50 protein-coding genes and 1 pseudogene (1 of these 51 running past the window's edge) are annotated in these 57,671 nt (G+C 71.0%); 8 read left to right on the top strand and 43 right to left on the bottom strand.

Annotation, left to right across the window (positions count from 1 at the left end; all coding sequences use genetic code 11):
• Both HUN58_RS15855 and HUN58_RS15850 read right to left on the bottom strand, forming a co-directional pair.
• Window positions 1–619, bottom strand: partial view of a glycine--tRNA ligase gene (locus tag HUN58_RS15855; RefSeq protein ID WP_180225173.1) — the start only. Its footprint begins 767 nt before the window's first position; only the first 619 of its 1,386 coding nucleotides appear in the window; it begins with the start codon at window positions 617–619; the stop codon falls past the left edge of the window.
• Between the two features lie 87 nt (window positions 620–706).
• A complete protein-coding gene (locus HUN58_RS15850) occupies window positions 707–1,780 on the bottom strand; it encodes an aminotransferase class V-fold PLP-dependent enzyme (protein ID WP_180225172.1) in 1,074 nt (357 codons plus the stop codon).
• Between the two features lie 70 nt (window positions 1,781–1,850).
• On the opposite strand from HUN58_RS15850, the gene HUN58_RS15845 reads away from it, so the two are divergent.
• Window positions 1,851–2,888 (top strand): LysR family transcriptional regulator, encoded by a 1,038-nt coding sequence (locus HUN58_RS15845; RefSeq protein ID WP_180225171.1) that lies wholly within the window; start codon window positions 1,851–1,853, stop codon window positions 2,886–2,888.
• Between the two features lie 118 nt (window positions 2,889–3,006).
• Here HUN58_RS15845 and HUN58_RS15840 read toward each other — a convergent pair whose 3' ends face one another.
• The 15 genes from HUN58_RS15840 to hrcA form a co-directional block, all read right to left on the bottom strand.
• Window positions 3,007–3,804 carry an isoprenyl transferase gene (locus tag HUN58_RS15840; protein WP_058742438.1) on the bottom strand — a complete coding sequence of 266 codons (798 nt, stop codon included), beginning with the start codon at window positions 3,802–3,804 and terminating at the stop codon, window positions 3,007–3,009.
• Window positions 3,801–4,649, bottom strand: a complete 849-nt coding sequence (gene recO, locus HUN58_RS15835) for a DNA repair protein RecO (protein WP_141861209.1) — start codon at window positions 4,647–4,649, stop codon at window positions 3,801–3,803. Before recO ends, HUN58_RS15840 begins: the two co-directional genes overlap by 4 nt.
• 269 nt (window positions 4,650–4,918) lie before the next feature.
• Window positions 4,919–6,688 carry a 2-isopropylmalate synthase gene (gene leuA / locus HUN58_RS15830; RefSeq protein WP_180225170.1) on the bottom strand — a complete coding sequence of 590 codons (1,770 nt, stop codon included), beginning with the start codon at window positions 6,686–6,688 and terminating at the stop codon, window positions 4,919–4,921.
• A gap of 245 nt (window positions 6,689–6,933) precedes the next feature.
• Window positions 6,934–8,334 carry an ABC transporter permease gene (locus HUN58_RS15825; RefSeq protein WP_180225169.1) on the bottom strand — a complete coding sequence of 467 codons (1,401 nt, stop codon included), beginning with the start codon at window positions 8,332–8,334 and terminating at the stop codon, window positions 6,934–6,936.
• Complete coding sequence (locus HUN58_RS15820; protein WP_058742442.1) at window positions 8,331–9,083, bottom strand: ABC transporter ATP-binding protein; 753 nt, start codon at window positions 9,081–9,083, stop codon at window positions 8,331–8,333. The genes HUN58_RS15825 and HUN58_RS15820 overlap by 4 nt, the downstream gene beginning before the upstream one ends.
• A 112-nt stretch (window positions 9,084–9,195) precedes the next feature.
• Window positions 9,196–9,885, bottom strand: coding sequence for a response regulator transcription factor (locus tag HUN58_RS15815; protein WP_058742443.1), 690 nt, complete (start codon window positions 9,883–9,885; stop codon window positions 9,196–9,198).
• Entirely contained in the window at window positions 9,882–11,120 is a 1,239-nt protein-coding gene (locus HUN58_RS15810; RefSeq protein ID WP_180225168.1) for a sensor histidine kinase, read from the bottom strand. Before HUN58_RS15810 ends, HUN58_RS15815 begins: the two co-directional genes overlap by 4 nt.
• 56 nt (window positions 11,121–11,176) lie before the next feature.
• Window positions 11,177–12,115, bottom strand: a complete 939-nt coding sequence (gene era / locus HUN58_RS15805; RefSeq protein ID WP_058742445.1) for a GTPase Era — start codon at window positions 12,113–12,115, stop codon at window positions 11,177–11,179.
• Window positions 12,112–13,434: a hemolysin family protein gene (locus tag HUN58_RS15800; protein WP_141861197.1), complete on the bottom strand. Its 1,323-nt coding sequence runs from the start codon at window positions 13,432–13,434 to the stop codon at window positions 12,112–12,114. The genes era and HUN58_RS15800 overlap by 4 nt, the downstream gene beginning before the upstream one ends.
• 4 nt (window positions 13,435–13,438) lie before the next feature.
• A complete protein-coding gene (gene ybeY, locus HUN58_RS15795; RefSeq protein WP_058742447.1) occupies window positions 13,439–13,900 on the bottom strand; it encodes an rRNA maturation RNase YbeY in 462 nt (153 codons plus the stop codon).
• Entirely contained in the window at window positions 13,897–14,958 is a 1,062-nt protein-coding gene (locus HUN58_RS15790) for a PhoH family protein (RefSeq protein WP_229666903.1), read from the bottom strand. The genes ybeY and HUN58_RS15790 overlap by 4 nt, the downstream gene beginning before the upstream one ends.
• A gap of 67 nt (window positions 14,959–15,025) precedes the next feature.
• Entirely contained in the window at window positions 15,026–15,382 is a 357-nt protein-coding gene (locus tag HUN58_RS15785) for a histidine triad nucleotide-binding protein (RefSeq protein ID WP_180225167.1), read from the bottom strand.
• 49 nt (window positions 15,383–15,431) lie between these two features.
• Complete coding sequence (locus tag HUN58_RS15780; RefSeq protein WP_180225166.1) at window positions 15,432–16,205, bottom strand: 16S rRNA (uracil(1498)-N(3))-methyltransferase; 774 nt, start codon at window positions 16,203–16,205, stop codon at window positions 15,432–15,434.
• Window positions 16,205–17,317 carry a molecular chaperone DnaJ gene (gene dnaJ / locus HUN58_RS15775; protein WP_144801452.1) on the bottom strand — a complete coding sequence of 371 codons (1,113 nt, stop codon included), beginning with the start codon at window positions 17,315–17,317 and terminating at the stop codon, window positions 16,205–16,207. Before dnaJ ends, HUN58_RS15780 begins: the two co-directional genes overlap by 1 nt.
• 108 nt (window positions 17,318–17,425) lie before the next feature.
• Window positions 17,426–18,448, bottom strand: coding sequence for a heat-inducible transcriptional repressor HrcA (gene hrcA, locus HUN58_RS15770; RefSeq protein WP_058742452.1), 1,023 nt, complete (start codon window positions 18,446–18,448; stop codon window positions 17,426–17,428).
• Between the two features lie 109 nt (window positions 18,449–18,557).
• Here hrcA and HUN58_RS15765 point away from each other — a divergent pair, with 109 nt between their 5' ends.
• A complete protein-coding gene (locus HUN58_RS15765; protein WP_229666891.1) occupies window positions 18,558–18,989 on the top strand; it encodes a DUF4870 domain-containing protein in 432 nt (143 codons plus the stop codon).
• A 20-nt stretch (window positions 18,990–19,009) separates the two neighbouring features.
• Here HUN58_RS15765 and hemW read toward each other — a convergent pair whose 3' ends face one another.
• Window positions 19,010–20,245 carry a radical SAM family heme chaperone HemW gene (hemW, locus tag HUN58_RS15760; RefSeq protein WP_180225165.1) on the bottom strand — a complete coding sequence of 412 codons (1,236 nt, stop codon included), beginning with the start codon at window positions 20,243–20,245 and terminating at the stop codon, window positions 19,010–19,012.
• 29 nt (window positions 20,246–20,274) lie between these two features.
• On the opposite strand from hemW, the gene HUN58_RS15755 reads away from it, so the two are divergent.
• Window positions 20,275–20,967: an HAD family hydrolase gene (locus HUN58_RS15755; RefSeq protein WP_167510043.1), complete on the top strand. Its 693-nt coding sequence runs from the start codon at window positions 20,275–20,277 to the stop codon at window positions 20,965–20,967.
• Between the two features lie 45 nt (window positions 20,968–21,012).
• On the opposite strand, the gene HUN58_RS15750 is transcribed toward HUN58_RS15755, so the two are convergent.
• The 3 genes from HUN58_RS15750 to HUN58_RS15740 all read right to left on the bottom strand — a co-directional run bounded on the left by HUN58_RS15750 (window position 21,013) and on the right by HUN58_RS15740 (window position 24,882).
• The gene (locus HUN58_RS15750) at window positions 21,013–21,660 is read right to left on the bottom strand and encodes a DUF1990 family protein (RefSeq protein ID WP_144801458.1); all 648 of its coding nucleotides are present in this window, start codon (window positions 21,658–21,660) and stop codon (window positions 21,013–21,015) included.
• 52 nt (window positions 21,661–21,712) lie between these two features.
• Window positions 21,713–23,560 (bottom strand): translation elongation factor 4, encoded by a 1,848-nt coding sequence (gene lepA, locus HUN58_RS15745; protein WP_180225164.1) that lies wholly within the window; start codon window positions 23,558–23,560, stop codon window positions 21,713–21,715.
• Between the two features lie 155 nt (window positions 23,561–23,715).
• The gene (locus HUN58_RS15740) at window positions 23,716–24,882 is read right to left on the bottom strand and encodes a pyridoxal phosphate-dependent aminotransferase (RefSeq protein WP_141861187.1); all 1,167 of its coding nucleotides are present in this window, start codon (window positions 24,880–24,882) and stop codon (window positions 23,716–23,718) included.
• Between the two features lie 195 nt (window positions 24,883–25,077).
• Here HUN58_RS15740 and rpsT point away from each other — a divergent pair, with 195 nt between their 5' ends.
• Complete coding sequence (gene rpsT, locus HUN58_RS15735) at window positions 25,078–25,338, top strand: 30S ribosomal protein S20 (protein ID WP_058742457.1); 261 nt, start codon at window positions 25,078–25,080, stop codon at window positions 25,336–25,338.
• Between the two features lie 296 nt (window positions 25,339–25,634).
• On the opposite strand, the gene holA is transcribed toward rpsT, so the two are convergent.
• The 16 genes and pseudogenes from holA to HUN58_RS15660 form a co-directional block, all read right to left on the bottom strand.
• On the bottom strand, window positions 25,635–26,654 hold the full coding sequence (gene holA, locus HUN58_RS20620) for a DNA polymerase III subunit delta (protein ID WP_254631699.1): 1,020 nt from the start codon (window positions 26,652–26,654) through the stop codon (window positions 25,635–25,637).
• Between the two features lie 705 nt (window positions 26,655–27,359).
• Window positions 27,360–28,589: pseudogene (locus HUN58_RS20615) on the bottom strand (ComEC/Rec2 family competence protein); the annotation flags it as partial.
• Between the two features lie 509 nt (window positions 28,590–29,098).
• Window positions 29,099–29,887: a ComEA family DNA-binding protein gene (locus HUN58_RS15725; RefSeq protein WP_180225162.1), complete on the bottom strand. Its 789-nt coding sequence runs from the start codon at window positions 29,885–29,887 to the stop codon at window positions 29,099–29,101.
• Between the two features lie 92 nt (window positions 29,888–29,979).
• Window positions 29,980–30,240: a hypothetical protein gene (locus HUN58_RS15720; protein WP_180225161.1), complete on the bottom strand. Its 261-nt coding sequence runs from the start codon at window positions 30,238–30,240 to the stop codon at window positions 29,980–29,982.
• A gap of 100 nt (window positions 30,241–30,340) precedes the next feature.
• Entirely contained in the window at window positions 30,341–30,988 is a 648-nt protein-coding gene (locus HUN58_RS15715; RefSeq protein WP_180225160.1) for a DUF4276 family protein, read from the bottom strand.
• A 4-nt stretch (window positions 30,989–30,992) separates the two neighbouring features.
• Window positions 30,993–32,135: an AAA family ATPase gene (locus HUN58_RS15710; RefSeq protein ID WP_180225159.1), complete on the bottom strand. Its 1,143-nt coding sequence runs from the start codon at window positions 32,133–32,135 to the stop codon at window positions 30,993–30,995.
• Between the two features lie 97 nt (window positions 32,136–32,232).
• Window positions 32,233–34,794, bottom strand: a complete 2,562-nt coding sequence (gene leuS, locus HUN58_RS15705; RefSeq protein ID WP_058742463.1) for a leucine--tRNA ligase — start codon at window positions 34,792–34,794, stop codon at window positions 32,233–32,235.
• Between the two features lie 138 nt (window positions 34,795–34,932).
• Complete coding sequence (gene cydC / locus HUN58_RS15700) at window positions 34,933–36,621, bottom strand: thiol reductant ABC exporter subunit CydC (protein ID WP_141861179.1); 1,689 nt, start codon at window positions 36,619–36,621, stop codon at window positions 34,933–34,935.
• Complete coding sequence (gene cydD / locus HUN58_RS15695) at window positions 36,618–38,336, bottom strand: thiol reductant ABC exporter subunit CydD (RefSeq protein ID WP_180225158.1); 1,719 nt, start codon at window positions 38,334–38,336, stop codon at window positions 36,618–36,620. Before cydD ends, cydC begins: the two co-directional genes overlap by 4 nt.
• A 12-nt stretch (window positions 38,337–38,348) precedes the next feature.
• Window positions 38,349–39,353: a cytochrome d ubiquinol oxidase subunit II gene (cydB, locus tag HUN58_RS15690; protein ID WP_141861175.1), complete on the bottom strand. Its 1,005-nt coding sequence runs from the start codon at window positions 39,351–39,353 to the stop codon at window positions 38,349–38,351.
• 19 nt (window positions 39,354–39,372) lie between these two features.
• Window positions 39,373–40,785 (bottom strand): cytochrome ubiquinol oxidase subunit I, encoded by a 1,413-nt coding sequence (locus HUN58_RS15685; RefSeq protein ID WP_058741682.1) that lies wholly within the window; start codon window positions 40,783–40,785, stop codon window positions 39,373–39,375.
• Between the two features lie 277 nt (window positions 40,786–41,062).
• Window positions 41,063–41,983, bottom strand: a complete 921-nt coding sequence (locus HUN58_RS15680; RefSeq protein WP_141861171.1) for an ABC transporter substrate-binding protein — start codon at window positions 41,981–41,983, stop codon at window positions 41,063–41,065.
• Window positions 41,980–42,708, bottom strand: a complete 729-nt coding sequence (locus HUN58_RS15675; protein WP_180225157.1) for an ABC transporter permease — start codon at window positions 42,706–42,708, stop codon at window positions 41,980–41,982. Before HUN58_RS15675 ends, HUN58_RS15680 begins: the two co-directional genes overlap by 4 nt.
• The gene (locus tag HUN58_RS15670; RefSeq protein ID WP_180225156.1) at window positions 42,705–43,421 is read right to left on the bottom strand and encodes an ABC transporter permease; all 717 of its coding nucleotides are present in this window, start codon (window positions 43,419–43,421) and stop codon (window positions 42,705–42,707) included. Before HUN58_RS15670 ends, HUN58_RS15675 begins: the two co-directional genes overlap by 4 nt.
• Window positions 43,418–44,332: an ABC transporter ATP-binding protein gene (locus HUN58_RS15665; protein ID WP_058741685.1), complete on the bottom strand. Its 915-nt coding sequence runs from the start codon at window positions 44,330–44,332 to the stop codon at window positions 43,418–43,420. Before HUN58_RS15665 ends, HUN58_RS15670 begins: the two co-directional genes overlap by 4 nt.
• Before the next feature lie 229 nt (window positions 44,333–44,561).
• Window positions 44,562–45,209 (bottom strand): TetR/AcrR family transcriptional regulator, encoded by a 648-nt coding sequence (locus tag HUN58_RS15660; RefSeq protein WP_058741686.1) that lies wholly within the window; start codon window positions 45,207–45,209, stop codon window positions 44,562–44,564.
• A gap of 124 nt (window positions 45,210–45,333) precedes the next feature.
• Between HUN58_RS15660 and HUN58_RS15655 the strand changes: the two genes are divergently transcribed.
• Together HUN58_RS15655 and HUN58_RS15650 are read left to right on the top strand one after the other, a co-directional pair.
• Window positions 45,334–46,407, top strand: coding sequence for an App1 family protein (locus HUN58_RS15655; RefSeq protein ID WP_058741687.1), 1,074 nt, complete (start codon window positions 45,334–45,336; stop codon window positions 46,405–46,407).
• A gap of 107 nt (window positions 46,408–46,514) precedes the next feature.
• Window positions 46,515–48,401: a glycoside hydrolase family 15 protein gene (locus HUN58_RS15650; RefSeq protein ID WP_180225155.1), complete on the top strand. Its 1,887-nt coding sequence runs from the start codon at window positions 46,515–46,517 to the stop codon at window positions 48,399–48,401.
• Window positions 48,402–48,673: 272 nt separating this feature from the next.
• On the opposite strand, the gene HUN58_RS15645 is transcribed toward HUN58_RS15650, so the two are convergent.
• The 6 genes from HUN58_RS15645 to HUN58_RS15620 form a co-directional block, all read right to left on the bottom strand.
• Window positions 48,674–50,047 carry a glucose-6-phosphate dehydrogenase gene (locus HUN58_RS15645; protein WP_180225154.1) on the bottom strand — a complete coding sequence of 458 codons (1,374 nt, stop codon included), beginning with the start codon at window positions 50,045–50,047 and terminating at the stop codon, window positions 48,674–48,676.
• Between the two features lie 241 nt (window positions 50,048–50,288).
• A complete protein-coding gene (locus tag HUN58_RS15640; protein WP_058741690.1) occupies window positions 50,289–50,705 on the bottom strand; it encodes a cytochrome c oxidase subunit 4 in 417 nt (138 codons plus the stop codon).
• Window positions 50,706–50,709: 4 nt separating this feature from the next.
• Entirely contained in the window at window positions 50,710–52,446 is a 1,737-nt protein-coding gene (gene ctaD / locus HUN58_RS15635; protein ID WP_180225153.1) for a cytochrome c oxidase subunit I, read from the bottom strand.
• Between the two features lie 11 nt (window positions 52,447–52,457).
• Window positions 52,458–53,360, bottom strand: coding sequence for a cytochrome c oxidase subunit II (gene coxB / locus HUN58_RS15630; protein ID WP_058741692.1), 903 nt, complete (start codon window positions 53,358–53,360; stop codon window positions 52,458–52,460).
• 312 nt (window positions 53,361–53,672) lie between these two features.
• Complete coding sequence (locus HUN58_RS15625) at window positions 53,673–54,047, bottom strand: iron-sulfur cluster assembly accessory protein (RefSeq protein ID WP_058741693.1); 375 nt, start codon at window positions 54,045–54,047, stop codon at window positions 53,673–53,675.
• A 163-nt stretch (window positions 54,048–54,210) separates the two neighbouring features.
• Entirely contained in the window at window positions 54,211–55,689 is a 1,479-nt protein-coding gene (locus HUN58_RS15620) for a dipeptidase (RefSeq protein ID WP_180225152.1), read from the bottom strand.
• A gap of 52 nt (window positions 55,690–55,741) precedes the next feature.
• Here HUN58_RS15620 and HUN58_RS15615 point away from each other — a divergent pair, with 52 nt between their 5' ends.
• Both HUN58_RS15615 and HUN58_RS15610 read left to right on the top strand, forming a co-directional pair.
• Window positions 55,742–56,320, top strand: coding sequence for a DUF3043 domain-containing protein (locus HUN58_RS15615; RefSeq protein WP_229666892.1), 579 nt, complete (start codon window positions 55,742–55,744; stop codon window positions 56,318–56,320).
• Window positions 56,321–56,489: 169 nt separating this feature from the next.
• Window positions 56,490–57,671 (top strand): IS30 family transposase, encoded by a 1,182-nt coding sequence (locus HUN58_RS15610; protein ID WP_254631520.1) that lies wholly within the window; start codon window positions 56,490–56,492, stop codon window positions 57,669–57,671.

Raw genomic sequence — 57,671 nt, 5'->3', positions numbered from 1 at the left:
TCCGGAAGATGAAGTTGCCGGGGGTGATCTCGTTGCGGAACGCCTTGCCGACCTGGCCGATGCCGAACGGGGGCTTCATGCGGCTGGTCGTGACGACCTGCGCGAAGTCGACGAAGATGCCCTGCGCGGTCTCGGGGCGCAGGAAGTTCAGGCCCTCTTCGGACTCGACCGGGCCGAGGTACGTCTTGAGCATCCCGGAGAACTCACGCGGCTCGGTCCACTCGCCGCGGGTGCCGCAGTTCGGGCAGGCGATCTCCGCCATGCCGCCCTCGGGGTCGCGGCCCTTCTTGGCGACGAAGGCCTCGACCAGGTGGTCCTCGCGGAAGCGGTGGTGGCAGTGCAGGCACTCGACGAGCGGGTCGGTGAAGGTCGCGACGTGGCCGGAGGCCTCCCACACCTTGCGCGGCAGGATGACGGCCGAGTCCAGGCCGACCATGTCGCCACGGCCGCGGACGAACCGCTGCCACCACTGGCGCTTGATGTTCTCCTTGAGTTCGACACCGAGGGGCCCGTAGTCCCACGCGGAGCGCGATCCGCCGTAGATCTCCCCCGACTGGAAGACGAAGCCGCGGCCCTTGGCCAGGGCGATGACGCTGTCGAGACGGGAGGACGGTGCCAAGAGGGACTCCTGTGGTCGCCGGACTGGGTGCCCGGGTCGGAACGGTACCCGGCAAGCGTACCGGCCCGTCGAGCGGGGGCGGACGGGCTACCGCACGCTGTGGACGAGCGGCCGCTCCACCGGTCGGAAGCTGCCGAGTCCCCCGAGCACCGCGACGACGCGGTCGACGTCCTCGGTGTCGTTCCACAGGTGGAAGGCGAGCCGCAGCCGCCCGGCCCGGCCGCTCGCGGTGACCCCGGCGTCCGCCAGTGCGCGGAGCGCCGTGCCGTCAGGGTCCGGGAACGTCGTGATCGCCTGCCCGGGTCGGGGCCTCCCGAGCGCGTCGGCGAGCCGGTCCGCGAGACCGGTGGCGTGCCTCCAGGCCGAGGCCGCGTCGACGGACGCGAGGTGCCGCAGGGCGGCGACCGCCCCGGGCCAGGCCTGCCAGGCCGGGGAGACGTCGAAGCGACGGGCGTCGTCGGCGAGCCGCATGTCGGGTCCGTAGCACGAGGACCACACGTCGGCGCCCGCGTACCAGCCCGCCTGCACGGGCCGGAGCTCCGCGAGCGCGCGGTCCGAGAACGTCGCGAACGCGACCCCGCGCGGCGCGCAGAGCCACTTGTAGGCGTGCGTCACGGTGACGTCGAAGGGTGCCGCGTCGACGGGGAGCACCCCGGCCGCCTGCGTGAGGTCGCACAGCGTCAGGGCGCCGACCGCCCGGGCCGCGGCGAGCACGGGCGCCGGGTCGGTCACCACGCCGGAGGCGGACTGCACGGCGGACCACGCGACGAGTCGGGTGCCCGGGCGTACGGCGTCGGCGAGGTCCGCGAGCGGGACGCTCCGCACCCGGACCCCGCGGTGGGCCTGGGCGAGGAACGGGAAGACGACGGAGCTGAAGTCCCCGTCGGGGACGACGACCTCGGCGCCGTCGGGCAGCGAGGCGGCCACGACGGCGACCATCGCCGACGTCTGCGAGCCGGTGGCGACCCGCGCCCGGTCGACGCCGACGATCCCCGCGAACAGTTCGCGGCCCTGTTCGACGAGTGCGCCGTAGCCGGTCGGGGTCGTCGCCGCCCGGGACCACGCGTCGAGGTCCGCGCGCTGGGCGGCGAGCGTGCCGAGGGTCGGCAGCCCGGCAGTGCAGGCGGCGAGGTACCCGGAGCCGTCGACGAAGGAGTCCATGCGTCCAGCGTCGACGGCAGGCCGCCATCACACCAGGGCAGCTTCCTTCGGCACCCCATAACATCGTGTTGTGGACGACCTCGACCCCCAGCTGCTCCGTGTGCTCCGTGCCGTCCGGGACGCCGGGTCGATCAGCCGCGCCGCGAACGTCCTCGGGTACAGCCAGCCGGCCGTCAGCCAGCTCCTGGCGCGGGCCGAGCGTCGGCTGGGCCACGAGCTCGTGCTGCGCGGCGGGACCGGCGGGAGCGCCGGGCCCGGTGGCAGCGCCGGCACCGGTGGCAGCGCCGGCACCGGCGTCGGCCGCGGCGGAGTCGGCGGTCGTGGTGGGCGCGGCGCCACGCTCACCGAGGCCGGCGCGGTGCTCGCCGACCACGCGCAGGCGGTCGAGTCCGCGCTGGCCGCCGCACGCGAGGACCTGGACGCCGTCGGCGGACTCGCCCGCGGACGGGTGCGGTTCGCCGGGTTCCCGAGTGCCTCGTCCACCCTGGTGCCCGCCGTGCTCGCCACCCTGGCGGCGGACCACCCCGGGGTCGTGACCTCGTACGTGGAGGCCGAACCGCCCGAGGCCGTCGAGCTCGTCCGCCGCGGCGAGGTCGACGTCGCCCTGGTCTTCTCGCACGCCTTCGTCGGGCCCGCCGACGACACCACCACGGACCCGACGCTCCGCACCCGGGCGCTCGGACGCGACCCGCTCGCACTCGTGACGCCGAGTCCGGACGGCGGCCACGCTGCACTGCCGGTCGACTGGTCCGGCGGAAGCGTCGCGGACCTCGCCGACCACCGCGAGGCGCGCTGGATCGGCGGCTGCCCGCGCTGCCGGGGACACCTGCTCGCCTCGTGCGCCGCCTCCGGGTTCACCCCGGAGATCGTGCTCGAGACCGACAACGCTGCGGCGGTCGTCGGGCTCGTCGCGGCCGGGCTCGGGGTGGCGCTCCTGCCCCGGCTCGCGCTCGTGTCGACCGTCATCCCGGCCGGCATTGCCGTCACCCCGGCCGAGGACGACCTGGCCAGGCGGGTCGAGGTCGTCGTCGCGCGCGGGGCGGACCGGGTGCCGAGCGTGCGCGCCGCGCTCGACGCGGTGTGCGGGGCGGCGCACCTGCTCGACTGACGGGGCCGGCCCGTGCCTGGCTGTGGCCGGTGCAGGTCGGTCCGCGTCGGTCCGTGTTCGTGCTTGTCGGTCCGTGTCGGACGGGAGGATCGTGGCGGAGCCCGCCACGCGCCTCCGGTCAGGCGGTGGGTGCGTCGACGGCGCCGCCGTACCGGCGGTCCCGGCTCGCGTACTCCTCGATCGCGCCCCAGAGGTCCGTCCGCCGGAAGTCCGGCCAGAGCCGGTCGAGGAACACCATCTCGGCGTAGGCAGACTGCCAGAGCATGAAGTTCGAGGTGCGCTGCTCCCCCGAGCTCCGGAGGAAGAGGTCGACGTCCGGCAGCTCCGGCACGTAGAGGCGCTTCGCCAGGGCCTTCTCGGTGACCTGGCTCGGCTTCATCCGCCCGGCGGCGACGTCCTCGGCCATGCCGCGGACCGCGTCGACGATCTCGTTCCGGCCGCCGTAGTTCACGCACATCGTCAGCGTGAGACGCGCGTTGTCGGCCGTCATGCGCTCGGCGGTCTGCAGCTCGTCGACCACGCTCCGCCAGAGCCGCGGGCGCCGTCCGGCCCACCGCACGCGGACGCCCCAGGCGTGGAGCTGGTCCCGTCGGCGGTGGATGACCTCGCGGTTGAAGCCCATCAGGAAGCGGACCTCGTCCGGGGAGCGCTTCCAGTTCTCGGTCGAGAACGCGTACGCCGAGACGTGCTTGACGCCGATCTGGATCGCGCCGGCGACGACGTCGAGGAGCGAGGCCTCGCCCGCCTTGTGCCCCTCGACCCGCGTCAGTCCGCGCTGGTTCGCCCACCGGCCGTTGCCGTCCATCACGATCGCGACGTGCTCGGGCACGAACTGCGCGGGGATCGCGGGCGGCTGCTCCCCCGTCCAGTCGACGGGCTTCATCGGCTCGGACGCTGCTGACCGGCGTGGGCTCATGCAGGGGCTCCTTCGGGATCGGACGGCACGGTGTCGGTCGGCACGGGGACCGTGGGTGCCGGTGTCGCGGAGACCGCGGCGGGGACCCCACCCGGCGTCGGTGCGACCGGTGCCGGGTGCTCGCTGCGGTCGACGTGCGGCAGGGACCGGAGCGATCGTTCCAGGTGCCACTGGGCGTACGCCGCCACCACGCCGGAGGCCCGGGAGCGCGTCCGTTCGTCCGCGACGTCCACGGTCGCCCAGTCGCCCGCGAGGAGGGCTCCGAGCAGGCCGAGCGTGTCGATGTCCAGGCGCGGGGTGCCGGGCGGCGCCGCCCGGTCGGCCACGACGCCGCCGAGTTGCACGACGAAGGCGGTGTGCGGCCCGGGCTCCCCGGTCACCGCGCAGTCGCCGAACGAGGGCGCCCAACCCGCGATGCTCATCGCCCGGAGCAGGTAGGAGTCGAGCGTCGCGCTCGTGACGTGCTCGCGACGGGACAGCGAGCGCAGGGCCCCGACGAGCAGCAGGTACTGCTGCAGCCCGGCGTCCGCCTCGCTCAGGCGGTCGGCGGTCTCGACCATCGCACTCGCGGCCGTGTACGCGCCGTAGTCCGCGACGATCTGGGCACCGTACGACCCGAGGCTCTCGGCCTGCGTGACGATGTCGAGCGTGCGGCCCTCGTAGAACTGCGCGTCGACGACCATGAACGGCTCGAGCCGAGACCCGAACTTCGACGCGGTGCGCCGGACGCCCTTCGCGACGGCCCGGATCTTGCCGTGCTGCCGGGAGAGCATCGTGACGATGCGGTCGGCTTCACCGAGCTTGTGGGTGCGCAACACGACGCACTCGTCCCGGTACAGCGGCATCGCACCAGTATCCCCCGCCCCGCCGACAGCGGGGTGCGCGGGGGGGGGGGCGACCGTTCCGCGCGTCGGAGACCGATCCGCGCGTCGGAGACCGCGAGTTCCGTCCTCCCATGCGCGATCCGTCCTCCCATCTCGGGCGCGATGGGACGGAACGCACCACGCGACGGCGGGCGCGACGGGTAGGGACGGGACGGCACCACGGACGGGAGGCGCGGTGCGGGTCGGACCCGCACCGCGCCTCCCGTCAGGTGGTCGCGCTGAGCGCGCGGTCAGGCGGAGACCAGCTCCGGCGCGCCGGACGCGGCCCCGGCGCGGATTGCGCGGTTCACCGCCGAGACGATCGCCTTGAGCGAGGCCGTCGCGATGTCCGCGTCGATGCCGACGCCCCACAGGCGGACGCCGTCGACGTCGAGCTCGACGTACGAGGCGGCCTGCGCGTCACCCGAGGCGCTCATCGTGTGCTCCGAGTAGTCGTACAGCGTGACGGCGACGCCCTGGTCGCGCATCACCGACAGGAACGCGTCGATCGGCCCGGTCCCGACCGCCTGCGCCTCGACCGACCCCTCGTCGACGCGCATCGCGACCGAGAGCTTCGTCGTGCCGTCGAAGTCGCTCGACGTCGCCGTCTTCGTGATCTCGTAGCGACCCCACTTGTCCTCGTCCGTGGTCGCGGGCAGGTACTCGTCGCGGAACAGGTCCCAGATGCGCTCAGACGAGAACTCGCCGCCCTCGGAGTCGGTGCGCTGCTGCACGACACCGGAGAACTCGATCTGCAGCTTGCGGGGCAGGTCGATCGCGTGGTCGGTCTTGAGCAGGTACGCGACACCGCCCTTGCCGGACTGCGAGTTGACGCGGATGACCGCCTCGTACGAGCGGCCGATGTCCTTCGGGTCGACCGGCAGGTACGGCACCGCCCAGGCGATCTCGTCGACGGTCGTGCCGGCCGCCTCGGCCTTCGCCTGCATGGCGTCGAAGCCCTTCTTGATGGCGTCCTGGTGCGACCCGCTGAAGGCGGTGTACACGAGGTCGCCCGCCCAGGGCTGACGCTCGGGCACCGGCAGCTGGTTGCAGTACTCGACCGTCCGCTTCACCTGGTCGATGTCGCTGAAGTCGATCTCGGGGTCGATGCCCTGGGTGAACAGGTTCATGCCGAGGGCGACGAGGTCCACGTTGCCGGTGCGCTCCCCGTTGCCGAACAGGCAGCCCTCGATGCGGTCGGCGCCGGCCATGTAGCCGAGCTCCGCAGCGGCGACGGCCGTCCCGCGGTCGTTGTGCGGGTGCAGCGAGAGGATGACGTCCTCACGGTGGTCGAGGTTCCGCGACATCCACTCGATCGAGTCGGCGTAGACGTTCGGCGTCGCCATCTCGACCGTGGCGGGCAGGTTGATGATGACCTTGCGATCAGGGGTCGGCTCGAAGACCTCGAGCACGGCGTTGCAGATCCGGACCGCCACCTCGAGCTCGGTGCCCGTGTAGGACTCCGGTGAGTACTCGTAGAACACCGTCGTGTCGTGCTGCAGCGCCGCCTCGGCCGCCTTGCACATCCGCGCGCCCTCCACCGCGATGTCCACGACACCCTGCACGTCCGTCCGGAAGACGACCTCGCGCTGCACGATCGACGTCGAGTTGTACAGGTGCACGATCGCCTGCTTCGCACCGTCGATCGCTTCGTACGTGCGGTTGATCAGGTGCTCGCGGGCCTGCGTGAGGACCTGGATCGTGACGTCGTCGGGGATGGCTCCGTCGTCGATGAGCGACCGGACGAAGTCGAAGTCGGTCTGCGAGGCGCTCGGGAACCCGACCTCGATCTCCTTGTAGCCCATCCGGACGAGCAGGTCGAACATCGCCCGCTTGCGCTCGGAGTCCATCGGGTCGATCAGGGCCTGGTTGCCGTCCCGGAGGTCGACCGCGCACCACCGCGGCGCACGGTCGATGCGCTTCGTCGGCCAGGTGCGGTCGGGCAGCTCGACCGCGATCTGCTCGTGGAAGGGGACGTACTTGTGGATGGGCATCCCGGAGGGGCGCTGCGTGTTCTGCATCGGTTCGTCGCTTTCGTCGTCAGGTGTGTGTCAGGCCACGACGGACTCCGCGACGAGGTGGGCCGTTGTGTCAGGCCTCGTCGCGGCAGCGAAGGAGGAGGAGTGCCGGGTACATCACCGCCACCGTAGCACTGGTACACCAGCGCGGTGCAAGTGCGTGACGCTGCCGGCGCCCGGGCCTGGGTGCTGCAGTCCTGGCCCGGGCGCTGCTGTCCGGGCACTGCTGCCCGGGCCAGGTGCCGTGCTCAGTCGACGGCGAGCGCCTCGGTCGGCGGGACCCGCATCGCCCGTCGGACCGGAGCGACGGTCGCGACCACCGCCAGGACGAGTGCCCCGACGACGACCACGGCGACGGTACCGAGCGGCAGCACGGGCGGCACGACGGTGCCGATCGAGCCGAGGAGCGTCTGCCCGCCGACCCAGCCGTAGCAGGTGCCGAGCACGAGTCCGGTCACGACCGCCGCGACGACCATCTGCACGGCCTCGGTGACGATCATCCGCCGGACCTGCGCCCCGGTGAGCCCGAGCACACGGAGCAGACCGAGCTCACGGCGACGCTGGAGCACGCCGAGGGCGAGGGCGTTCACGACCCCGACCGCGGCGATCACGGCGGAGAACCCGACGATCACGCTGACGACAGCGTTGAGCTGCACGAAGAAGTCGCGCTGCGCCTGCAGGACCTGGGGCGTCATCGTGCCGTCGTCCATCGCGGCGAGCTGCTGCTCGAGCACGTGCTGCATGATCCCGAGCGCGACCGCGAACGTCACGAGGAGCGTCACGCCGATGACGAGTCCGATCGTGGCACGCGAGGCCCGCCCGGGCGCCCGCATCGCGTTCCGACCGGCGAGGAGCACCACGGGGTCGCGGGAGCCGATCCGTCCGATCAGCTGCAGGACCGGCGGCATCACGATGGTCGCTCCGACGGCGACGCCCGCGAAGGACACGAAGCCGCCGAGGGCAGCAGGCAGGACCGCGAACGGCGAGCTCACGCTGACGCCCAGCCCGAGCAGCATCAGCAGCGCGCCCGCGGCCATGAGCAGGATCGCCCACACCTTCCGCGCAGTGCCGGACCGGACGTCCTCGTGCGCGGGTTCGACACTCGACGACAGCGCCTGGAGCGGGGTCACCGTCAGGACGCGCCGCGACCCGGCGGCGAAGGCGCCCCAGGTCGCGAGGACGACGGCGACGAGCGGCAGGACGAGCTCCCACGGGACGAGGGTGTACGCCGTGTCCGGCAGGAAGCCGTTCCCGCGCAGCACCGCGACGAACACGACCGACAGCCCGGTCCCCACGACGACACCGATCGCACCGCCGAGCGCGCCGACGAGCAGCCCGGTCCGGGTGATGCGGGCGCGGAGCGTGGCGCCCGTGGCACCGACGAGCCGCTGCAGCGCGATGATGCGCGTCTGGCCGGCGATGAGGGTGGCGCAGGTGTTGGCCGTGACGATCGCCCCGACGTACAGGGCGATGCCGAGGAAGAGCCAGCCGATCACCGCGAGGATCGCCTTGACCGGACCGAGGTCGCTCAACCCCGCCGCGGCCATCGCCTGGGTCACGACGCCCGGTGCGATCACGAGCGCCGAGCCGAAGGTGGTGCCGAGCGCCGCGACGAGCACGGTGGGCGCGAAGGCGCGGAGGCCGCTCATGCTGCCGCCTCCATCCCGAGCATCGTGGCGGAGATGTCCGACGCGGTCATCGCCGGACGGTCGTCCACGATGCGGCCGTCGGCGAGGAACAGGATGCGGTCGGCGTTCGCCGCCGCGACGGGGTCGTGCGTGACCATGACGACGCTCTGCCCCCACTCCTGCACGGCGCCACGGAGGATCCCGAGCACGTCGCGCCCGGTCCGCGAGTCGAGGGCTCCGGTCGGCTCGTCGGCGACGACGACGGCCGGACGCGAGGCCAGCGCCCGCGCGATCGCGACGCGCTGCTGCTGTCCGCCGGAGAGCTGGTGGGGACGGTGGCCCAGGCGGTTCCCGAGGCCGAGCATCTCGACCAGCCGGTCGATCCACGCCGACTCGTCCCGCGTGGGCTTCTGCCCACCGAGCAGGAACGGCAGGCGGATGTTCTCGGCGACGTCCAGGGTGGGCACGAGGTTGAACGACTGGAACACGAAGCCGAGACGGCGCCGACGCAGCTCGGTGAGCTCGCGGTCCGCCAGCCCGGTGATCTCGACCCCGTCGATGCTGATCCGCCCCGACGACACCGCGTCGAGTCCGGCGGCGACGTGCATCAGTGTCGACTTGCCTGAGCCGGACGGACCCATCACGGCGGTGAACTCCCCCGCACCGATGTCGACGCTGACGTCGTCGAGGGCGGTGACCCGGCGCGCGGCGTCGCCGTAGTGCTTGGAGACGTGGTCGAGTCGGATGATCGGCGTCTGGTTGGTGGTCATGGCACCACCCTCCCGGTCGGGAGGCACGCCCCGCGTCGGTCCGTCGTCTCCTGTGGATCGTCCGCTCGGCTCGGTTCCCTGTGGAGGGGTCATCCTGTCGGATGACGGTCGGTCACTCCGCCTTCGGCACGAGCCCGTGCTCGTGCGCGAACACCACGAGCCGCACGCGGTCCCGGAGGTCGAGCTTCGTCAGCACCCGCGAGATGTGCGTCTTCACGGTCGCCTCGCTGACGTACTCGTGCTGGGCGATCTCGCTGTTGCTGAACCCACGGGCCGCGAGGTCGAAGATCTCGCGCTCGCGCGGGGTCAGCTCGGCGAACGACGGCGGGACCGGCGCGGACTGTCCGGCGGTGTCGTCGTACCGGCGCAGGAGCTCGCGGGTGGCCGACGCGGCGAACACCGCGGTGCCGGCGTGCACCGTGCGGACGGCGGCGAGCAGGAACTCGGGGTCGGCGTCCTTCAGGACGAAGCCGCTGGCCCCCGCGCGGATCGCCTTCGCCGCGGCCTCGTCGAAGTCGAACGTGGTCAGGACGAGGACCTTCGCGGCGTCCGGACCACCCTGCTCGACGATGCGAGACGTCGCGGTGATGCCGTCCATCACGGGCATCCGGACGTCCATGAGCACGACGTCCGCCCGGGTCCGGCGGACGAGCTCGACACCCGCTGCTCCGTCGCCCGCCTCGCCGACGAAGAGGAGGTCCGGCTGCGAGTCGACGAGCATCCGGATGCCCGTGCGGAAGAGCGCCTGGTCGTCGACGAGCGCGACACGGATCTGGGGGGCGGTGGCCGCGGTGGTGGTCATCGGGTGGTGCGCTCCTGCTGGGTCGAGGTGATCCGGTCGCGGGGCATCTGCCCGCTGGCCGGGACGGCGGGCATCCGGACGGCCACCGTGAAGTCGTCGCCGCGGGGTCCCGCGGTCATCGTGCCGCCGGTCATCGTCGCCCGTTCGCGCATCCCGACGAGCCCGTGCCCGGTGCCCGGGCCGCGGGTGCCGTCGTCGGCGCGCCGGTTCACCACGGTGATCTCGACGGTGTCCGGACGGTACGTCAGCGACGCGTGCACGGGGGCTCCGGGCTGGCCGTGCTTCCACGCGTTCGTCAGGCTCTCCTGGACGATGCGGTAGACCGCGAGCTGCGTGGTGGTGGGGAGCCGTCCGGGGTCGCCCTCGCGGTCGACGCGGACGTCCAGCCCGACGTCGCGCATCTCGCCGACGAGCTTCTCGATGTCGTCGACCTCCGGCGTCGGGGCGGTCCCCTGCTCGTGCCGGAGTGCCCCGAGGAGCTCACGGACGTCGCCGAGGGCTCCGCGCGCCGTGCTCGAGATGGTGCCGAGGGCCTGGTCCGCGATCGCGGGGTCGGCCTTGAGCGCGTACCGCGCCCCGTCCGCCTGGGCGATCACCACCGCGAGCGAGTGCGCCACGATGTCGTGCATGTCCCGGGCGATCCGGACCCGCTCCTGCTCGACGGCGACGGCGCGGTCGGCCCGGGCTGCGTCCCGCTCGGCGACGAGCTGCGCTTCGCGGCTCATGCTGGCGGACCGGCGCGTCCGGACCACGAGGCCGGCGAGCCACGGCAGCAGGAGGAGCAGGAGTGTGACGGCGAAGAACGAGATCGTCACCTGCAGGGACTCCTGCAGCGGCGTCGTCGCAGTGGCCTCGCCGACCCGCACCCCGTAGTCCGTGACCCCCTCGTAGAGCGCGGCCGTGACCGACCCGCCGATCGCGGACGCCAGCCCGAGGCCGCGGACCCGTGGACTGCCGTACGCGCTCGTCGTGTACATGATCGGCGCGATGAACAGGTTCGCGATGCTCGGCGTCTGGCCCGTGACCATCTGGAACGCCGCGAAGACCCATGCGATACCGAGGGCGAGCCCCGGGGAGAGTCGGCGGAACGCCAGCGCGGCGGTCAGTCCGACCACCGTCAGCCAGCTGACCGGGCCGTCCACCCCGCGCGCCGACACCACGAGCACGAGCAGCCCGAGCACCGACGCCGTGACGACGTCGGTGACGATCTGCGAGCGCAGCATGGGACGGAACACCACCCCACGGTACGTCCGGCCGGCCACGAGCGCGTCCGTCCGGCGGATGACGCGGGTCAGAACCCCAGGCGCCCGAGCTGCTTCGGGTCGCGCTGCCACTCCTTCGCGACCTTCACCCGGATGTTCAGGTACACGTGCCGGCCGCCCAGCAGGGACTCGATCTCGGCCCGGGCACGCGACCCGACGTCCTTGAGCCGCTCGCCGCCCCGGCCGATCACGATCGCCTTCTGGCTGTCCCGCTCGACGAACAGGTTCGCGAAGATGCGCAGCGGCCCGTCCGGGTCGTCCTCGTCGTCGGGTTCGACGACGTCCTCGACCACGACGGCCAGCGAGTGCGGTAGCTCGTCGCGGACGCCCTCGAGCGCGGCTTCCCGGATGAGCTCGGCGATGCGGTCCTCGTCGGTCTCCTCGGTGACGGTCGCGTCGTCGTAGAGCTGCGGCGACTCGGGCAGCAGCGAGGTGATCTCCCCGAGGAGCGCCTCGAGCTGCAGGCCCTTCGTGCCCGAGGTCGGGACGATGGCGTCCCAGTCGCGCAGCTTCGAGACCGCCAGGAGCTGCTCCCCCACGGTGTCCTTCGCGGTGCGGTCGATCTTCGTCACGATCGCGATCTTCTTCGCGCGCGGGTACTGGTCGAGCGACTCGTTGATCCAGCGGTCGCCGGGGCCGATCGGTTCGTTCGCCGGCACGCAGAACCCGATCACGTCGACGTCGCCGAGCGTGGACTGCACGAGGTCGTTCAGCCGCTCGCCGAGGAGCGTCCGTGGCCGGTGCACGCCGGGGGTGTCGACGATGATGACCTGGCCGTCGGGTCGGTGCACGATGCCGCGGATCGCGCGCCGCGTGGTCTGCGGCTTCGACGACGTGATCGCCACCTTCTCGCCGACGAGCGCGTTGGTGAGCGTCGACTTGCCGACGTTCGGGCGACCGACGAACGACACGAAGCCGGCGCGGTAGGGGCGCTCGGGGGTGGTCGGTCCGGTCTCGGTGTCGGTCATGCGTTCGTGGTTCCCGTCGTGGTCGGTGTCGTGTCGTCGAGGGCGTCCTCGGCGTCCTGCAGCGCGGCGGTCCGCTCCGCGAGGACGGTGACCAGGTGGCGGCGCTTGCCCTCCACCCGGTCGGCGGTGAGCAGCAGACCGGACACGCTGACCTGCTCGCCGCTGGCCGGCAGTCGGCCGAGTTCCTTGGTGAGGAGTCCGCCGGCGGTGTCGACGTCGTCGTCCTCGAGCTCGATGCCGAACAGGTCGCCGAGCTCGTCGATCGGCAGCCGGGCCGCGATGCGCCAGACGCCGGGCTCGACCTCGGTGCGGTCGACGACGGTGCGGTCGTACTCGTCGGAGATGTCCCCGACGAGCTCCTCGATGAGGTCCTCCATCGTGACGAGCCCGGCGACCCCGCCGTACTCGTCGACGACCAGGACCAGGTGGTTCTTCGCGAGCTGCATGTGCCGGAGGGTGTCGTCGGCGTGCTTCGACTCCGGCACGAACTCGGCCGGACGCAGCAGCGTCGTCACGGGTTCCTGCCCAGCGCCCTGCCGCTCGTACAGCGCGCGGGACACGTCGCGCAGGTACAGGACCCCGAGGACGTCGTCGCTGTCCTTGCCGGTCACGGGCATGCGCGACACCCCGGCGACGAGGAACTGCTCCATCCCGGCCGCGAGGGTGTCGTCCCCGTCGACGGTCAGCATGTCGGTGCGCGGCACCATGACCTCGCGCACGAGGGTGTCGCTGAACTCGAACACCGAGTGGATGAGCTCCCGGTCGTCCTGCTCGAGCACGTTGCTCTCGGTCGCCTCGTCGACGAGCGACAGCAGCTGCTCCTCGCTCGACACCGTCGACGCGCTGCGACCGCGTCCGGGCGTGACCCGGTCACCGATCGCCACGAGCAGCCCGGCGAGCGGACCGAGCACGATCCGGACCCCGCGGACGAGCCCGCCGGTCGCGGCGATGAAGCGCTCCGCGTGCGCCCGCCCGACGCTGCGCGGACTGGACCCGACGAGCACGAACGAAACAGCGGTCATGATCGCCGCGGACACGATGAGCGCCACCCACCAGGTGTCGAACACCGTGACGAGTGCGATGGTCACGAGCACCGCGGCGGCGGTCTCGGCCAGGACGCGGACGAAGTTCAGCGCGTTGACGTGCGCGCCGACGTCGTCCGCGATCGCCTCGATCGCCCGACGGCGGCTGCTGTCCTTCGCGATCTCGTCGAGGTCGGCGCGGGACAGCACCGTGAGCGCTGCGTCGGACGCGGCCAGCAGACCACCGACGACGACGAGCACGAACGCCACCGCGAGCAGGACGGCGACGAGCACCATCAGGTCACCGCCCGCGCTGCTGGGCAGCGAACGCGGAGAGGATCTCGCCCTGGAGTCCGAACATCTCGGCCTTCTCCTCCGGCTCGGCGTGGTCGAACCCGAGCAGGTGCAGGATGCCGTGGCAGGTGAGGAGCAGCATCTCGTCGGTGCTCGTGTGCCCGGCGGTCTTCGCCTGCTCCGCCGCGACCTGCGGGCAGACGACGATGTCCCCGAGGAGTCCGGCGGGCGTCGGCTCGTCCTCGGTCCCTGGTCGCAGCTCGTCCATCGGGAAGCTCAGCACGTCGGTCGGGCCGGGCTCGTCCATCCACCGGACGTGGAGCTGCTCCATGGCGCCCTCGTCGACGAGCACGATCGCGAGCTCCGCGTCCGCGTGGACGTGCATCGCGTCGAGCGCGAAGGCGGCGAGGCGCTGGATTGCTGCCTCGTCGACCTCGACGCCGGACTCGTTGTTGAGCTCGATGCTCACCGGTTGCCTCCTCGGGCGTCGTTCTGGGGGTACGGGGACTGCTGCCGGTCCTGCGGCGGCCGTCCCCGACGCTCGGCGCGGTTCGCTCCGGCGGGGTTGCCGGCGGGCGCGGTGCCCCGACCGCCGGGACGGTGTCCGGCCTGCTCGGCGAGACGTTCCTCGTCGTAGACGGTGTAGGCGTCGACGATCCGGCCGACGAGCGTGTGGCGGACGACGTCCTCGCTGCCGAGCCGGGCGAAGTGGATGTCCTCGACGTCGCCGAGGATCCGCGTCACGAGCCGGAGCCCGGACAGGTTGCCGGGCAGGTCGACCTGGGTGATGTCGCCCGTGACGACCATCTTCGAGCCGAAGCCCAGGCGCGTCAGGAACATCTTCATCTGCTCGGGCGTGGTGTTCTGCGCCTCGTCGAGGATCACGAACGAGTCGTTGAGCGTCCGGCCGCGCATGTAGGCGAGCGGAGCGACCTCGACCGTGCCGGCGGCGAGGAGCTTCGGGACCAGCTCCGGGTCCATCATCTCGTTCAGCGCGTCGTACAGCGGGCGCAGGTAGGGGTCGATCTTGTCGGTCAGCGTGCCCGGCAGGAATCCGAGCCGCTCGCCGGCCTCGACCGCGGGGCGGGTCAGGATGATCCGGTTCACCTCGCGCCGCTGCAGGGCCTGGACCGCCTTGGCCATCGCCAGGTAGGTCTTGCCGGTACCGGCCGGACCGATGCCGAACGTGATGGTGTGCTCGTCGATGGCGTCGACGTAGGCACGCTGCCCGTCCGTCTTCGGACGCACCGACTTGCCGCGGCTCGAGACGATCGGGGTGCCGAACGTGTCCGAGGGCTTGCGGTCGTCGTCGAGCATCCGGGCGGAGACCGGGATGTCGGACGGCCCGATGTCCTGGCCGCGCCGGACCATCCCGACGAGCTCGTCGACGAGCGCGTGGGCACGGGCGACGTCCCGCTCCGGGCCGGTCAGTGTGACCTCGTTGCCGCGGACCAGGACCCGCACGCCCGGGTACTGCCGTTCGACGGTCTTGAGCAGGCGGTCCTGGGGGCCGAGGAGCTGGACCATCGCGATGCCGTCGACCTGGATGTCGACGGTGACGTCCGACGGTTCGGCGTCGTGGTGGGCGGTCGTGTCAACCGGCAAGGAGGTTCCCTTCGTGCAGTTCGCCCGCGAGCACGTGCGCGTGCACGTGGAAGACGGTCTGGCCGGCGGCTTCGCCGGTGTTGAAGACGAGTCGGTACTGGCCGCCCGCGCGCTCGTCGGCGATGCGCTGGGCGGTGGCGACGACGTGGGCCAACAGGTCCGGGTCGCCCGCGGCGAGGGCGCCGACGTCGCGGTACTGCCCGGTCTTCGGGATGACGAGCACGTGCACCGGGGCCTGCGGCGCGATGTCCTCGATCGCGATCACGCGGTCGTCCTCGGCCACGACGGTGGCGGGGATCTCGCGCGCGATGATCTTCGAGAAGACGCTCGGGGTGCTGGTGCTCATTGGTCCATCGTAGAACGCGGGTCCGACGCCGGACCTTCCCGGTCCACCGCTACCAGCGTCCGAGCCGCGTCTGGAGGACGGCCAGGGCGGCCGGGCCCGCGGTGGAGGTGCGCAGCACCGTGTCGCCGAGCCGCGCCCGCACCGCACCGGCGCGCTCGAGCCGGTCGAACTCGGCGCTGTCGATCCCGCCCTCCGGACCGACCACCAGGACGATCTCGTCGACGTCCGCCGGCGGTTCCCACGCCGACAGCCGCACCGCGCCCACCGGGTCCAGCACGACCAGCGCACGCCGAGCCTCCTGGCCGACACCAGACGACGGGCCGACACCCGACGACGATGCCAGCTGCGCCGTCGTCACTGGTGCGTCCACCTCGGGGACGCGGGACCGGACGGCCTGCTTCGCGGCTTCCTGCGCGATCGCGGCCCACCGGGCCCGACCCTTCTCGACCTTCGCGCCGTCCCACCGCGACACGCTCCGCGTCGCCGCCCACGGGACGATGCGGTCGACCCCGATCTCGGTCGCGGCCTGCACCGCCATCTCGTCGCGGCCGCCCTTCGCGAGCGCCTGCACGAGCACGAGCGCCGGTCGGAGCGCCGACTCGACCGTGACGGCGTCGACGGTGAGCGTCAGCTCGTCGCGACCCGTCGACGCGACCGTCCCGGCCACCACCGTGCCGCGGCCGTCGGCGATGCGCAGGGCCTCGCCGACACGGACCCGCGCGACCGACACGGCGTGCCGGCCCTCCGGACCGTCGAGCGTGACGGTGTCACCGACCCCGACACCGTCGAGCGTGCCCGGGTCGACCAGGTGGAGGGACGCCATCAGAAGTGCAGGAAGCGGTCGCGCAGCTTGCCGAACATGCCCTGCTGGAACCGGGCGAGCTGCGGCTTCGCGGCCTTGTGCGACTTCGCGAGCTGCTCGACGAGCTGGCGCTCCTTGTGCGACAGCTTGGTCGGGGTGACGACCTGCACGCCGACGCGCAGGTCGCCGCGACCGTTGCCGCGGAGCTTGGTGACCCCGCGGTCCTTGATCACGAGCACGTCGGCGCTCTGCACGCCCGGGCGCAGCTCGAGCTCGACCGGGCCGTCCAGACCGTCGATCGTGGTGTGCGCGCCGAGGATCGCGTCGGTCATCTGGACCTCGAGCGTCGCGAGCAGGTCGTCGCCGTCGCGGCTGAACACGTCGTGGTGGCGGACCTTCACCTCGAGGTAGAGGTCACCCGAGGGGCCACCAGCCGGACCGACCTCGCCCTGACCGGGCATCTGCAGGCGGAGCCCGGTCTCGACGCCGGCGGGGACGTCCACCGGGATCGTGCGGCGCGCACGGACGCGGCCCTGGCCCTGGCAGGTCGGGCAGGGGCTCGGGATGACGGTGCCGTAGCCGCGGCAGGTGCCGCACGGGGCGCTCGTCACCACGTTGCCGAGGAGCGACCGGACCTGACGCTGGATGTGGCCGCTGCCGCCGCAGATGTCGCACGTGCGCGGGCTCGTGCCGGGCGCGCAGCACGAGCCGTTGCAGGTCTCGCAGACGACGGCCGTGTCGACCTCGACGTCCTTGTGGGTGCCGAAGACGACCTCGTCGAGGTCGACCTCGATGCGCAGCAGGGCGTCCTGTCCACGCTCGGCCCGGCTGCGCGGACCGTTGCCCCGCCCGCCACCGCCGCCGCCGCCGAAGAACGCATCGAAGATGTCGCTGAACCCGCCGGCGCCGCCACCGAAGGGGCTGTCCGCCTGCGGTCCGGCGTCGTACCGCCGCCGCTGCTCGGGGTCGCTCAGCACGTCGTACGCGTGCGTCACGTCCTTGAAGCGCTCGGCCGCGTCCGGGCTCGGGTTCACGTCCGGGTGCAGCTCGCGCGCGAGCCGGCGGTACGCCTTCTTGATGTCGGCATCGGAGGCGTCCTGCTGGACGCCGAGGACGTCGTAGTGGTCTGCCACGTATCCCTCAGTCGGTTCGGTCGGTGCGGCGTTCGCCGCCGGTCAGGTCGGTCTGGAGGCACGGATCACCCGGGCGGGGCGGCCTGTGCCCGTCGGGGGCCGGGTCGGTCAATGTTCGCCCAGGAGCTTGGACAGGTACCGTGCGACGGCGCGCACCGCGGCCATGTTCGTGCCGTAGTCCATCCGCGTCGGCCCGAGCACCCCGAGCCGCGCGACCTCGCCGCCGCCGGCCAGGTAGCCGCCCGCGACGATGCTCGTGGCGTCGAGCCCGTACTCGGCGTTCTCGGCGCCGATGCTCGCGGCGACCGCGACGTCGTCCACCTGCATCTCCCCGAAGAGCCGGAGCAGGGTGACCTGCTCCTCGATCGCCTCGAGCACGGGGAACAATCCGCCGGAGAAGTCGCGTTCGCTCTTCGCGAGGTTCGCCGCCCCCGCCATCACCAGGCGGTCCTGTCGGTTCGCCGCGACCTGCTCGATGAGCGTCGCGACGACGACGCCGGCGAGCGTCTGGGCGTCGGGGCGGAGCTGTTGCGGGACCGCCCGGAGCGCCCGGGGCACGTCGTGCAGGAGCAGCCCGACGGACGCGCCGTTGAGCACCGAACGCAGTTCGCCGAGAGCGGCTTCGTCGAGTGGGACGTCGGTCTCGACGACGCGCTGCTCGACCCGGGCGGTGTCGGTGATGAGCACCACCATGAGCCGTGTGTCGCCGAGGCGGACGAGTTCGATGTGCTGCACGCGGGCGCGCACCATCGACGGGTACTGGACGAGTGCGACCTGGTTCGTGAGCTGGCTGAGCAGCCGGACGGTGCGGCCGAGGACCTCGTCGAGGTCGTTCGGGGTGCCGAGGAACGTCTCGATCGCGTGGCGCTGCGCGCTGGACAGCGGGCGGGCGGCCGCGAGGTGGTCGACGAAGACCCGGTACCCCTTGTCGGTCGGCACCCGGCCCGACGAGGTGTGCGGGGCCACGATGAGCTGTTCGTCCTCGAGCAGGGCCATGTCGTTCCGGATCGTCGCGGCGCTCACCCCGAAGGCGTGCCGGTCGACGATCGACTTCGAGCCGACGGGCTCGCGCGACGCGACGTAGTCCCGCACGATGGCCTTGAGGACCTCGAGGGAGCGTTCGCTGACCATCCGGACCCCTTCCGTTCGATGCTGGCACTCGGACGTCTCGACTGCTGATCCTACGCCCGACCGCCGACGGACCGGGACCCGGGCGGGCCCCTCCCGCTACGCTCTGGGCATGAGCTACGGACAGCAGCCCGGAGGGCCCTACGACCAGCAGCCCGGGGGGCCGGCGAACCCCGGCGGACCGCAGTACCCGCAGGGGTACCAGGTCCCGCAGCCGATGTCGCCGGAGGACCAGCGACTGTGGGCGACCCTGACGCACGTCGGCGGCATCTTCTTCAACTTCCTCGTGCCGTTGATCGCCTACCTGGTGCTCCGCGACCGTGGGTCGTTCATCAAGGAGCACACCCGCACGGCGCTGAACTTCCACATCACCGCCGCCATCGCGTACATCGTCGCGGGGCTGCTCTGCATCGTCCTGATCGGCTTCGTGCTGCTCCCGATCATCGGGGTGCTCGTCATCGTCTTCGCGATCATGGCGGCCATCGCAGCGAACCGTGGCGACCTCTACAAGTACCCGCTCACGATCGAGTTCATCAAGAACTAGGCCGCTCGAGCAGGACCAGGTCAGTCGAGCAGCTCGCGGACCACCGCGTCCGCTAGCAGCCGACCCTGCTGGGTCAGCTCGAGCCGCCCCCGCACCGCGGCTGGACCGTCCACGAGTCCGCGTGCGATGAGCCCGGCGACCCGCTCGCGTGACGACGGTCGGAGCTCCGCCGTGGTGAGCTCGCCGCGGACCCGCGCGGCGAGCAGGACGCGCTCGACGTACCGGGTCTCGTCGTCGAGCATCTCGCGGCCGGCGGCGGGTGACTCCCCCGCGAGCACCCGGTTCGCGTACGCGGCCGGGTGCTTCACGTTCCACCAGCGGGTGCCGGCCACCGCGGAGTGCGCGCCAGGTCCGATCCCCCACCAGTCGTGTCCCTTCCAGTACGACAGGTTGTGCCGGCTCGCGTGCTGCGCCGGACTGCCGTCCGCTTCCGCCCGGGCCCAGTTCGAGACCTCGTACCAGGTGTAGCCGGCGTCACCGAGGACCCGGTCCGCCAGCTCGTACATGTCGGCGGCGAGGTCGTCGTCCGGGGCCGGGAGCTCGCCGCGCGACACCGCGCGGCCCATCGCCGTGCCGTCCTCGACGATGAGCGAGTACGCCGAGACGTGGTCGGGCCGGCACGCCAACGCCGCGTCGAGTGACGTCCGCCAGTCGTCCAGGGACTCGCCGGGCGTCGAGTAGATGAGGTCGAGCGAGACGTCGAGCCCGTGCTGCTTCGCGAGGTCGACGACGACGGGCACCCGTTCGGGGTCGTGCGTGCGGTCGAGCGTCGCGAGGACGTGCGGCACCGCGGACTGCATGCCGTAGCTCATCCGCGTGAAGCCCGCGCGCTGCAGGGTGCCGATCGCGTCCGCGTCGACGGAGTCCGGGTTCGCCTCGGTCGTGACCTCTGCCCCGGGCAGGATCCCCCACGTGTCGTCGATCGCCCGCAGGATCATCGCGAGGTCCGACGCAGGGAGCATCGTCGGGGTGCCGCCGCCGAAGAACACCGTGGAGACCGGTCGGCGCGGGACACCGGAGCGGTCGAGCACCTCGGCCGCCCAGGCGATCTCCTGCACCGCGTGGCCGGCGTAGTCGTCGCGGCGGACCCCGCGGAGCTCGGACGCCGTGTAGGTGTTGAAGTCGCAGTAGCCGCAGCGCACCCGGCAGAACGGCACGTGCACGTACACGCCGAAGGGGACGTCGCCCGCTCCGGGGCCGGGGATGATCAGGCCGTCCGACGGCGCGGGGTCGGCGATCGGCAGAGCACTCGGCATGGACTCCATTCTCGGTCATGATGGAGGGCATGGAGCACCACACCGTCCCCACCACGGTGCTGTGGGACATCGACGGCACCCTCGTGTTGAACGCCGTCTCGCCCGGCAACCTCTACCACCTCGCGCTCGAACGGGCCGTCGGTCGCGACCTCGCCCTGCGCGTCGGGCACCAGCACGGGCGCACCGACGCGGGGCTCATCGCCGAGCACGTCCGGGCGCACCACCTCGACGACGCGCTCATCCCCACCGTCACCGGGCACCTGCGGGACCTGACCGACGAGCGGCACCGGCGGGGTGACCGTCGTTCGCCCGCACCGGGGGCGACCGCGCTCGTGCAGCGGTTCGCCGCCCTGGGCTGGCGGAACGGGCTGCTCACCGGCAACTCCGAGCACCGGGCGCGCGTGAAGCTCGCCGGCGCCGGGTTCGCCGTGGACGCCTTCGACTGGGAGCACTCGTTCTTCGGCGACGAGGAGGTCGACCGGTCCGGCGTGACCGCGAGGGCCGCCGCCGCATTGGCGGGCACCCGCGCCGTGATCGTCGGGGACACCCCGCGGGACGGCGAGGCCGCGGACACCGCGGGGATCCCGTTCCTCGCCGTCGCGACCGGGGTCTACGACGTCGACGCCCTCCGCACGACCAACGCCGTCACGGTCGCGCGGGACTGCGTGCAGGACGCGGGGCTCATCGAGGACGCGATCGCCGCGCTCCCCCCGCTGCGGTAGCGCACCCATCGCGGAGCGCGGCGTCAGTCGTCGCGCAGCGCAGGGTCAGTCGCCGCGCAGCGCCTCGAGGTACTTCGCCGCCATGACCTTCTGCTGCCGCTTGAGCAGCGGCGACAGGAAGCGCCACTTCGGGCTCGCCGGCTGCGAGAACTGCCGGACCTGCAGCCAGACCGACCCGTCGGCGGTGCGCTCGACCACGAACGACTCCTCGCCCGACAGCGGGTGACCCTCGAGCGTGCCGTAGGCGAAGCCCTTTCGGTCGGTCTCGTCGATGATCGACACGACCCGGACCGGCGCATGCACGGTCTGCCCGAACGCGTGCATCTCGAGCGTGGCCGTCGTGCCGGCCGTCAGGAGCGGTGTGCCGTCGGCCGCGAACTTCTCGACGCGCGGGGTCCCGATCGACGCCGGCGCGATCGGCACGCCCCGTTCGTCGAAGGTCACCGGGTTGTAGCGCACCTCGTCGTCGTCGGGCTGGTCCTCGACGCGCACCCGGATGCCGCTGCGCTCCTGGATCTGCCAGGACAGCGTCTGCGTGACGGCGGTCTCGAAGCGCTGGTCGCCGTGCCCGATCCGGGCCCGCGACTCCGCCGGGACGAAGCCCTCGGGCGGGTAGGTCATGAGGTCCGCCGCCTGGGTCGCGCCCACGGCGCCGTACGTCAGGGCGGTCCGGTAGCTGCCGCGGGAACTCATGCGGCAAGCCTACCCGGGCGACTCGGGCGCACCTGCCCGCCCGGGCTCCGCGCTACTTCTTCTTCTCTTCGACGTCACCCGAGAGCGCGGCGATGAAGGCTTCCTGCGGGACCTCGACGCGACCCACCATCTTCATGCGCTTCTTGCCCTCCTTCTGCTTCTCGAGGAGCTTGCGCTTGCGGGTGATGTCACCGCCGTAGCACTTCGCGAGGACGTCCTTGCGCATCGCCCGGATGCTCTCGCGGGCGATGATGCGCGCACCGATGGCCGCCTGGATCGGGACCTCGAACTGCTGGCGCGGGATGAGCTTGCGCAGTCGTTCGGTCATGAGCGTGCCGTACGCGTACGCCTTGTCGCGGTGCACGATCGCGCTGAACGCGTCGACCTGCTCGCCCTGCAGCAGGATGTCGACCTTCACGAGGTCGGCAGCCTGGTCGCCGGTGGGCTCGTAGTCGAGGGAGGCGTAGCCCTGCGTCTTGCTCTTGAGCTGGTCGAAGAAGTCGAAGACGATCTCGCCGAGGGGCATCTCGTAGCGGATCTCGACGCGGTCCTCGCCGAGGTACTCCATGCCGAGCAGGGAGCCGCGACGCGACTGGCAGAGCTCCATGATCGCGCCGACGTAGTCCTTCGGCGCGAGGATCGCGGCACGGACCATGGGCTCGCGGACCTCGACGATGCGGCCGCCGGGGAACTCGGACGGGTTCGTGACCTCGGTCACGGTGTTGTCCTCGTTCGTGACCTCGTAGATCACGCTCGGCGCGGTGGTGATGAGGTCGAGGCCGAACTCGCGGGACAGGCGCTCGGTGATGATCTCGAGGTGGAGCAGACCGAGGAAGCCGCAGCGGAAGCCGAAGCCGAGCGCGACCGAGGTCTCCGGCTCGTAGACGAGCGCCGCGTCGGACAGCTTGAGCTTGTCGAGCGCTTCACGGAGGTCCGGGTAGTCGGAGCCGTCGATCGGGTACAGGCCCGAGAACACCATCGGCTTCGGGTCGGTGTAGCCCGCCAGCGCTTCGGTCGCGGGCTTCTGCGCGGTCGTGACGGTGTCGCCGACCTTCGACTGGCGGACGTCCTTCACGCCGGTGATCAGGTAGCCGACCTCGCCGACGCTGAGGCCCTTCGTCGGCTTCGGCTCGGGCGAGGACACCCCGATCTCGAGGATCTCGTGCGTCGTCCCCGTCGACATCATCTGGACCTTCTCGCGCGGCTTGATCGTGCCGTCGACCATCCGGACGTAGGTCACGACGCCGCGGTAGCTGTCGTAGACGGAGTCGAAGATCATCGCGCGGGGCGACGCGTCGACGGTGCCGACGGGCGGGGGCACGGAGCCGACGACGCGGTCGAGCAGCTCGGGCACGCCGACGCCGGTCTTGCCGGAGACGCGCAGGACGTCCTCCGGCTTGCCGCCGATGAGCTGCGCGAGCTCCGCGGCGTACTTGTCCGGGTCCGCCGCGGGCAGGTCGATCTTGTTGAGGACCGGGATGATCTCGAGGTCGTTCTCGAGCGCCAGGTACAGGTTGGCGAGCGTCTGCGCCTCGATCCCCTGGGCGGCGTCGACGAGCAGGATCGCACCTTCGCACGCGGCGAGGGACCGGGAGACCTCGTACGAGAAGTCGACGTGCCCCGGGGTGTCGATCATGTTGAGCGCGAAGGTCTGCCCCTCGAACTCCCACGGCATACGGACGGCCTGCGACTTGATCGTGATGCCGCGCTCGCGCTCGATGTCCATGCGGTCGAGGTACTGCGCGCGCATCGCACGGTCCTCGACGATGCCGGTGATCTGCAGCATGCGGTCGGCCAGCGTCGACTTGCCGTGGTCGATGTGCGCGATGATGCAGAAGTTGCGGATCGACCCGGCCGGGGTCGCGGCGGGCTCGAGTGGCGCGGATGCTTGTGGGCTCACGGTTCCTCAGGGGTCGGGACGGTCGAACGATTGTCCCACGGTTGTGCGCGCGGAGCGCGCAGCGCCGGCACACCTGTGGACGGCGGGCGCCGCACCAGGTGGTGTTGAGGACGGACGGGAGGCGCGTGGCGGGGTCGCCCCGTACCTCCAGTCCGTCAGACGGCCACCGTGGCGGGGGCGGGCAGCGCGCCGAGGCCGCGGCGGAGGTCGTCCGCGGTGGCGGCGAGGCAGACACGGATCCAGCCCTCGCCGGAGCGGCCGAAGGCGCTGCCGGGCGCGACCGCGACGTGCTCGCGGTGCAGGAACGCGAGGGCCCACTCCGCGACGTCGCCGGCGGCGGCGTGCGACACGTCGACCCAGAGGTAGAACGCCCCACGCGGGTCGAGGTAGCGGATCCCGGCTGCGTCGAGGACCTCCTTCGCGACGGCGAGGTTCGCGCGGTAGTGCTCGCGGGCGTCCTGGACGGACTGGTGGTCGCCGACGATCGCGGCCAGTGCCGCCCACTGGTCCGGCTCCGCGACGCAGCTGATCATCGCCTCCTGCGTGGTGCGCATCGTCGGGCCGAGGCCCTTCGGTGTCACGAGGTAGCCGACGCGGACACCGGTCATCGCGTAGGTCTTGCTCAGGGAGAAGGCGCTGAAGACGCGGTCGTCCTCGTCGAGGGCGGCGATGCTGACGTGGCGGGTGCCGTAGGTGAAGTACTCGTAGACCTCGTCGCTGATCACCCAGAGGTCGTGCCGCTTCGCGAGGGCGAGCAGGGCGCGCAGGGTGTCCTCGCCGAACACCGAGCCGAGCGGGTTGGACGGGGAGTTCACGACGAGCGCCCTGGTCCGCTCGGTGATGCTCGCCTCGAGCGCGTCGAGGTCCGGCTCGAAGCCGTGCTGCGGCTCGAGCCGGTACGGCACCGGGGTCGCGCCGAGGATGTGCGCGTTCATCGTGAAGGTCGTGTACCCGGGGTCCGGCACGAGCACCTCGTCGCCCGGGCTGAGGACGAGGGTCATCGCCTGGAACAGGGCCTGCGTCGCACCGATCGTCATCCAGACCTGCTCGAGGTCGACCTCGATACGGTTCTCGCGGCGCAGCTTCTCCTGGATCGCGGCACGGAGCGGGGCGATCCCGCCGTTCGGCGTGTAGTCGGTGCGGTCCTCGGACCAGGCACGGCGCGCCGCCTCGCCGACGTGCGGGGCCACCGGGACGTCCGGCTCGCCGATCACGAGCATCGCCACGTCGGTGCCGTCGGCCTGGAGCAGGGCGGCCTGCTCGTACACCCGGCGGATGCCGGAGGCGGGGACGGTGTCGATCCGGGGCGCGAGGGAGGGCATGCCGTCACGGTAGCGGCTGCGTGTTGCCGGGTGGTTTCCGACCGCGACGCTTCGGTCTTTGGTGGGACCCCGTCCTGCTGGTAGAGTTGGTGGCTGGCTTCCGCGTTCCCCGCCCACGGGTGGAACGCGATGCGACGGAGGGCCCCTCTACCCAGACGTCGCGACCACCCGGAGAGACGACAAGGAGCAACACGCATGGCGAACATCAAGTCGCAGATCAAGCGCATCAAGACCAACCTGAAGGCCCAGGAGCGCAACAAGGCCTACCGCTCGGAGCTCAAGACGGTCATCCGTCACACCAACGAGGCCGTCGCCGCCGGCGACAAGGACAAGGCCACCGCGGCCCTCGTCCTCGCCTCGAAGAAGCTCGACAAGGCCGTGAGCAAGGGCGTCATCCACAAGAACCAGGCGGCGAACCGCAAGTCGGCCATCGCCAAGAAGGTCTCTGCCCTCTGAGATCCTGCTCTCTGATCTACTGAGTGCCGCACGAAGGCCCCGCACCGCTCGGTGCGGGGCCTTCGTCGTTGCCGGGGTGCGGACACCGGGGCGGGCGCAGGCATGGTCGCCGGGGGCCGGCATGGTCGCTGAGGGCCGGCGCCGGGGCGTGTGTGCGAGCCGCGGGCGGGCACGACGCGGCACAACCGGAAGCACGACGCACCACGGAAGTGCGTGGTTCGGCGTGCTTCCGGTTGTGCGACCGCACGACGCGCCACGCACAGGCGCCAGCACCGCGCGGGCGGCGCGCCGTCGGGTCAGCGGGCTTCGCCGCGCCGGGCGATCGTGCGGACCATGACCTCGAGCGCGTAGTGCGCGTCCCGCGAGCCGCCCTTCACCGCGGTGTCCGCCTCGGCGATGCTCGTGATCGCGTTCGCCAACCCGGCCTCGCTCCACCCGGCGACGTCCCGCTGTGCACGCTGGACCTGCCACGGCGCCATGCCGAGGGCGGACGCCGCCTGGCCGCTCGTGCCACGGAAGGAGCTGACCTTCGCCATCGTGCGGATCTTGCTCGCGAACGCGGCGACGATCGGGACCGGGGCCTCCCCCGTCGCCAGGGCGTGCCGCAGCTCGAGGATCGCCGGGGCCGAGCGCCCCGCGAGTGCGATGTCGGCGACCTTGAACGCGTTCGTCTCGACGCGCCCGCCGTAGTACTTGTCGACGACCTTGTCGGTGATCTCCTCGGCCTCGTCCGCCAGGAGCTGCCGGCACGCGGCCGCGAGCTCGGCCAGGTCGTCGGAGAACGCCGCCACGAGCGTGCGCACGGCCGAGGGTGCGACCTTGCGACGGGCGGCGCGGAACTCGGCGTTGACGAAGTCGATCTTGTCGGTGTCGCGTTTGAGCTCGTCGCACTGGACCTCGACGCCACCGCCGATCCCGCTGCGGATCGTGTCGAGGAGCTTCTTGCCGCGGACCCCGCCGCCGTGCCGCAGGACGAGCGTGACGTCGTCCGCCGGGCCCTGCAGGTACGCGATGGTCTCGGTGATGAAGGCGTCCGTGCACTTCTCGACGTTCGTGACCCGCACGAGTCGGGGCTCGCCGAAGAGCGACGGACTCGCGAGCGTCGCGAGCAGCCCCGGTGCGTACTGGTCGGCTTCGAGGTCGTGCACCTCGAGCGCGGGGTCCTCGCCCACGAGCAGGTCGCGCAGGACACCGATCGCACGGTCGGCGAGGAACGCCTCCGGCCCGGTGACGAGCACCACGGGCGCGGGACGGATCCCCGACCACGGCACCTGGTCGATGGCGGCGGCGGCGCGCGAGGGCTTCTTGGCGGGCATGCGGTCCTTCCGTCGCGGGCCGGGTCGTGGACGACGCCGAGGTCGGCGCCGGGGTCGGCTCCGGGTTCGTTCGGGGCCCGCGACGATCCTACGGCCGGCCGCCGACGGCTCGGCCCGCACTCCACCGGTCGGCTCCGGAGATGCGCCGTCCGGGTGCTCCGTCCAGACCCGGAGCGCCCCGGAGCGGTCCCGTGAGACGACGACCGTCCCCTGCCGGTCGGCTCGGAACGCCGTCGTCCCCGCGACCCGGAGCAGGTCGAGCGTCCGCTGCGTGGGGTGCCCGTACGTGTTGTCCGCCCCGACGCCGATCAGCCCCACCGGCGCAGCCAGCTGCCGGTAGAGCCCCGGGTCCTGGTCGGCCGACCCGTGGTGCGCGACCTTGACGACGTCGGGGTGCACGTCCAGGTGCGGGCGGAGCCGCCGCTGCGCCCGCTCACCGAGGTCACCGAGGAAGACGCCGGACACGCAGGTCCCGCACCCGGCGGACTCGGTCGTGGCGAGCACGACGCTCGCGTCGTTGCCCGCCTCGATGGAACCCGACGGCGGCCACACGACCCGCCACCCCAGGGCGCCGAGCGTGCCCTCGGTCGTGTCGTCCGCCGTCCCGACCTGCACGTCGGCGCGGCGCAGGTCCTCGACGACCCGGGCGTCCTCGGCGCGCCCGACCGGTCCGACGAGCGCACGGTCGACCAGCCCCGCGACGGCGGGCAGCGCGCCCACGTGGTCCCGGTCGAAGTGCGTCAGGACGAGCAGCGCCAGCCGGTCCACCCCGAGCAGGTCGAGGCACGCGAGCAGGCGCGGTTCGTCGTCCCCGGTGTCGACGAGTGCGATCGGGCCGTCCGGCGCCCGGACGAGCACCGCGTCCCCTTGTCCGACGTCGCACATGGCCACCGACCAGTCGGCCGGCACGCTCGTCCGCAGGACCGCGCGGGGCACCGCGACCGCGCCGACGCCCAGCGCGAGTGCGACCGCACCGACGAGGAGCACCGGGACCCGGAGCCGCTCGCGGACGAGCACGGCCCCCGCGACGGCTCCGCTCACGACGACCGCGGCGACGATCCCCGTCCCGCCGGCGGGCCACCCGATCGACGCCGCGGGGAGCGCGGCTGCGGTGTGCGCCACCCACCCGATCGCGGCGGCCGGTGCCCAGGCGACGCCGGCCAGGACCGCCGCCGCCGCGGGCCACGCCGGTGCCACCGTGCACGCGGCGAGGCCGAGGACCGTGACGACCGGCGCGAGCGGCTCGGTGAGCAGGTTGGCCGGCACCGCGTAGGTCGGGAACACCGGGGCGAGCACGATCGTCACCGGCCAGCAGGCCGCCTGCGCCGCGACCGGGACCGCCACCGCGGCGGCCACCGGTGGCCAGAGTCGCCGCGCGAGCAGCTCGGTGAGCGGTGGCCCGAGCACGAGGATGCCGCCGGTCGCGAGCACCGAGAGCGCGAACGCGATCGCCCGCCCGGTCCAGGGGTCGACGACGAGCATCCCGAGCACGGCCAGGGCGACGAGGGGCACGCCGCGGACCGGCCGTCCGGTCAGGCGGACGACGAGCACGACGACGGCCATCAGGGTCGCCCGCAGGATGGACGGGTCCGGGCGGACGAGCACGACGAAGGCGACGAGGAGCGCCACCGCCGCGACGGCGCGCACGCACCTGGGCGCGCCGAGCCCGCGGCCGACCGTCATCACGAGTGCGACCACCACCGCGCAGTTCGAGCCGGACACCGCCGTCAGGTGGGTGAGCGCCGACGTCTCCATCGCGGCTTCCGTCCCGGGGTCGAGCCCGCTGCGGTCGCCGATCGCGAGACCGCGGAGGAGGGCGGCGCCCGGTTCCGGCAGGTCCGCCGTGACGGCGACGAAGGCCCGGCGGACCTCGGCCGTCGCCGCCAGCGCGCCGGTCGGTGGCTCCCGCTCGGGCTCGCCGCGCAGGAAGAGCACCGCCGCGGTCGGCGATCCTGGGTCGTCCCGCTCGACGGTCGCGCGCCCGGTGAGCAGGGTCCCCGCTGGCAGCACCGTGTCGGAGGTCGTGACCACCCGCACCGGCACGGCCCCGACACCGTGCCCGTCCACCGCGCGGAGCGCTCCGACCACCGAGTGGTCGCCCGGCGCGAGGTCGCGGCGCAGGTCGACAACGACCGTGGCGCTGTGGCCGACGGCACGCCGCAGGGCCTCGGGGTCGCGGTGCACCTGCCCGACCGCGATCGACACCGCGACGAGCACGCAGCACGCCCCCGCGGTCAGCACGACGGCGCCGACCGCCCGCACCCGCGGGCGGAGTGCCGGGTGCCCGGTGACGACCCCGCTGAGCACGGCGACACCGGCGGCGACCGCCGCGACGACGATCGCGGACCCGGGCTGCGCGACCAGGAGCACCGCGACCACCCACGCCACGGCGACCGGGCCGGCGAACCGCAGGTCCGTGAGGACCGGACGGAGGTCGACGCCCCTCACACGCGGACCCGCTCCCGGAGCTCCGCGAACCGGGCGTCGCCGATGCCGCTGACGTCGAGCAGGTCCTCGACCGTGGTGAAGCCGCCGTGCTCTTCCCGCCAGGCGATGATCCGCGCGGCGAGGGCCGGACCGATCCCGGGCAGGGTCTCGAGCGTCGCCTGGTCCGCCCGGTTCAGGTCGACGACGTCACCCGCGCCGCCGGCACCGGCAGTCGAGCCGCCACCGGCGCCAGCCCCGGCACCACCGTCGGCGCCGCCCGCCACGTCCGGACCGAGCGCCGCCGGCACCTCGGTCTCGCCCACCGCGGGCACGTACAGCCGCTCACCGTCGACCACCGGGCGCGCCAGGTTCACCCGCGTCAGGTCCGCGACGTCGGTCGCCCCGCCTGCTCGTTCGATCGCGGCCTGCACGCGGGAGCCGTCCGGCAGCTCGACGACCCCCGCGCGAGCGACCGCGCCGACCACGTACACGGAGACGAGCACCGCCGTCGCTGACGGAGCCGGACCACCCGTCGGACGCGCGTCGAGCGACCGGGGCGCCCCCGTGCCTCCAGGCCGACCGTCCGTCCCGGCGGACGCGGCCCCGGACGCCGACCCAGACCCCGCGACCGACCCGGCCGGCCCACCGGACACCGTGACCTGCCCCGTCGAGCGCTCCCCCACGGCACCCACGCCGACGATCGCGAGCGCGACCGCGACGACCACCGCCCCGAGCACCACCGCCGTCCGCGGCGTCAGCGTCCAGCGTCGCCAGCGGGCGTCGGGGACCGGGTCAACAGGAGCCATGCCGGCACGTTAGAAACGCCGGACCGACGACGACGGCCCGGCGTCCGCCCCTGTGGAGGGCGACGCCGGGCCGATGCCTGTGGAGGAGGGCCTCAGCCCTTGATCGCGATGTTCACGAGCTTCGGCGCCCGCACGATGACCTTCACGATCTCGCGCTCGCCGATGTACCGCTGCACGTTCGCCGACGCACGCGCGAGCTGCTCGAGCTCGTCCGCCTCGATCGACTTCGACACCTCGAACGAGTCCCGGACCTTGCCGTTGACCTGCACGACCGCCGTCAGCGTGTCCTGCACGAGCAGCGTCGGGTCGGCCTTCCGCCAGCCGTACGGGGCAACTTCAACGGAGCCCTCCAAGCAGGCTTGCGACGATCAGTGTCCTGAGGCGTGAGTTCCAGATGCAGCCATCGCGCGGACGGATGAGGATGACTTGCACCCGCGTTTGATCATCAACAAGCTAGCCAAGGCCGAGCTCATCCATCCACGTTTTCATGTGTGGCGTCGCTGCGAGGGCTGCTTTGAAGTGAGGGAAGATGATGGCGACCCCGTCTCTCACTTTGTCATAGTCCGGCAGCAACCTGACTACCCGCTTCGACGGGGCACTGCTACGACCGTTGTTGATCAGCTCAGCGTTTCCACCATGCTCATCTATCAGGCGAGCGAAAGTTGCAGGCAGCTCACGATCGTCGAAGATGTCGGGAGCCTCCGCGCCCGCCGCTATGACGAGCGTCTCGAACTCGTGCAACATGACAAATGGGCGAAACTTCTCGGGACTACCCAAGGTCGAACCCATGCGAAGTTCGATCTCGTCTACACAGGTCGGCTGCTTGTGAGAACCGCTGCACCCACAGACCGGGCCGCCACTCGGGAAGGCATAGAAGTCGAGCATCGTCGTCACGCGATCCCAATGGGGCTGGCTGACCAGATTCCTGACCAATCTTTCGTAGTGCGCCCAGTTTCCACCGCCTCTGTGCGCACGACCATCCGCCGATCGTGAAGTGTGAACGACGATCGGCGTCAGGTGCATCCCGCGTTGCGAGGCGAGAGGCTGGAGGACGACATTGACGAAAGCTTCCTCAGTCTGGCCTTCGACGACAACAGCCACGAGCCTAGTCATCATCGGCTCCGCTAGCGAGAGGCGAAGATGTCGGCCTGCCTCCGAGGAGATTCATCTCCCAAAGCTCTCCCACCGAGTAGTCCTGAAGCCAGTTCTGGAGCTCGGACTCGTTGGGGCGCATCACCACCGTTGAACCAGCGCTCCGCTCAACGACTGCTACCTCCGAAAGCCCGAACTGGCCTAGAAGGGTGACTGATTGAGTAGCCGCTATCAGGCGATGCTCCGGTCCCAAGTTACGAAACAGTGCGGCCAATTGATGAATAGCAGCAGGATGCAGACCCAATTCAGGCTCGTCCAGGATGATCGTAGAGGGTTTTCTCGGCTGCTGTAGCAGCACAGCAAGACAGATGAAACGGAGAGTCCCCGAGCTCAAGGCACTCCCCGAAAGTACGTCGTCCAATCCTCTCTCACGCCATCGCAGCAAGACAGTATCGCCGCGGGGCCGGAGCACAAAATCATCGAAAAAAGGAGCAATGTTACGGACAGACCGGACGACCTGATCATATTGTCGAGAACTATTCTCACGCATCTCGAGCAACACTGCTGCGAGGTTGCGGGCATCATCGTGAAGCATTTCGCCGTCGGCGACGTCTACCCTACGCAAGGGTGGCGCAGAGACGCTTGTATCGTCGAAATGAAAGACTCGACAGCCCGACAGTACATCGAAGAGATACTCGTGTGAGACGTGATCGGAGATCCTCTCCTTGAGCCTCCCGTCTCTACTAACACCCAGGGAGTTGCTATAGGGCCGCTGATATGAATCTCGATGCAGGAATGTGGTCTCTGTCAGAATGGCGGAGTCATCAGCAGCAGGCTCAAGCCGTAAGGCGTACCCGTTGCGAATTGCTCCTCTCGCTGATTCTACCCAATCGCCCCAGATCTGCAGGTCAATGGAGTCTGAAGAAGGTCTACCTGGCCCCCGGTGTACGAGCTGAGAAATTCCCCCCAGCTTCGCAATATGCTTCGATATACGCCCATCCACCGCGTAGCCCAGCAGCTCGAAAGCATCAACGAGGTTGCTCTTCCCCGCTCCGTTCGCGCCAATGAGCAGAGTGATCGGGCCGGAAAGATCAAGGGTAAGGGATTCAATCGAACGAAAGCCTTGAATGCTTATAGAGCGCAGAGGCGTCGTCATCAGTCTGTCCCCGACCGTTCAGTAGAAGGTTCAAAATTGCTGTCGATGTGGCTTCCGGAGAAGAACTCGGGGTCGATTGCTCGCATCGACAACCGCCTCAGCCCTTGATCGCGATGTTCACGAGCTTCGGCGCCCGCACGATGACCTTCACGATCTCGCGCTCGCCGATGTACCGCTGCACGTTCGCCGACGCACGCGCGAGCTGCTCGAGCTCGTCCGCCTCGATCGACTTCGACACCTCGAACGAGTCCCGGACCTTGCCGTTGACCTGCACGACCGCCGTCAGGGTGTCCTGCACGAGCAGCGTCGGGTCGGCCTTCCGCCAGCCGTACGTGGCGACGGTGGCCTCGTAGCCCAGCTTCTCCCACATCTCCTCGCCGGTGTACGGCGCGAACACGGCGAGGGCCAGTGCGACGGTCTCGGCGGCCTCGCGCACGGCGGGGTCACCGGCGCCGGGGCCGCTGTCGATGGCCTTGCGGGTGACGTTCACCAGGTCCATGAGCCGCGCGATCACGACGTTGAACTTGAACGACTCCATGAGGCCGGGGGCGTCCGCCAGGAAGCGGTGCGTAACCTGCCGGAGTGCACGGTCGCCGTCGGCCCACACGGCGTCGGGCGACGACGTGACGTCGGTCGCCAGGCGGTAGGCACGGGCGAGGAAGCGCGCGGACGCCGACGGAGAGACGTCCTCCCAGTTGATGTCGTCCTCCGGCGGGCCGGCGAAGCCCATCACCAGGCGGATCGCGTCGACACCGTTCGCGTCGAGCTCGTCGCCGAGCGAGACGCCGCCCTTCGACTTCGACATCTTCGAGCCGCCGGACAGCACCATGCCCTGGTTGAGGAGCGCCGAGAACGGCTCGGTGAAGTCGAGGTAGCCGAGGTCGAACAGGACCTTCGTGACGAAGCGGGCGTACAGCAGGTGCAGGATCGCGTGCTCGATGCCGCCGATGTACTGGTCGACCGGAGCCCACTTGCGCGCGATGGCCGGGTCGAACGCCTGCGTGTCGTCGTTCGCGGCCAGGAAGCGCAGGAAGTACCACGACGAGTCGACGAACGTGTCCATCGTGTCGGTGTCGCGCAGCGCCGGCGAGCCGTCCACCGGGTTCGGCACGTTCACCCAGTCCGTGGCGCCGCCGAGGGGCGAGGTGCCCTTCGGCTTGAGGTCGAGGCCCTCGGTCGACGGCAGTCGCACCGGCAGCTGGTCGAACGGCACCGGGTGCTCGGTGCCGTCGGCGCCGTGGATGATCGGGATCGGGGTGCCCCAGAAGCGCTGCCGCGAGATGAGCCAGTCGCGCAGGCGGTAGGTCTTCGCGGCACGACCGGTGCCGCGCTCCTCGAGCAGGCCGATCGCCGCGGTGATCGCGTGCTGCTTCGACATGCCGTCGAGCGGGCCGGAGTTGATCATCCGTCCCTGGCCGGTCAGCGCCTCGCCGGTGGAGACGGGGTCGAGGGCGGGCAGGTCCTCGAGCGTCGCGCCCTCGGGGATCACCGGGATCGCGCCGGTGACGGCGGCGTTGGTGTCGACGACGACCTTGACGGGCAGGTCGAACGCCCGCGCGAAGTCGAGGTCGCGCTGGTCGTGCGCCGGGACGGCCATGACCGCACCGTGGCCGTAGTCGGCGAGCACGTAGTCGGCGGCCCAGATCGGCAGACGCTCGCCCGTCAGCGGGTGGATCGCGAAGCGGCCGAGCGGGACGCCCGTCTTCGGACGGTCGGCGTTCTGCCGGTCGATCTCGGAGGTCTTCTGCGTCGCCGTCAGGTACTCGTCGAACGCCTCGCGCACCGCGGGCTCGGCCGAGGAGACCAGCGACGCCGCCAGGTCGGAGTCCGGCGCCACGACCAGGAACGTCACGCCGTGGATCGTGTCCGGGCGCGTGGTGAAGACGGTGACGGGCTCGTCGCGACCCTCGATGACGAAGTCGACGTCGGCACCGACCGACCGGCCGATCCAGTTGCGCTGCTGGGCGATGACCTTCGCCGGCCAGCGGCCCTCGAGCTGGTTGAGGTCGTCGAGCAGGCGGTCGGCGTACTTCGTGATCGCGAAGTACCACTGCGTCAGCTTCTTCTTGACGACGACGGCGCCGGAGCGGTCCGAGGTGCCGTCGGGCAGCACCTGCTCGTTCGCGAGCACGGTCTGGTCCACCGGGTCCCAGTTGACCCAGCTGTCCTTCCGGTATGCCAGGCCCTTCTCGTACATCTTGAGGAACAGCCACTGGTTCCACTTGTAGTACTCGGGGTCCGAGGTGTGGATCTCGGTCGTCCAGTCGAAGGACGGCGCGTAGCGCTTGAACGACGCCTTCTGCTGCTCGATGTTCGCGTAGGTCCACTCACGCGGGTCGACCCCGCGCTTGATGGCGGCGTTCTCGGCGGGCAGCCCGAACGAGTCCCAGCCGATCGGGTGCAGCACGTTGAAGCCCTGCTGCCGCCAGTAGCGCGCCACGAAGTCGCCCAGCGCCCAGTTCTCGGCGTGGCCCATGTGCAGGTCGCCGGACGGGTACGGGAACATCTCGAGGATGTACTTGCGCGGGCGGCTGTCGTCGAGGTCGGTGGTGAAGAGTCCGAGCTCCTCCCACCGCGGCTGCCACTTCTCCTGGATGCGCCGGAAGTCGTAGGCGTCGGGGTCGACGGGTGCCTGCTCGGTGGGGTGCTCGGTGGTCACGGTCACCCAGCGTACAAGGCCTGGAGGCACGGCTCGGCCCCGCCCCGCACCGTCGCTCCCGCCACCGGGTCACGCCCACCCCGGACCGCGGGCCACATCCGTCACGACGCCCGTCCGGCCCCGCCTCCGGCCCGCGGCTCACGCCGAGACGAGCCGCCCGTCCCGCATCCGCAGCGTCCGGTCCACGAGGTCGGCCGGCACCGGTACGTGCGACACGACGAGCACCGTCCGTCCGGCCGACCGCGCCGCCCCGACGAGGTCGCGCAGCACGGCGTCGCCGAGGTCCGGGTCGACGTCCGCGGTCGGCTCGTCGAGCACGAGCACCGGGAACGCGTGGAGCAACGCCCGCGCCAGGGCGAGCCGGTGCGCCTGGCCGCCGGACAGCAGCGTGCCGCGCTCCCCCGCGGGTGCGTCGAGTCCGCCGCGTCGGGCGAGCCAGCCGCCCAGGCCGACCCGTTCGAGGGCGTCGACGAGCTCGGCGTCGGTCGCGGTGTCGCGGGCGAAGAGCAGGTTCTGCCGCACGGTCTGGTCGAACACGAACGGGTCCTGCTCGACGAGTCCGACCCGGGCGCGCACGGCGTCCGGGTGCAGCCGTCGCGCCTCGACGCCGTCGAGCGTGTACGAGCCCTCGTGGTCGACGAACCGGACCAGGGCGTCGACGAGCGTGGACTTCCCCGCGCCGCTCGGCCCCGTGAGGACGACGACCTCGCCGGGTCGCAGGTCGAGGTCGACCCGGTCGACCGCGGGTGTCCCGGCGCCGGGCCACCGGACGGTGAGGTCGCGGAGGGCCACGGTCACCGGCCCGTCGACGGCGAGCTCATCGGCGGTCGCGGGCTCGTCCGGCTCGGGGACGATCCCGGCCGGCACCGCTGCCGGGACGACCTGCTCCACCCGCTCGGCGGCGGCCCGGACCCGACGGAGCGTCAGGACGGCGAGCGGCACACCGCCGACGACCTCGAACAGGGCCAGCGGCACGAACACCGCGAGCGCCCACAGCGGTCCGTCCAGCGCACCACGGACGACGGCGGGTGCGCCGACGGCAAGGACGCCGACGACCGCGCCGCCGCCGAGCAGCCCGACGAGCGCCCCGACGAGCGACTCGACGGTCGCGCGACGCCGCACCGCCCGCGTGACCCGGTCGTCGAGCGCCGCGATCGTCGCGAGCCGGTCCGGCAGCGTGCCGTACGCGGCGAAGACGTCGAGCGTGCGCACGGTGTCGAGCACCAGGTCCGCGACCCGGCCGCGCTCCGCGGCGGTCTCGCGGTCGGACCGCCGGGCGACCGCGAGCGTCACGACCGTCCCGAGCACCGCAGCGGCACCGAGGGCGAGGAGCAGCACGAGCGCGGCCGGCCACCAGACGAGCGCGACGGCGACCACGGACAGCACCGCGACGACCCCCGCCGACACCAGCGGCCCGACGACGCGGATCGGCAGGTCCTGCAGGCGGTCGGTGTCGGTCACGAGCCGCGTGAGCAGGTCGCCGCGACCGGTGCGGCCGAGCCCGGCCGGGGCGATCGACGCGAGCCGGCGGTACATCTCCGTCCGGACGACGGCGAGCTGCCGGAAGGACGCGTCGTGCCCGGCGAGCCGGTCGACGTAGCGCAGGGCGGCCCGACCGAGGGCGAACGCCCGGACGCCGACCATCACGAGCGTCAGGTACAGGATGGGCGGCTGCTCGGCCGCTCGCGTGATCAGGTAGCCGCTCGCCGCGAGGAGCGCGACCGCGCAGAGCGCGCTGGTCGTGCCGGCGGCGACCGCCTTCGCCCAACCCGCACCGTGCGGCAGGGCGAGCCGCAGGACCGACGTGCGCCGTGCCTCCCGGCTCATGCCCGCACCGCCCGTCGGGCCGTCACGCTCGTCGCGCCGTCCGCGTGCAGGTCGACGCGCACGTCGGCCGCGTCGAGCACGGCCGGGCGGTGGCTGGCGACCACGACGACCGCGCCGTCGTCCGCGAGGGCGCGCAGGGCGCGCACGACGGTCTGCTCGGCCTCGGCGTCGAGGGCCGACGTCGGTTCGTCGAGCAGGACGAGCGGTGTCCGCTCGCGCCGGGCGCGGTACAGCGCGCGGGCCACCGCGACCCGCTGCGCCTGGCCGCCGGAGAGGCCGGCTCCGCCGGGTCCGACCGGGAGGCCCGGGTCGAGTCCCAGCCCCGCGTCGCCAAGGGCGCGCCGCACGTCGGCCGTGTCGGGTCGGGAGTGCAGGGCGACGTTCTCGGCGACCGTGCCGCGGACGAGGCGCGGCCGCTGGTCGGCCCACGTGGTGCGCTCGGCGACCGACCGCGTCGCCGGGTCCGCCCGGCCGGTCCCGGACGGGACGGTGACCGTGCCGTCGTGCGGGAGGACGCCGCGGATCGCGGCGATGAGGCTCGACTTGCCGGAGCCGCTCGGGCCGGCCAGCGCGACGACCGTGCCGGGGGCGGCGCGCACGTCGAGCGGGCCGATGACGGTGTCGGGGCGGGTGACCGTGAGGCCGGTGAGGACCAGGTCGGTCCCGGGGTCCGTCGGTCCGTCGTGCCCGGATGCGCGCGGGACGACGCGGTGGTCGCCTGCGGGGTCGTCTCCTGCGCGGTCGTGTCCAGCGCGGTCGTCGAGCACGTCGAGGACGGCCGCGGACGCCTCGACGCCGTCCTGGGCGGCGTGGAAGTCGGCGCCGACCTGCCGGATCGGCGCGAAGGCCTCCGGCGCGAGGACGAGCACGAACATCGCGGCACCGAGGCCGAGCGAGCCGTCGACGAGCCGGACGCCGATCGACACCGCGACGAGCGCGACGGACAGGCTCGCGGCGAGCTCGAGCGCGAAGCCGCTGACGAACGACAGCCGCAGCACGCCGAGGGTGCCGCGACGGTACTCGTCGGTGACGTCGCCGATCCGGCCGACCTGGCGGCGGGCGCGGCCGAACACCTTGAGCGTCGCCAGGCCCTCGACGGCCTCGGTGAACGCGCTCCCGAGACGGGCGAGGGCATCGGCCTGCCGGCGCTGCAGCGACTGGGTCGCGAGCCCGATGAGCACCATGAACACCGGGATCACCGGCATCGCGAGCACGATGACGACCGCACTCGTCAGGTCTCCGGCCCCGATCGCGAGCAGCAGGACCGGGGTCGCCACGGCGGTGAGGGCGAGCTGCGGCAGGAACCGGCCGAAGTACGCGTCGAGCGCGTCGAGCCCGGGGCCGAGGGTGGTCGCGAACGCGGCGCTCGAACGGCCCTGCAGCCACGCCGGTCCGCGCTCCGCCGCACGCGCCAGGACGGTGGCCCGGAGCTCGCTCTTCACCCGAGCACCCGCCCGGGCAGCGAGGTCATCGGTCGCCCACGCGGCGACGGCCCGCACGACGAAGGCCGCGCCGAGCAGGGCGAGCGTCGGGGTGAGCGCGGCGGGGACGACGCGGTCGCGCACCCCGTCGACGCCGAGGATGACGGCGGTGGCGATGCCCCAGGCGATCGCGACGGTGGCGAGCGTCCGGACCAGGCCGGTGGCCGCCGACGCCGCGACGGCCCCGCGCGCCGTGCGCGACAGGCGGAGCAGTCGGGGGTCGAGCGGCTTCACGGCGGTGTCCTCCTAGTGCGCGGCCTGCGCGATGTGGGCCCGGGAGACCCGCTTGCGGAACACCCAGTACGTCCAGGCCTGGTAGGCGAGCACGAGCGGCACGAAGATCAGCGCCACCCAGCTCATCACCGTCAACGTGTAGGTCCCGCTCGCGGCGTTGACGACGTTCAGGCTGTTCGCCGGGTCGTTCGACGCGGGCATGACGTCCGGGAAGATCGCGGTGAACATCGCCAGGACGACCGCGGCGATCGTGACGGCCATGAGCGCGAACGCCCGGCCCTCCTTCCCCCACGCCGAGCAGAGCACCGCGAGCACGAGGGCCAGCGCCGCGACGACCGAGAGCACGAGGCTCGCCGGGGTCGCGCGGACGAACGCCATCGCGACGAGGAACGCCGCGGCGACGACGATCGTCAGCACACCCGCCCGCGTCGCGAGGCGCTTCGCCCGCTCGCGGATCTCGCCCTCGGTCTTCAGCGCGACGAACACCACGCCGTGTGTGAAGAACACGAGCAGGGTCGCGAGCCCGGTCAGGAGCGCGAAGGGGTTGAGCAGGTCGAGGAAGGTGCCGGTGTAGTTGTGCCCGGCGTCCATCGGGATGCCCCGGACGACGTTGCCGAACGCGACACCCCACAGGAACGACGGGACCGCGCTGCCGACGACGATCATCAGGTCGAACCGGCGCTTCCACGCCAGGTGCTTCTCCTGGTGCCGGTACTCGAACGAGACCCCGCGGGCGATGAGCGCCGCGAGGATGAGCAGCAGCGCCAGGTAGAACCCGGAGAACATCGTCGCGTACCACTCGGGGAACGCCGCGAACAGGCACGCCCCCGCGACGATGACCCACGTCTCGTTGAGGTCCCAGACCGGGCCGATCGTGTTGATGAGCACGCGACGGTCGGTGTCGTCCCTGCCGAGGAACGGCAGCGACATCCCGACGCCGAAGTCGAACCCGTCGAGCACGAAGTACCCGACGAAGAACAGACCGACGATCGCGAACCAGAGAACGGGGAGGTCCATGCTCAGACAGTTTCCATTTCTAGTAGACCGTCACTTCGTGCTTGACCGCGCCGGTCTCCTCGTCGACCTCCGCCGGGGCGGCGGGGCCCTCCTGCGCGACCTTCTTGATGAGGCGGAACTCGACGACCGCGAGCGCGCCGTAGATGAGTGTGAACACGACGAGCGAGATGAGGACCTCGACCCCGGTCACGTTCGGGGAGACCCCGTCGGCGGTCTTGAGCAACCCGAACACGAGCCACGGCTGGCGGCCCATCTCGGTGAAGACCCAGCCCATGATCATCGCGGCCATCGGCAGCGGCACCGACCAGGTCGCCACGCGCCACACCCACCGCTGCGTCGGGAACCGACCCTTGCGGGTCAGCCAGAGCCCGACCAGGGACACGAGCACCGCGCCGACACCGAGCGCGATCATCCACCGGAACGACCAGTAGGTCACCCAGATGATCGGCTTGTAGTCGCCGGGGCCGTACACCTGCGAGTACTGCGCCTGCAGGTCGTTGATGCCCTCGACCGTGCCGGTGAACGTGTGGGTCGACAGGAACGACAGCAGGTACGGGATGCGGATCGAGAACAGCTCGTGCACGCCGTCCGGCGTCCCCAGCGTGAAGATCGAGAAGGAGGCGTCCTTGCCGGTCGAGGTGTTGTAGAGCGCCTCGGCCGCTGCCATCTTCATCGGCTGCGTGTCGACCATCGTGAGCCCGAGCTGGTCGCCCGACAGCACCGTGAGCGCACCCGACGCGAGCATCGTCCACATGCCGAACTTCAGCGCCGGCAGCATGGTCTCGAGGTGCTGGTTCCGCGCCAGGTGGTACGCCGCCACCGCGACGATGACCGAGGCCGCGACCATGAACGCGCCGAACAGCGTGTGCGGGAAGGCGGCGAGGGCGACCTTGTTCGTCAGGACGGCCCAGATGTCGGTGAGCTCCGCGCGACCCTTGGCCTCGTTGATCGCGAAGCCGACCGGGTGCTGCATGAACGCGTTCGCCGCGAGGATGAAGTACGCGGACAGCATCGTGCCGACGCTGACGCACCAGATGCTCGCCAGGTGCACGGCCTTCGGCAGGCGGTCCCACCCGAAGATCCAGATGCCGATGAACGCGGCCTCGAAGAAGAACGCCAGGATGCCCTCGAGGGCGAGCGGGGCGCCGAAGACGTCACCGACGAACCGAGAGTAGTTCGACCAGTTCATGCCGAACTGGAACTCCTGCACGATGCCCGTGACGACACCCATCGCGAAGTTGATGAGGAAGATCCGCCCGAAGAACCGCGTGAGCTGCAGGTAGTGCGCCCGGCCGGTGCGGACCCAGGCGGACTGGAACACGGCCACGACGAGGGCCATGCCGATCGTCAGCGGGACGAAGAGGAAGTGGTAGATCGTCGTCAGGCCGAACTGCCACCGCGACAGGATCAGGGGGTCGAGGATGTCGTTCATGCGGCGCGTCCATGCCGGGTCGCCGCGCGCTGGTGCTGCACGTCAGTTGCTTCCTGTGGAAGGGGGACTTCTGCTGTCACTGGCCGTTGGGACACCTTCACGCTACCGGCGGGACACCTGCTTCGACAAGTTGTAGAGGGTAGAACTGCACGAACGTGCAGGGCCTGTGATCGGCACAACCGTGCGGAACATCGGTGCTGGACGGACCCCTCCCGGAACGACGACAGGCGCCGGGCTCGATGCCCGACGCCTGTCGTCTCCTGACGCTGTGGAACCCCTACAGGAGGCCCTTCGAGGAGAGGAAGTCCTTCGCGATCTGCGACGCCTTCTCCTTGTCGACGGTGCTCTTCGAGTTGACCTCGATGAGCGCGGCCTCGGTGAGCACCTTGTTCACCTTGTCGATGTCCGCCGCGGCCTTGTCGTCGACCTTCTTCGAGACGACCGGGATGACGTTCTGCGGCAGGATCAGGTTCTCCGGGTCCTTGAGCGAGACGAGGTCGTTCGCCTTGATGCTCGGGTCCGCGGTGTAGATGTCGGCGAGCTGGACGGTGCCGTCCTTGAGCGCCTTGACGGTCAGGGCTCCGCCGGAGTCCTCGATCGCCTTGAAGTCGACGTCCACGCCGTAGACCGACTTCAGGCCGTCGGGGCCGTACGGGCGGGTCTGGAACTCGGAGTTCGCGCCGACGGTGAGCTTCTCGCTGACGTTCTTCAGGTCGGCCAGGCTCGTGACGTCGTTCTTCTCGGAGAACTCCTTGGTCACGGTGTAGCTGTCCTGGTCGGTGGCCTCGGCCGCGTCGAGGACCCGCAGGCCGGACGGGAGCGCCTTGGACAGGCCCTCGTCGATCTGGCTGGCGGTCTTCGCCGTCGACTCCTTGTCGAAGTACTGCAGCAGGTTGCCGCTGTACTCGGGCATGACGTCGATCGCGCCCTTCTCGAGCTGCGGGATGTAGATCTCACGCTGACCGATGTTGAAGTTCCGCTTCACCGTGAAGCCGTCCTTCTCGAGGACCTGCGCGTACATCTCGGCGATGATCTCGTTCGAGTAGTACTGCTGCGAACCGATGACGATGGTCTTCGAGTCGCTCGACGCACTCGAGCCGCTGTCGAGCGGGTTGCTCGACGCGCAGCCGGTCAGGGCGGCGGCGACGCCCAGTGCCAGCGCTGCTGCGACGCCGGCACGGATCTTTGCTGTGATCACGATGGATTTCCTTCCGGGATGGGATTGCGGGAGCGCTCGCGCGACCCCTGGCGCCGCCGGGCCGACGGGTCGACGGTGCCCTTCGGCACCGCCGCCCGCTGGAGAGCGGCGAACACGATCTCGAACGCGATCGCGAGGGCGATCACGAGGATGGAGGCGCCGAGCATCTCGGCGTAGTCCTGGGTCTTGAGCCCGAGGAAGAAGTAGCCGCCCAGACCACCGGCGCCGACGTACGCGGCGAGCGTGGCGGTCGCGACGACCTGCAGGACCGCGGCGCGGAGGCCGCCGATCAGGAGCGGCAGCCCGAGCGGGATCTCGACCTTCCACAGGACCTGCCACCCGGTCATCCCCTGCGCCTTCGCCGCGTCGACCGTCACCGGGTCCACCGACTCGATGCCCGAGTAGGCGCCGGCGAGCACCGACGGGATCGCCAGGATGACGAGGGCCAGGAGCGGCGCTTGCAGGCCGATGCCGAGAAAGAGTCCGAACAGCGAGAGCACGCCGAGCGTGGGCAGTGCCCGGATGCCGCCGGACAGCGCGATGGAGAACCCGCGGGCTCGTCCGGTGTGACCGATCGCGTACCCGATCGGGACGGCGACGACCGCGGCGATGAGCACGGCGAGCAGCGTGATCCAGACGTGCTCCCACACCCGCCCCGGGATGGCGTTGAAGCCCGTGTAGTTCTGCGGGTCGAAGACCCACCCGAACGCCTGCGCGATGATCACGACGCCACCTCCGCCCGCTGCAGCACACGCCGGACCGCACGGCGGCTCCGGGGTGCACGACGGGTCCACGGCATGACCAGCCGGCCGAGCAGCACCAGCAGCCCGTCGAGCGCGAAGGCCAGGACGAGCACCATCACGATGCCCGACAGGATCTCCTCGTAGATACCGCGACCGAGGCCGTCCGTGAAGAGCGACCCGAGGCTCTGGATGCCGAGCACCGCACCGACGGTCGTGAGCGAGATCGTCGACACCGCCACGACCCGCAGCCCCGCGAGCAGGACGGGCCCGGCGAGCGGCAGCTCCACGCGGAAGAAGCGCTGCAGGCCCGAGTACCCCATGGCGGTCGCCGCGGCCTTCGTCCCGGCGTCGACCGAGGTGAGCGCGTCGACGGTCGAGCGCACCATGAGCGCGAGGCCGTAGAGCGTCAGGCTGATGATGAGGTTGACCGGGTCCTGCAGCCCCGTGCCGATGACGGCGGGCAGGGCGACGAAGAGCGCGAGGGACGGGATCGCGTAGAGGAGCCCGGCGACGGTCACGATGCCGGTGCCGACACCTGCGGCGACGCGGGAGCCACCGGGACGCTGCAGCCGGACGACGAGCCAGCCGATCGGGATCGACAGCAGGAACGCGATGAAGATCGGTGGGATCGCGATCGCGAGGTGCGCGAGCGTGGCGTCACTGATCGTGTCGAGGTTCGACAGGACCCACTTCACCGGGGTCCCCCACCCTGCGCCGGAGCACCCGGGGCGGTGTCACGCGCCCCGGCCTCCGCACCCTGCGGCACGGCGGCTGCCGCGTCCACCACCGTCACCGGACCGGTGAGCACGCCGGCCGCGCGGCCGTCGCCGTCCACCACGATCGGCCCGGTCGGGGTCTGCTCCACCCGCAGCGCCCGCCGACCACGGCCGACGCCGATGAAGTTCGCCACGAACTCGTCCGCCGGCTCGGCGAGGATCTCGGCCGGGGTCCCGAGCTGGGCGATCTCGCCGCCCTTCTTGAGGATGACGACCTGGTCGCCGAGTTTGAAGGCCTCGTCGATGTCGTGCGTGACGAAGACCACCGTCTTGCCGAGCTCGCGCTGCAGCCGGATGAGCTCGTCCTGCAGGTCGTTGCGGACGAGCGGGTCGACGGCGCCGAACGGCTCGTCCATGAGCAGGACGTTCGGGTCCACCGCGAGGCCACGGGCCACACCGACGCGCTGCTGCTGGCCGCCGGAGAGCTGCGACGGGTACCGGTCCGCGAAGGCCCGGTCGAGCCCGACGGTGTCCATGAGCTCGAGCGCGCGCGCCCGGGCCTCGCCCTTCGAGACACCGGTCAGGAGCGGGACGGTCGCGATGTTGTCGACGACCTTCCGGTGCGGCAGGAGCCCGGCGTTCTGCATCACGTACCCGATGCGCCGCCGGAGCTGCACGGGGTCGACACCTGCGACGTCCTCGTCGTCGATCGACACGGTGCCCGAGCTCGGGTCGACCATGCGGTTGATCATGCGGAGGAGGGTGGTCTTGCCGCAGCCGCTGGACCCGACGAAGACCGTCGTGGTGCGGGAGGGGATGACGAGGCTGAAGTCGTCGACCGCCGTCGTACCGTCCGGGTACGTCTTGCGCACCGAGCGGAACTCGATCATGTGGGTGCCCTTCTGTCCGGAGGTAGCCCGACTCCGACCGAGCGTACACACGCGGTCATCGTCCGGTCCGCGTGGTGACGGCCCATGACGGCTCGCGGACAACGCTCCCCCCGACTGCGCGGTCCCGATCGCGACGACGCCCGCGACTCCTCTTCGGAGCGCGGGCGTCGGCAGGTGGGTCGGCCGGTCGGCCGGGCGGGTCGCGCCCGGCGGCGGGGCCGGGATCCGATCAGGAGGCGGCGGCCACCGCTTCGAGGTGCGCCCGGCTCATCGTGCGGTACTCCTCGATCAGCGCGGTGTCGGGCTCCGCCCGGTCACGCACGGCGCGCGCGATGACGGCGTGCGCGGACTCCGCGAGGACGACCCACGTGCGCTCGACGCGCTCCCCCGTCGGGAAGTCGAACCGGTCGTGCAGGACCTGCGCGACGGCCGCCCCCAGCGCGGCCATCCGGTCCTCGGCGTCCCCGGTCCCGGTGTCCGCGGGGTCCCCGAAGCGGATCGCCCGGAAGCCCGGCTCGGTGCGGTACATCTCGACGGTCGCGTCGATGAGTGCGTCGCAGGCGTCCTGCCAGGTCGTCGCGTCGCTCTCGTCGAGCGCCGTGAGGAACCGCTCGGCGAGCCGCTGCGTGCTCCGGATCGCGAGGGCCTCGACCACGGCGATGCGGTCCGGGAAGTACCGGTAGACCGTGCCGATGGACGCACCGGCGCGCTCCGCGACCATGGCGGTCGTCAGGCGCTCGAAGCCGATCTCGTCGATGACGGCCGCAGCAGCGTCGAGGAGTCCCGCGAGGCGCGCCGAACTGCGGGCTTGGACCGGCTCGTTCCTGAGCAGTGATGATCCCCCCGGCAGTGCGTTCGATACCTCGGTGACGAGCACGTGTTCTCCTCTTGCGCCCGGACGGACGCGGTCATGTGGGATGTGACGGGGCAACTCTCGCAGAGACCGGCTGGAACATCGCTGCGACTCACCACAGCCTCCGACAGCGTGGGATAGTGGACGAATGCCCGACTGGACGCCCCACGAGCCGTCGTTGGCCGAGCCGATCCTGCACCGAGCCGCCCGCATCGAGGACGCCGTGCAGGAGTTCCGGGAGCACCGTGCCCGTCGTCGTGGGCTCGTGCCGACCGTGATCCCGTACACCGGGTACGGCGCTCCGGGCTGGATCCGCGTGCTCTGCCGCGTCCTGCTCACCCGGCGCGGGCTCGCCTCGGACGCCTCGTACTACGGCGTGCGCGGGTGGAAGAGCTTCACGAGCGTCGCCGTCGACGACGCCGAGGTCACGGTGACCGCGGGTGGCACGACCCACGTGGTGCAGTCCGACCGCGGCGGCGTCGTCGACGTGAAGGTCCCGATCGACCTCGAACCGGGGTGGCAGACCGTGCGGCTTTCGGCCGGTGGGATGCGCGACGTCGAGGCGGACGTGTTCATCGTCGACCCGGCGACGCGCTTCGGGCTCCTCTCCGACATCGACGACACCGTGATGGTGACCTCGCTCCCCCGCCCGATGCTCGCCGCGTGGAACTCCTTCGTGCTCACCGAGCACGCCCGCCGCCCGGTGCCGGGGATGTCCGTGCTCTACGAGCGCATCCTCGCGCAGCACCCCGGTGCCCCCACCGTCTACCTGTCGACCGGGGCGTGGAACGTCGCGCCGACCCTGCAGCGCTTCCTGACCCGCAACATGTACCCGAACGGCACGATGCTGCTCACCGACTGGGGTCCCACCCACGACCGCTTCTTCCGCAGCGGTCAGCAGCACAAGCGCGACAACCTCCGCCGCCTGGCCCGGGACTTCCCCGACGTGCAGTGGCTGCTGGTCGGTGACGACGGGCAGCACGACGAGACGCTCTACGGCGACTTCGCCCGCGAGCACCCGGACAACGTCGCCGGCGTGGCGATCCGGCAGCTCTCCACGAGCGAGGCCGTGCTCGCCGGTGGCCGCTCCCGTGCGCAGGAGCGCTCCCGCGACTCGGCGGCCCCGTGGGTCTACGCGCCGGACGGCGCCGGGCTCTGGACCGAGCTCGCCCGGGTGGGCGTCGCCGACGCGGACCCGCAGGCTCCCCTGCCCGGCGCCTGAGCCCGGCGCCCGGGCCCGGCGCCCGGGCCCGGCGCCCGGGCCCGGCGCCTGAGCGCTCCTTCAGCGCTCCTCCCGTCGCGGACTGGTGGCGGTGGTTCGATGAGGGCATGAGCACCGCGACGCCGCGCAATCGCATCGAGGACCACGCCCTGATCGGCGACACCTACACCGCAGCCCTCGTCGGCCGCGACGGGACGATCGACTGGGCGTGCCTGCCCCGCTTCGACAGTCCGTCCACGTTCGCGTCGCTCCTGGGGACCGAGGACCACGGGCACTGGACGCTGCGACCGAGCGATCCGCACGCGACCGCGGTCCGACACCACCACCGCGACACGCTCGTGCTCTCGACCGTGTGGACCACGGCGACGGGTGTCGTCGAGGTCACCGAGTTCATGCCCGTCGGGTCCCACCGGGCCGCGATCGTCCGCCGGGTCCGCGGTCTGCAGGGATCGGTCGAGGTCGAACAGACCCTCCGGATCCGCTTCGACTACGCGCGTGCGCTGCCCTGGGTCCGGCAGATCGGCGGCGACGAGGACCCCGCCCTCCTGGCGACCGCCGGCCCGGGGTCGGTCGTCGTCCGCGGCGTCCGGTTCCGTGCGGACGACCACCGGCACACGAACACGACCACCGTGCGTGACGGCGACGTCCTCGACACCGTCCTGACCTGGTACCCGTCCCACCGCGAGCCACCGGCGCCGCTCGACGTGGACGCGGCCCTGCACCGGACCGAGCACTGGTGGCGGGACTGGATGGCGACCGCGCACACCGAGGGGAAGTACGCCGAAGCGAGCCGACGCTCCCTGCTGCTCCTGCGCGCGATGACCCACGGCGAGACCGGCGGCGTCGTGGCGGCCGCGACCACGAGCCTCCCGGAGGACCCCGGCGGAGAACGCAACTGGGACTACCGCTACGTGTGGTTGCGCGACGCGTCGCTCGCTCTGGCGTCCCTGATCGCCCACGGGTACCGCGACGAGGCCGCGCACTGGCGCGGCTGGCTGCTCCGCGCGATCGCCGGGGACCCCGCCGACGTCCAGATCATGTACGGCATCGCCGGGGAGCGCGAGCTGCCGGAGCGCACGCTCGAGGAGCTCCCCGGGTACCTCGACTCGACCCCGGTCCGGCTCGGCAACGGCGCCTCGACCCAGTACCAGGGCGACGTCTTCGGCGAGGTCCTCGCCGCGCTCCACGACGCCCGCGAGCTCGGCGTCGAGGAGAACGCGGACTCCTGGGCGCTGCAGCGTGCCCTGCTCGGCTACGTCGAGGAGCACTGGCAGGAGCCCGACAACGGGATCTGGGAGATGCGCGGTCCGCGACGGCACTTCACGCACTCGCGGGCGATGATCTGGGCCGCGTTCGACCGGGGCGTCGCGGCCGTCGAGGAGTTCGGGCTCGAGGGTCCCGTCGACCGCTGGCGGACGCTCCGCGACCAGGTCCGCGCCGAGATCGAGGAGCACGGCTGGAACGCCGACCGCGGCGCCTTCCGCCAGCACTACGACACCGACGAGGTCGACGCGAGCCTGCTCGTCCTGCCCCAGATCGGGTTCTGCCGCGCCGACGACCCCCGGATGACGGGCACGGTCGCCGCGATCGAGCAGGACCTGCGCGTCGGTGACCACGGCCTCGTCCTGCGCTACCGGACGAGCGCCGGCTTCGACGGGCTCTCCGGCAGCGAGCACCCGTTCCTGGCGTGCTCGTTCTGGCTCGTCGAGCAGTACGCGGCCTCCGGTCGGGTCGACGACGCCGAGCGCCTGATGGACGTGCTCGTCGGGTACGCCAACGACGTCGGCATGCTCTCCGAGGAGATCGACGTCGCCACCGGGCACCACATCGGCAACACCCCGCAGGTGCTGTCCCACCTGACGCTCGTGTCCGCGGCGGACGCGATCGCGCGGGCCCGCGGCGAGGCGTCCGGGCACCGCACGCGGCTCGCCGTGCACGACGGCGGCACGCGTTCGTGGACGGGCGGCGGCCGCCGGGCCGGCTCGCCCTCCTGAGCCGGCGGATCCGCGCGTGTGATGCCGTTCCGCGCAAGGGGTGCCGATCCGCGCATGGTGTGCCGATCCGCGCACAGGATGCCGATCCGCGCGTGGGATGCCGTTCCTTCCGGCCTTCGATGCGCGAATCGGTCTCCCATGTCGGTCGCGATGGGCAGGAACGTCGCGGTCGTGCCGTGGGCGCGACCACATGACGGACGGGAGGCGCGGTGCCAGCTGGCACCGCGCCTCCCGTCCGTCAGGGGGTGACGTCCGTCAGGACGCTCGGTCCGTCAGGACGACGAGACCCACTCCGCCGGGCCGCGCGAGCCCGCGCGGTACTCCTCGAGCGGGACCGAACCGGACTTCCAGGCCTCGACGACCGGCTCCACGATCTCCCAGCAGCGCTCCGCGACGTCGCCGCGGATGGAGAGCAGCGGGTCGTCGTGGAAGATGCCGTTGAGGACCTCGCCGTAGGGGGTCAGCTCACCGTCGTCGAACGTCGACGAGAGCGTGACCTGCCCCATCTCGAACGGGTTGCCGCCGCCGTTCGCCGACACCGACAGCTCGATCTCGTCCGGGTTGAGGACGATGCGCAGCGTGTCCGCCTTCGGGCGACCGGACAGGCCGGAGGGCAGGCGCGTCACGGGCTTGAAGGTGATGAGGACCTCCTTGCGGCTGGCGCCGAGCGCCTTGCCGGAGCGGAGGGTGAACGGGACGCCCTTCCAGCGCGCCGTGTCGACCTCGACCTCGATCTCAGCCAGGGTCTCGGTGCCGCGCGACTTGTCGACGCCGTCCTCGTCCTGGTACGACGGCAGTTCCTTGCCGTCGATGGTGCCGGCCGTGTAGACGGCGCGGCGGGAGGCGATCGTCGCGTCGCCACCCTTGAGCTCGGTCGACCGGAGGACACGGGCCAGGGACGAGCGGAACTCGACCGCGTCGATGTCCGCCGGGGCGTCCATCGTCACGATGCCGAGGATCTGGAGCAGGTGCGACTGGATCATGTCGACCATCGCGCCGGCCTCGTCGTAGTACTGCGCGCGGTTCTCGAGACCGAGGGTCTCGTCGTAGAAGATGTCGACCTTCTCGATGTTGTCCGCGTTCCAGATCGGCTCGAACAGGCGGTTCGCGAAGCGCAGACCCATGATGTTCAGGACCGTGGTGCGACCGAGGAAGTGGTCGGTGCGGTGCACGCGCTCCTCGGGGACGAGCTTGAGTACCGTCTCGTTCAGGGCCTTCGCGCTGGCGACGTCGGTGCCGAACGGCTTCTCGAACGCCAGGGTCGTGCCCGCGGGGAGCTCGACCTCCTGCAGCGCCTCGCAGATGTCCGACGCGATCTGCGGCGGCAGCGCGAAGTACAGGATGGGCTCGGCGTCGGCCGCGGCCAGGAGTGCCTCGAGGTGCTTCGGGTCGGTCGGGTCGCCCTGGATGAACTGCGTCGACGCGAGGGTGGCGTCGACCTCCTCGCCCTTGACGTCCTGCGATGCGAAGGACTTCGTGACGACGTCCTTCCACTGGTCCTCGCTGCGGGCGCTGCGACCGGTACCGATGAGCTGGACGGGAACCGCTCGACCGCTCTGCAGGAACGTGCCGAGGCCCGGCAGCAGCAGGCGGGAGGCGAGGTCGCCCGTCGCGCCGAAGATGATGAGGGTGCGCTTGTCGGTCACCGGAGGTGAGTCCTTTCGCTGTGGTGGAGAGGGGTCCGCTCGAGGCCAAGCCGAGAGCGGGCCGGTTGATTCCCGTTCGGTACCGGTTCTGCGCGGATCGATGCGGGAGGTCGTGGGGGCACGTACGAGTCTGCTCGGACCAGCTTGCTCGCGTACGGCTGGCCCCGGACGCACTTCGGGCGGCACCGGTGGTGGTGCCGCCCGAAGGTGTCAGGTGCGGTGGGCCGCAGCCCGCCGGGACTCAGTGCCCGAAGTTGCCGCGGTAGTACTCGTAGACCCAGCCGACGAGCGTCACGGTGACGAGCGCGAGCCCGATCGGGACGATCCACAGGCCGGCGGCGAGACCGAGGAAGCAGACGGCGGTGGAGCCGGCCAGGAGGATCGGCCACCACGACCACGGGCTGAAGTGCCCGAGCTCGGCGTCGCCGTCCTCGATGTTGGCGTCGGCACGGTCCTCCGGGAGGACCCCGCCCTGCGACGACATCACCTTTCCGAGGTAGAACGCGATGAACGCGCTCATGATGCCGGTGAGGCCGATCGCGACCGTGCCCACCCACTCCGGGCGCCCGTAGTAGAGCATCGCCCAGATGGTGTACGCGGCGTCCGCGAGGATGAAGAACCCGAAGAGGATCCAGAACAGGTTGACGTTGGCGCGCATCGCCTTACTTCACCTCGCCCTTCGCGGCGTCGTAGGTCGGAGCGTCCGGTGCGTCCTTCGCAGGACCCACACCGATCGGCACACCCGCTTCGGGGTGGTTCAGGTCGAAGGCCGGGGACTCGGAACGGATCCGCGGGATCGACGTGAAGTTGTGCCGGGGCGGCGGGCAGCTGGTCGCCCACTCGAGCGAGCGGCCGTAGCCCCACGGGTCGTTCACGGCGACCTTCGGCGCGTTCCGGGCCGTGACGTAGACGTTGAAGATGAACGGCAGGAACGAGATCGCGAGGATCATCGAGCCGATCGTCGACAGCTGGTTCATCCAGGTGAACCCGTCGTTCGGCAGGTAGGTCGCGTAGCGACGCGGCATGCCGATGACGCCCAGCCAGTGCTGGATGAGGAACGTCGTGTGGAAGCCGATGAACAGGAGCCAGAAGTGGATCTTGCCGAGGCGCTCGTTGAGCATCTTGCCGGTCCACTTCGGCCACCAGAAGTAGAAGCCGGAGAACATCGCGAACACGACGGTGCCGAAGACCACGTAGTGGAAGTGCGCGACGACGAAGTACGAGTCGGACACGTGGAAGTCGAGCGGCGGCGACGCCAGGATCACACCGGTGAGACCACCGAACGTGAAGGTGATGAGGAAGCCGACGGCCCACAGGAGCGGCGTCTCGAACGTGACCGAACCGCGCCACATCGTGCCGACCCAGTTGAAGATCTTCACGCCGGTCGGGACCGCGATGAGCATCGTCATGAGCGAGAACCACGGGAGCAGGACGCCACCGGTGACGTACATGTGGTGCGCCCACACCGTGACCGAGAGGGCCGCGATGGAGATGGTCGCGTAGACGAGGGTCTTGTACCCGAAGATCGGCTTGCGGCTGAAGACCGGGAAGACCTCGGACACGATGCCGAAGAACGGCAGCGCGATGATGTACACCTCGGGGTGCCCGAAGAACCAGAACAGGTGCTGCCACAGCAGTGCCCCGCCGTTGGCCGGGTTGTAGATCTGGGCGTCGAACACACGGTCGAGACCGAGGCCGAACAGCGCGGCGGCGAGGACCGGGAAGGCCATCAGCACGAGCAGCGAGGTCACGAGGGTGCTCCACGTGAAGATCGACATGCGGAACATCGTCATGCCGGGGGCGCGCATCGTGATGATCGTCGTGATGAAGTTCACCGCGCCGAGGATCGTCGAGAAGCCCGTCATGCCGAGGCCGAAGACCCAGAGCGTGCCCCCGAGACCCGGTGTGAACGTCGTGTCACTCAGTGGCGCGTAGGCGAACCACCCGAAGGACGCGGCGCCCTGCGGGGTGAGGAAGCCACCGACCGCGATGAGCGAGCCGAACAGGTACAGCCAGAAGGCGAACCCGTTCAGACGCGGGAAGGCGACGTCCGGCGCACCGATCTGCAGCGGCATGATCGCGTTCGCGAAGCCCGAGAAGAGCGGCGTCGCGAACATCAGCAGCATGATCGTGCCGTGCATCGTGAAGAGCTGGTTGTACTGCTCCTTCGTCGCGACCACGTGCAGGCCGGGCTCGAAGAGCTGGGCACGGATGACCAGCGCCATCACACCCGCGAGCAGGAAGAAGACGAACGAGGCGATCAGGTACATGTACCCGATGGTCTTGTGGTCGGTGGAGGTGATCCACCGGACGATGATGTTGCCCTTCCGCCCGACCTTCGACGCCTGGAAGTCCGGCGTCGAGGGCCTGGTCGGCTGGCCGACGAGTGACGTTGTCATCAGACGAGCCCCTACTTGTTCTCGCTCGACGCCTCGACCGGCGCCTTGTTGTTCGGTTCGTTCGTGTTGGTGTCGTACTCGTTGCCGAGCAGACCGACCTTGCCCTGCTCGCGCAGCGTGTCGAGGTACTTCTCGTAGTCCGAGTCGGACACGACCTTGACCTGGAAGAGCATCAGCGAGTGGTACTCACCGCAGAGCTCCGCGCACTTGCCCTGGTACGTGCCGATCTTCTGCGGGATGAAGTACTCGTAGTTCGTCTTGCCCGGGAGCATGTCCTTCTTGTAGAGGAAGTCGATGATCCAGAACGAGTGGTCGACGTCGCGCGAGCTGAGCTCGATCTTGACCTTCTTGTCGACCGGCAGGTACAGCGTCGGCAGCTGGGACTCGTCGATCGAGCCGTTCCCGTTCTCTTCTTCCTGGGCCTGGATGCCCTGGTAGTAGACGCTGTCCTCGGGGTTGTCCTTGTCGATGTAGTTGAAGTCCCACGCCCAGCGCTTGCCGTAGACGTGGATCGTCGCGTCGGGGTCCGTGAAGGGCTTCTCGATCGCGGACTGGTCCTTGGCGGTGAAGGCGAAGAAGCCGAGCACCAGGATGAGCGGCACGATCGTGTAGAAGATCTCGAGCGGCATGTTGTACCGCATCTGCACCGGGAGGCCGGTCTGGCCCTTGCGGCGGCGGTAGACGATCGCGGCCCAGATGATGAGGCCCCACACGATGAGACCCACCGCGAGCAGGACGACCCAGCTGGTGGTCCACAGGCCGACGACGCGGCTCGTGTGGTTCGTGACGTCCTTCGTCTCCTCCGTGCCGGGGAGCCACCCGTTCAGCTGCTGCTGCGAGCAGCCAGCCAGTGCGATGACCAGACCGACGGCCACCGGGACGGCCGCCCAACGTATACGGCGATTCGAACGCACTGTTACCTCTCGGAAGACGTGGCAGGAAACCGAGCGCGCCAAGGCGGCTCATTGCTGGTTCCCAGCTTGGTTGGAACACTCCTAGCTTACTCGCAGCTCGCCGACACTCGTGCACACGCGGCCCGTTCGGCGGCCGATCCGGGTGCCGGACTCGCACGCCGGACACCGATGACCGCACGGCTTTCCCCCGGTCGCGCGCGGCCGGAGCCCCCACGGACGACGAGCGGGGAGCGACCAGATCGGTCACTCCCCGCTCGCGTGTCGATCACGGGTGGTGGACACCCGGGCTCGGTGACGCCAATCCTGACAGCGTCAGTGGAAGCTGTCGCCGCACGCGCAGCTGCCCTGCGCGTTGGGGTTGTCGATGGTGAAGCCCTGCTTCTGGATGGTGTCCTCGAAGTCGATGGTCGCGCCGTCGAGGTACGGGACGCTCATCTTGTCGACGACGACCTCGACCCCGCTGCCGAACTCGGCGGTGGCGTCGCCGTCGAGCAGCCGCTCGTCGAAGTACAGCTGGTAGATCAGGCCCGAGCACCCGCCGGGCTGGACGGCCAGGCGCAGGCGGAGGTCGTCGCGGCCCTCCTGCTCGAGCAGGCTCGCCACCTTCGCCGCGGCCGTGTCGCTGAGCGCGACGCCGTGCGAGCGTGCGTCCGTCGCCGGTGCGTTGTCGATGATGGTGTCGCTCATCGCGCTTCTCCCTCCGGGCGGTGACGATCACCGCGCCTGTTCACGATTGTAAGCACGCCGGCCGACAGGGCGAGCATCTCTCCACAGTCCGGCTCGTCAGCCGGCGACGGACGGACGGGAGGCACGTGGCGGGCCCGCCACGTGCCTCCCGTCCGGTGCGGCGTCAGCCGCGCGACGCCAGTCGTGCCAGCAGGATCGTCTCGGACGCGATCGCGCGGTGCAGGACGCCCAGGTGCTGCGACTCGTTCGGGCTGTGCGCGCGGGTGTCCGGGTCCTCGACGCCGGTCACCAGGATCTGCGCGTCCGGGAACTCCGCGGCCAGGTCGGACACGAACGGGATCGAGCCGCCGATGCCCTGCTCGACGGCGGGGTTGCCCCAGCCCTCGTGCATGGCCGTGCGGGCCTCCTGGACGGCCCAGCCGGCGGTGTCGACGAGGAAGCCGTCGCCCGTGTCGACCTCGGTGATCTCGAGCCGCGCACCGAACGGCACGTGCGCGCGGAGGTGACGCTCGACGGCGGCGAACGCGTCGGTGGCGGCCTGCCCGGGGGCGACGCGGACCGAGACCCGCGCGGCGACCGTCGGCAGCAGCGTGTTCGAGGCGTTCGCGACGCTCGGGACGTCCAGGCCGGTGACCGTGATCGACGGCTGGAACCACGTACGGGACAGCACCGGGCCGGTGCCGACCGGCTGCACGCCCTCGAGGAGCGCGGCGTCGGAGGCGAGCTCGGCGTCGGAGCGCTCGGGGACGTCGGCCTCGTACGCCGTGAGCCCCTCGACCGCGACCGAGCCGGCGTCGTCGTGCAGCGAGGCGAGCAGGCGGGCCATCGGGATCATCGCGTCCGGGGCCGCTCCCCCGAACATGCCGCTGTGGCTGGCGTGCTCGAGCGTCGTCAGGGTGAGCTTGAACGTGACGTTGCCGCGCAGCGAGACCGTGATGGAGGGGACCTCGGCCGACCAGTTGTCGCTGTCCGCCACGACGATGACGTCGGCGGCGAGGTGCTCCTTCTGCTCGCGCAGGAACGTGCGGAACGACCGGGAGCCGAACTCCTCCTCGCCCTCGACGAACAGCACGACGCCGAGGTCGAGGTCGTCGCCGAACTGCGCGTGCAGGGCCCGGAGCGAGGCGATGTGGGTCATCACGCCGGCCTTGTCGTCCGAGGCGCCGCGGCCGTAGAGGCGGTCGCCGCGGAGGGTCGGCTCGAAGGGCGGGGTCTCCCAGAGTGCGTCGTCGCCCTGGGGCTGCACGTCGTGGTGCGCGTAGAGCATCACGGTGGGCTTGCCGTTCCGGGCCGGGCGGACCGCCAGGACCGCGGGCTGGCCGAGCTCGACGTCGGGGGCGCCGGCCTGGGACGCGGTGTCGGCGGACGGGGCGTCCGTGCTCGGGGTGTCGCCCTCGACGGCCGAGCGGACGATGCGGACCGCGTCGTCGGCGAAGACCCCGGTGGAGCGCGCCAGGTCCGCGACGGCCTCGGCGCTCGCCTGCACGTTCGCCGGGTCGAAGGCCGACCAGGACACCGACGGCAGCCGGACCAGGGCGGAGAGGTCCGCGATCGTGGTCGGCAGCGCCCCCTGGACGTGTTCGCGCAGGGCGTCGAGGAGCGCGGGGTCGGTCGCGGTGCTGTGCTGGTCGGTGTCGGTCATGTCCCGTAATCTAGAGGACGATCCAGCACGCAACCGCAGTCAGGAACGCACCGTGGCGAAGGCAGCCCCCAAGACCAACACGACCGTCAACCCCTCCGAGGAAGAACTCCTCGTCGAGCAGGGCAAGGGTCGCCCGACGCCGTCGCGTCGCGAGCGTGAGGCAGCCAACCGCCGTCCCCTCGTCGGCAACAGCCCGCAGGACAAGAAGGCCGCGCGCGCCCGGCTGAACACCGAGCGCGAGAAGGCCCGCGTCGGCATGGCCAACGGCGAGGAACGGTACCTGCCCGCCAAGGACAAGGGCGAGCAGCGCCGGTTCGTGCGCGACTGGATCGATGCGCGCTGGAACGTGGGCGAGGTCATGATGCCCGTGCTCGTGCTCTTCCTGATCCTCGGCTTCGCCGCTGCGCAGACCGTGATCGCGTCGTACGCGCTCCTGATGGTCTGGGCGTTCGTGGCGCTGTTCGTGCTCGACTGCATCGTGCTCTGGCTGTCCCTGCGCAAGAAGCTCACCGCGAAGTTCGGCGAGATGCAGCGCGGGACCTTCCTCTACATCCTGACCCGGGCGTGGCAGCTGCGCTTCCTGCGCCTGCCGAAGCCGCAGGTGCGCCGCGGGCAGTACCCCGCGCTGTAGTACGAGCCGCTCCCTCGAAGCGCCGTCCGGTCCACCGGACGGCGCTTCGTCGTTCCCGGGGCGAGGTTGTTTCGGCGTCCGGTGCGTCGATGGAGCAGAAGACGTCGGGGTCCCGGTCTTGGCGTCAGGGGGTGGTTGCAACACCTTGAGTTCGAGGTGGTGGCGTGGGGTGTTTCTTCGCGAGCAGCAGCAGGTGTTCTGGTCGGCGATCCGGTCGGGTGCGTCGACGGTGATCGCTGCAGAGTTGATCGGGGCCGGTCAGTCGCAGGGGCGGACGTGGATGCGGCAGCGTGGGGGCATGGTGCCGGCGTATTTGCTGCGGGATGTTTCCTCACGGTTCTTGTCGCCGTGGGAACGGATGATGATCACTGCCGCATTGCGGCAGGGAACGTCGATTCGTGCAATCGCGAAGATGCTGGGGCGGGCTCCGTCGACGATCTCGCGTGAGATCCAGCGGGGCCGTTCCGGTGGCCGTCCCTACGACGCTCGTATCGCGCAACACCGCACCGAGGTGCGGCGTGCTCGTCCCGAGCCCTCGAAGCTGGTCCTGGACCCGATCCTGCGCGGCTGGGTCCAAGACGGGCTGGACCGGAAGTGGTCCCCGATGCAGATCAGCCGGAAACTGGTGCGAGAGTTCCCGGCGGATGAACGGATGCGAGTGAGCCACGAAGCGATCTACCGGTCGATCTACGTTCAGGCTCGCGGCACCCTGAAACGAGACGTGCAAGCTCGGCTGCGGACCGGCAGGACACTGCGAAAACCCCGGCAGCGAGTCGGGAGCGATGCTCGGTCGGTGAACCGGATCCGGGAGATGATCACGATCTCCGAACGGCCCGCGGAGATCGAAGACCGCGCTGTCCCGGGGCATTGGGAAGGGGATCTGATCATCGGGAAGGACAACGGTTCCCAGATCGGCACCCTCGTGGAACGCTCGACCCGGTTCACGATGCTGCTGCACCTTCCAACGGACCGCCGCCCAGAGACCGTCGCGCAAGCGATGATCGCGAAGATCCGCACCCTCCCGAAACAGCTCATCCGTTCGATCACGTGGGACCAGGGCATCGAGATGGCAGCGCACCACAGCATCACCGTCGCGACCGATGTCGACATCTACTTCGCTGACCCGCACTCACCCTGGCAACGCGGTAGCAACGAGAACACCAACGGACTGCTCCGGCAGTACTTCCCCAAGGGCACCGACCTCGCCGTCCACACCGAAGCCGACCTCGACACAGTCGCCGCGGAGCTCAACGGCCGGCCCCGCCAGACCCTCGACTGGGACAGCCCAGCCGAGGCCCTGACCCGACTACTCTCAGAACCCCAACAAGGCGGTGTTGCAACCACCCCCTGA

The organism is Curtobacterium sp. Csp1, assembly GCF_013347185.1.
This window is presented reverse-complemented; position numbering and strand designations above follow the sequence as displayed.

What these genes read in the sequence shown, in the direction of transcription:
- HUN58_RS15850 (WP_180225172.1), bottom strand. Translation starts at nt 1,780, where the DNA reads ATGGACTCCTTCGTCGACGGCTCCGGGTACCTCGCCGCCTGCACTGCC.
- HUN58_RS15840 (WP_058742438.1), bottom strand. Translation starts at nt 3,804, where the DNA reads ATGAGCCCACGCCGGTCAGCAGCGTCCGAGCCGATGAAGCCCGTCGAC.
- recO (WP_141861209.1), bottom strand. Translation starts at nt 4,649, where the DNA reads ATGCCGCTGTACCGGGACGAGTGCGTCGTGTTGCGCACCCACAAGCTC.
- leuA (WP_180225170.1), bottom strand. Translation starts at nt 6,688, where the DNA reads ATGCAGAACACGCAGCGCCCCTCCGGGATGCCCATCCACAAGTACGTC.
- HUN58_RS15825 (WP_180225169.1), bottom strand. Translation starts at nt 8,334, where the DNA reads ATGAGCGGCCTCCGCGCCTTCGCGCCCACCGTGCTCGTCGCGGCGCTC.
- HUN58_RS15820 (WP_058742442.1), bottom strand. Translation starts at nt 9,083, where the DNA reads ATGACCACCAACCAGACGCCGATCATCCGACTCGACCACGTCTCCAAG.
- HUN58_RS15815 (WP_058742443.1), bottom strand. Translation starts at nt 9,885, where the DNA reads ATGACCACCACCGCGGCCACCGCCCCCCAGATCCGTGTCGCGCTCGTC.
- era (WP_058742445.1), bottom strand. Translation starts at nt 12,115, where the DNA reads ATGACCGACACCGAGACCGGACCGACCACCCCCGAGCGCCCCTACCGC.
- HUN58_RS15800 (WP_141861197.1), bottom strand. Translation starts at nt 13,434, where the DNA reads ATGGTGCTCGTCGCCGTCCTGCTCGCGGTGGCGTTCGTGCTCGTCGTC.
- HUN58_RS15790 (WP_229666903.1), bottom strand. Translation starts at nt 14,958, where the DNA reads ATGGTCCAGCTCCTCGGCCCCCAGGACCGCCTGCTCAAGACCGTCGAA.
- HUN58_RS15785 (WP_180225167.1), bottom strand. Translation starts at nt 15,382, where the DNA reads ATGAGCACCAGCACCCCGAGCGTCTTCTCGAAGATCATCGCGCGCGAG.
- HUN58_RS15780 (WP_180225166.1), bottom strand. Translation starts at nt 16,205, where the DNA reads ATGGCGTCCCTCCACCTGGTCGACCCGGGCACGCTCGACGGTGTCGGG.
- hrcA (WP_058742452.1), bottom strand. Translation starts at nt 18,448, where the DNA reads ATGGTCAGCGAACGCTCCCTCGAGGTCCTCAAGGCCATCGTGCGGGAC.
- HUN58_RS15765 (WP_229666891.1), top strand. Translation starts at nt 18,558, where the DNA reads ATGAGCTACGGACAGCAGCCCGGAGGGCCCTACGACCAGCAGCCCGGG.
- hemW (WP_180225165.1), bottom strand. Translation starts at nt 20,245, where the DNA reads ATGCCGAGTGCTCTGCCGATCGCCGACCCCGCGCCGTCGGACGGCCTG.
- HUN58_RS15755 (WP_167510043.1), top strand. Translation starts at nt 20,275, where the DNA reads ATGGAGCACCACACCGTCCCCACCACGGTGCTGTGGGACATCGACGGC.
- HUN58_RS15750 (WP_144801458.1), bottom strand. Translation starts at nt 21,660, where the DNA reads ATGAGTTCCCGCGGCAGCTACCGGACCGCCCTGACGTACGGCGCCGTG.
- HUN58_RS15740 (WP_141861187.1), bottom strand. Translation starts at nt 24,882, where the DNA reads ATGCCCTCCCTCGCGCCCCGGATCGACACCGTCCCCGCCTCCGGCATC.
- rpsT (WP_058742457.1), top strand. Translation starts at nt 25,078, where the DNA reads ATGGCGAACATCAAGTCGCAGATCAAGCGCATCAAGACCAACCTGAAG.
- holA (WP_254631699.1), bottom strand. Translation starts at nt 26,654, where the DNA reads ATGCCCGCCAAGAAGCCCTCGCGCGCCGCCGCCGCCATCGACCAGGTG.
- HUN58_RS15725 (WP_180225162.1), bottom strand. Translation starts at nt 29,887, where the DNA reads ATGGCTCCTGTTGACCCGGTCCCCGACGCCCGCTGGCGACGCTGGACG.
- HUN58_RS15710 (WP_180225159.1), bottom strand. Translation starts at nt 32,135, where the DNA reads ATGACGACGCCTCTGCGCTCTATAAGCATTCAAGGCTTTCGTTCGATT.
- cydC (WP_141861179.1), bottom strand. Translation starts at nt 36,621, where the DNA reads ATGAGCCGGGAGGCACGGCGCACGTCGGTCCTGCGGCTCGCCCTGCCG.
- cydB (WP_141861175.1), bottom strand. Translation starts at nt 39,353, where the DNA reads ATGGACCTCCCCGTTCTCTGGTTCGCGATCGTCGGTCTGTTCTTCGTC.
- HUN58_RS15685 (WP_058741682.1), bottom strand. Translation starts at nt 40,785, where the DNA reads ATGAACGACATCCTCGACCCCCTGATCCTGTCGCGGTGGCAGTTCGGC.
- HUN58_RS15665 (WP_058741685.1), bottom strand. Translation starts at nt 44,332, where the DNA reads ATGATCGAGTTCCGCTCGGTGCGCAAGACGTACCCGGACGGTACGACG.
- HUN58_RS15655 (WP_058741687.1), top strand. Translation starts at nt 45,334, where the DNA reads ATGCCCGACTGGACGCCCCACGAGCCGTCGTTGGCCGAGCCGATCCTG.
- HUN58_RS15650 (WP_180225155.1), top strand. Translation starts at nt 46,515, where the DNA reads ATGAGCACCGCGACGCCGCGCAATCGCATCGAGGACCACGCCCTGATC.
- HUN58_RS15640 (WP_058741690.1), bottom strand. Translation starts at nt 50,705, where the DNA reads ATGCGCGCCAACGTCAACCTGTTCTGGATCCTCTTCGGGTTCTTCATC.
- ctaD (WP_180225153.1), bottom strand. Translation starts at nt 52,446, where the DNA reads ATGACAACGTCACTCGTCGGCCAGCCGACCAGGCCCTCGACGCCGGAC.
- HUN58_RS15625 (WP_058741693.1), bottom strand. Translation starts at nt 54,047, where the DNA reads ATGAGCGACACCATCATCGACAACGCACCGGCGACGGACGCACGCTCG.
- HUN58_RS15620 (WP_180225152.1), bottom strand. Translation starts at nt 55,689, where the DNA reads ATGACCGACACCGACCAGCACAGCACCGCGACCGACCCCGCGCTCCTC.